Below are 57,671 nucleotides of genomic sequence, written 5' to 3' on the forward strand. Positions count from 1 at the left end.
AATATTATCAAAAGATACGGACGTTTTGTACAAAACGTCCGCATCTTTTTACTAAAACGTCCATATCTTTTTGTTAAAAGGTACGTATCTTTTAACAAAAAGAAATAAAATTCTTTTCCAAAACCTGCATTTTCAGTTCGGTTTCGTTCCATTCTTTTTCGGGAGAACTGAGTGCTGTGATTCCGCCACCTGCAAAAAGTTGAGCAGAATTTTTATATAATTTTCCGCAACGCAAATTCACAAAGCAGAGAATATTTTCTTCCGTTTCTATTCTGGAATAACCGGCATATAATTCTCGGTCGAAGTTTTCCAAATTTGAAATTGCTGTTTTGCATAATTCTTTTGGAATTCCGCAAACAGCAGGAGTAGGATGGAGTTTAGAAATCAATCCGTCGAAGTTTTCAAAATTTATTTTTGCTTTGAAATCAGTTCTTAAATGCTTGATATTGCCGGAAATATGATCGTATGTTTCAGATTGATGCACAACTTCGGAATATTCTTTTAAAATTTCAAAAATATATTCGGAAACGGGTTTTTGCTCTTCTATTTCTTTTTCGGTCCAGTTTTCTTCCACAGGTAAAGTTCCGGCAAGGCTCATGGTTTCAAATTCATAAGTCTTTTTATTGAATTTTCCCAAAAGTTCAGAAAAAGCACCGATCCAACTTTCGTTTTCTTGTATAAAAAAATAAACAAGTGCAGAAGGGTATCTTTCGCAAAGATTGAAAAAAGTTTTAGAAATATCGGGAGATGAAAGAGGAATTGTTTTTTTTCTGGCAATGACCAGTTTTTTTAATTCATTTTTTTTGATGAATTCAATTGCATTTTCAATTTTACTCAGATATTCTTCATGGGTTTCATCTTTTTCAGAAAACTGATTTTCAGGAAGATGAAAAGCTATTTTCGAGATTTCAGAAGAAGATATTTCTTTAATTTTTCCATTAAAACAAACAGTTCTATTTCCATCAAACGAATGAAACTGAACGACCGATTTTTCAGAATTTTCATCCGTCGTGAAATATTTATCTTCAAAAGGAAGCCTGAAAATAAGCATGTTTAATTCAGATTTTTAAACTTTACCAACCGGAATAATGTTGTTTGTCATCGTAGTGTGGTTGATGAGATTTCCTTTTTCGTCACGAATTTCAATTTGCGAAACGTGCATTGTATTTCCTTTTCTGATGAAAGTTGCGGTTCCGGTTACAATTCCGCTTCTTTTTGCTCGTAAATGATTGGTGTTCAAATTTGTACCAACCGGAACATGTTTGGATGTATCTAAATGGATCAAAGAAAGACAAGAACCTAATGTTTCTGCTAAAACGCAACTTGCACCACCATGAAGAATTCCGTAAGGTTGATGAACTCTAGAATTTACAGGCATTGTTGCAGTAAGTGAATCATCCGAAACATCTGTATAAATTATCTCCAGAGTTTCATTTAAAGTATTTTTACTGGCTGCATTTAGCCGATCAAGTATTTCTTTTTTTCTGTTTTCTTCCATTATATCAGTTTAGTTTAGAGTTCAACGGTTTGCAGTTTGGCGATGTGGCGGAATTTTAGCGCTCAAGCACAATAGAAATACCAATGTTCAAATATAGCAAAAAAGTTCAATGGAATTAATTCAGCCCCCGCTTTTGCGAAACCGATGTTAGCAAAAGTTATTTTAATTTTCCACTTAAATCCTGAATGCTTTTCTCAAGTTCTTTTTGTTTGTCAGCATTTTCACGAACCAAATAATCTTGTTCTAAAATTGCAACAATAGCATCTTTTACAATAGGAAAATATGTGAGGCATTCTTGCTCTTCTAATTCGTGAATTCCCTTACTAATAATGGAATAAACTTTTTTATATTTAACTACTGCTTCAGGTAAATAGTTTTTTAATAATTCTATTCTTTCAGAGATTCTTGAATTTATATAATTATCGTCAATCCAATTATCTTCTTTTTTTGCTTCATTATGATAATTTTCTATCAAATTTTCAAATATTCTTCTCAAATATACAAAAGAACCGATTCCAACGCCATTTGCAGAAAGACCAATTGCCTTATTGAACTCACGAAGATTTTCTTTTGATATTATTTTAGAAAATTTTTTGTATTTACCAATTTCTAAATCTGCGATAGTAGGATATTGCCCGATTTTCTGAAATCTATAAATTGTAATATCGTCATCTTCATCAGACTCAATTAGTTCTGTCTCCAAAAAGAAATATGTTGTTATTTTATATGAGTTTCTTACACATTTTAACTCTCTTTGAATAAAACCTTTATAACCAGACAAATATCCATAAGAAACATTAGATGAACTAACTTGATAACTTGTGTTTTCGTTTAACTTCGGATTGTAACCGTCTATTAATCCTCTATAATTTAAAAAACTTAAAAGAGCTTCACACTTTTCTTCGTCAGAGTCGGTAAATTCTAAAATTTTGTAAAGAGGTATTTCAAAATATATTTCCTTCATTTAGGGTAGTTTTTTATAATTTCTGCTAACGTACCGGGGCTTTGCGAAGAAGCGGATTTAGAAGCACAAATGTTCGGTTTAGCACAAATGTTTATTAGAATTTCGAATGTTCAAATTTAGCACTGAACCCGCTTTTTTGCAAAACCCTTGTTAGTGGCAGTTAATTTTTATTGTCGTTTAAATCGTTTAAAAAATGTCCAAATTACTTCACAAGCATTCATATCTTGGGTTGTCTTTCCAATGATAGATTCCGGCAAATACTGATAACCTTGTGGCCAAGTATGTCCTCCATTTGAAACTACATAACTTACTACTTCACTTCCGTTTGTTCCACCAGAATATACTCTTTGTTTTATCGTTGTTCCGTCATTTGCTATGTCTGGTAAGTCTGTTATTATTGGTGTTGTGTTGCATCCATTAATTGCTACCCATTTGTCTATGGCTTGAAAATGAGATAAAACAGTTCCACCTGCTGTTCCGCCTGCTGTCATTTGTCCACCAGTGAAAGGAACAAGTGGGTCGATTGTTCCGTGAATATAAATTATAGGAACGGGTCTATTTGGATTGCAACTTGGTGCAATGGTGTTTGCTTCAATTGTTGCCGCATCAACTGCAATTGCTGCAATTCTATTGCTTAATTCACAACCCAAACGTGAAGACATAAATCCGCCATTTGAAATTCCTGTTGCATAGATTTTTGTTCCGTCAACCGAATTATTTGCAATCATATAATCACACATTTGGTTGAAAAAACTAACGTCATTTATTCCTAATTGATTTGGCGTTGTTGGTCGTCCATCGTTCCAATTATTTTGAATTCCTGCTGGATAAACCAAGACAACTTTATCTCTGTCGGCAATAGTTTTGAAATTTGCAATGTTTATCATTCCTTCAGGTGTTCCACTTCCACCGTGAATTGCAAAAATCATTGGCATTTTTCCTGCGTTGTTGTATCCTGTTGGTAAGTAAACAATAAAACTTCTTGCGTTTCCGTCAACTGTTAGGTTTACTGTCTTTTGTTCGCTTGGTTTGTCGGCAGTTGTTGTTGAATTGTCATCTTTATTACACGAAATTAGTGTAATCAGAATTGTCATAAGTAAAACTATTTGTCTCATTTTTATTTTAATTTATCTCATTTAGACAGTTTACGGGTCGTTTGGTTTAATTGCCACTAACGGTTGGCAGCCTTGCGATGTGCTGGTTTAGAAAGCACTTCACTATCTGCTACCACAAATATATATTAAATGCTCTACAGGTTATGGCAAGCGCCAACAAAAAGTTTACACCGCTGAAAAATGCGCTTGCAACTTGCACGAACCCCAGTATATTGCAAGGGTGCTGTTATGCGTTCGGCTTTTATTTTGTCTTGCCAAGTTTAATAAGTTTTTCAAAATCAGTTTTTATTCTTTTTTGTTCTTCAAGCAAATAGTCGTCTGCGAAGGGTGAACCACAGTCTTGGCTATTTAATTGATGAAGTAGTTTTCCATTTTCAAAATAACTTCGGTCTTCAACTATTTCTGACTTTTCAAAGTCAAACGCTTCAGTGTCATTATTCACTTTCATAGATGTCGAGTCGTAATTCATTGGTCTGTTGTATTTATAAGACTTTCCAAACACGAATGAAAGTTGTCCGTTTAGTAAATAATATTCTGTCAATAGTTGAAAGGTCTCTCCGAAATGTCGGGTAGTAATTTTTTCTAATTGTCCGCCTTTATAATAATATTTTGCTTCGCCACCTTCGGTAGTTTCCCAAATGTCTTTGGTTTCAATGGTTGTCCAGTTTGCAATTGAATTAATTCTTTTGAAGTTGGCTCGTATAGGTTTAAGTCTTTCAGTCAAGTATTCATTAACTGGCAAATCTTCTTGATTAAACGTCTCTTTGAGTTCAACGGTGTCACGTTGTAAACTGTCAACCTTAACTAGTGTCGTGGTCGTTGTCGTGTCGGATGAATTTTCCTGTATATTTTTATTGTCTGTCCCGCAGCCAATAAAAATTACTGTCCCCAAAGTCAATATGTAATATGTCAGTTTTTTTCTCATTGGTCGTTTTTTTTAAGCTGACGCATAACACCCAAATATACGCAATAACAAATTTACCTACAAAATAGTAAATACTATTTTAATTTGTTGATTATCAAAATTATAAATATTTTCAAACGACTACAAACGATAATAAATGACTTTCTCCCAAATAATTTTCTGTTTCTTCTGTAACGATCTAGTAAAGACCCCGAAAAAAGAAGTAGCAAAGCACCTTAAAATATAACTTTGCGTTAAATTATATATGCTGCTTTCCGCCAATTTCACGATAGTATTAATAAATCTGCGGATTCCAGTTTTTCGGAACTTTTGGATGGATGTCGTATTTTACATAATAATCCTGAATTTCCTGCATAATTTCTTCAAAAGGAACGGAAGCAATTTTTTCATACGGAATCTTGTATCCGAGATACATGGTTTTACTTTTAAAATCTCCGGCTGCTAAAACGATCGGCACTTTTGCAGTTTGAGCCATGTGATAAAATCCTTTTCTCCATTTCGGAACCCAGCTCCTCGTTCCTTCCGGTGTAATAACCAAACTGAAATCTTCTTTTTCAAAAAGTTTGGCTACGAAATTTACCAAATCATTTTTCTGGCTTCTATCAATTCCTATTCCACCTAAACTTTTTATGATTCCTCCATACCAGGCTTTTGTATGAGCATCTTTAATGATTACTTTCAGTTGCTTTCCTAAAGACCAATAGGCTAAATTTCCGAGTATATATTCATTATTGTGAGTGTGAGGAGCGACCACCAGAATACAGCGGTCGAGATTATTAACATCGCCTTGTATTACCACTTTCCAGCCTATTATTTTGAGGATCAGTTTTGCAAAGGATTTTTTCATTCTATGATTTTTTTTTGAAAAATTTGAAAACAAAAAGTATAACCACAGAATGGTTATACTCTACAAATATATTGAAATATTATCGCTTCTAAAACTAAAATAAATTGCTTACGAAATCTACTAATTTTATTAAGATTTCTAAAACTACTTGTACCATGGTTTAAAAAAATTAAATGGGTTATTAATTTTCAGATCAAATTTATAAATATTCTATGGATTTTGTTTAATTAAAATAGTTAAATTTTTAATAAATTTTATTCATAGATTGCTTTTTCATAGTGTTACTTGTTTGTACAATTTTGAAAAGTTTCTGTTACAAACTTTGCGACCAGTTCAGGATTTTGAAAATGTATTCCGTGAGAATAATTGGGCAATAAAACAATCATACTCTTTTCGCTATTTCGTATTAAATCTGAAAAGTGCTTTATCCTGATATCATCATATTCTTTCCACCATTGTTTTATATTAATTCCTAAATTAAATTTTTGGTTCATTTCCTCTTCATATCTTTCAATGGGTTTGTTGTAAGAAATGATTACTGTTGCCGGAATATTGCCCAAAGGTTTAAGGTTTTGATATTCTGTAAAATAAAAATTCTTCTGTGTTCTTTTCGCTTCAGCTTTTAAACCATTTGGAATATCATTGCTTTCAGACATGGTTTTAAGATTCAAAGCCCATATTTCTTTATAGCCTGTTTTGCTTTTTGAAAGTTCTTTTGCATTTTTATTTTCGGAATCTGTAAGCATAAAATCGGTAGGATCAATAAAAACCAATCCGCAAACTTCTTTTTCGTACTTAGATTGAAACAATCTTATGTATGCTCCACCAATAGAATGTCCTACTAATAAATATGGAGGATTAATTTTAAGTGTTTCAAGCAAAGTATGCAATCGATCCACAATTTCTGCATCGGAATTTAGGGTTGTATCGGTTTCAGATTGTCCAATTCCGTTTCTATCATATTGGATTCCGGAAATGTTTTTCTGAAAATAAGGAAAAAGCTGTTCATAGCTGCCACCTCCCAATCCATTCTCAAATACAATAACAGGTTCGTTTTCTTTTCTGTTTTCAAGATTAAATGTTTTGTAAGAAATATTTTTTCCGTCAATTTTCGCTAACATATTTTCTTGTGCAGAAAGATTAGAAAAACAACCAATCAAAAGAATAGTACTTAATAGTAATATTTTCATTTTGCAAAATTTAGGAATATAAACTCTCGATTTTTTTAAGAATAAGAGAAAAGCGGAGGAGCATTGCTTATATTTTTCCGCCTTTCATCTTATCCACTCTCAGTTTATTTATTAGTCTTTATAGAAATTTCTTTCTTTCCGTCTTTTATTTTGATGTCTACATCTTTTAGTTTTTCAAAATCCATTTTCATGGAATCTAAAATTTTATCTGCTTCATCTTTATTTACTTTTTTTCCATTGATGATTACGCTGTCCTTGTCTTTGTTATCATATTCTATTGTAGAACCATTGATCGTAATTTTATTTTTTTCTATTTCTACAGAGTTTTCATCGTTGCTTGCGTCATTGTCTTCATCATCATCGTTTATTCCGTTGTTGTTCAAATCTCCGTCAAAATCTATTTCATCTTTTTTCAATGGAAGTACAACAGCGTTTTGAGGAACTACCAATTCATAATCTACACTATAATCTCTGAAACGATGTTCGTATGGATATTTTACATAGTTTGGAAGAAGGATTTTATTATTTACGATTTCTACCGGAACACTTACCTGAATAGGAATATTATATCCTTTTGCTTCTTTTTTGATGATAAGATACGGAGTCTTTACATCCGGTTTTCTGGTAAGTTCCACATGGATCCAATCTTTTTTGAAAACTGATTTTTTGTCAGAATAAAGATCATCATCATATCCTGTAAAATTTTGCGGAATAGTTACTTGTTTTACATCTACATATAAACTATCGGAAGTTGTATTGATGGATAGTTCTTCTGTATCTTGTTTGCTGCCTTTCAGGAACATATCTTTTTTAGCCATGTTTATTCCGAAATAAGTGGAGAAAGCAATAAGAGCTAAGAATAATGCACCTAATACCCAACCTACGTTTCTCAATTTTGTTTTTGGAGATAATAGTTTTACGCTTAATAATCCGAAAAGAAGAGCAGGAATCAGACTTCCTATAGTAATTATAGCCATGATTACGTATTTCATTCCGTTGTTATCGAAATAGAAATTCATTTCACTAACAGGAGGAAAATCATTATTTCCCATGAATCCAAAAGCTACGATAGAACCGATCAGAGAAGAAAATGCCATCAATCCGAAAATTCCACCAAGTATATATCGAATTACATTCCATGCACTATTTCCGGCAGAATTAATCAAAGGTTTGCTTTCGTTGTACATTTCTCCTACTTTTTGTCCTGCTTCATTGGTAAATTGTACAATTTTATTGGATTCTTCTTTTATGGTGTCAAAATTCACAGGCTTTCCCTTCATTTTCAAAAAATCGGAAGTAGATTGTGCTTTTGGAAGCACCGCCCAAAGAATAACATAAAGTATGATAATCAAAGTCGTGGAAATGGCAGCTGTAAAAAGACCAGTTATAGCCAATAGTAACCAAATTACACGCATCCAACTGATATCCATTCCTGTATAATGAGCCAAACCAGCGCAAACACCGCCTAATTTTGCATTTTCAGGATCACGGAAAAGTTGTTTTTTTCCATCAGTGTAAGCTGTTTTTTGAGATTTTTTAGAGCTTTTGTCAGAATAATAGGTTTCTTCCTGTTCTTCGATAGCTTCAGGAGTTCCTAATTGTGCAATTACTTTTTCTACATCATCATTGTTGATTACTTCACGCTTTCCAAGAGAATCATTGAAAATTTCTACCATTCTGATTTCGATATCGTGCATTACTTCATCGGCTTCAGAAGCATCCAGCGAATTTCTCAACGCTGCAAGATAATCGCTTAGTTTTATATATGCATGCTCCTCAATCATAAATGAGAAACCTGCGAGTCCTATTGAGAGTGTCTTGTTCATTTTTTAAGTTTTTTTGAATTATCCTTACTGTTATACAGTCTGGTTATTGTTTTTTGTAATTTGATTTACAGAATCTGTGAGTTCATTCCAAGTATTTTGCAGTTCTGTAAGGAAAATTTTTCCTTTTTCGGTGATCTGATAGTACTTTCTTGGTGGTCCGCTCGTAGATTCTTCCCATCTGTAAGTGAGAAATTCGCCGTTTTTCAATCTTGTGAGGAGAGGATAAAGTGTGCCTTCCACCACATCCAGTTTTCCTTTTTTGAGCTCGTCTATCAAATCCGAAACGTACATTTCTTTTTCGCAAATCAAACTCAAAATACAGAATTCCAGAATTCCTTTACGCATTTGCGCTTTTGTGTTTTCTGTGTTCATCTATTTTTGGAGTTATTAGTTAGTTAAACAATTAATTTACACTATTAAAAAGTTATACCTTTAACTTTACATGACAAAGATATAAAATAAAAATGGTATCATGCAATACAAAGTAGTAAAATAATTTTAAAAATTTATTTAAAGCGTTGATTTTCAGTGGCAAAAATTTTGGAGGGCAGAATTGTAAAAATGAAAAAGAGAATACTAAACCTATCATTCCATAGAAAGCTCAACGGAATCTAAAATTTGAAAATTCAGATTTCTATGGGATGATAAGCAATTGACTAATTGTAAAAATACAGATGATAAATAGTAAAGAAAACTAAATTCTTTCCAATTCATCAGCATCAATGGTTGTTTTGAAAGTTCCGTAATTTACGATTACCTTGTTTTTGGAAATTTTTTCAATTGTTCCCACACTTGTACTTCCTGTGATACGGACACGTTGTCCTACTTTCATCCAAAGAGCGCGATCGGTTTTGCGTTTTTCTTCCAGTTTTTCGTTGGTTTCGGCAATTTTTTCCTTGATGTCTTCTTTTTTCAGTTGTTGTGTGATTTTCCGTTTGATTACTTGCAGACGTTTGCTTTCATCTTTATCAGAATCAAGTTTCCTGAATTTTTCCTGTTCAAGAAGTTTCACGAAATCTTTCACTACATCTTTTCGGGATTTTCCCTTTGTATAGCTATCGATGAATGCCTCAATCTTATTCCCGAACTGCAATTTTCTGTGTTCTTCTTCATACAATTTTTGAAAGTTGAATAACTTTTGCTGAAGCTGTTCGTTCAGTTTTTGAAGATTGTCGCGTTTGTCTTCCACAGATTCTTTCTTCTCTGCAAGATCAGACTTTAGTTTTTCGACTTCAAATTTTTCCTGCTGAAGTTTTACAATAGTTTTGTCAAGATTTACAACATCTTTTTCTATTTTTTTCTTTGCAGAATGTATGATGAATCTTGGAATTTTATTTTTTTCGGCAACCTCAAAAGTAAATGAACTTCCCGCTTGTCCTACTTCCAGTTTGTACATCGGTTCCAACGTATCTTCATTGAAAAGCATTGCCGCATTTTGAGCATTCGGAAGTTGCTCTACCACTAATTTTATATTGGTATAATGCGTTGTAATAATGGCAAAACTTTTTTTGTCATAGAAAAATTCAAGGAAACTTTCTGCTAAAGCACCACCCAATTCAGGATCTGAACCTGTTCCGAATTCATCAATCAGTAAAAGTGTATTGGCATTAGCTTCACGAATGATTCCCGACATTTTTCGAAGCCTTGAAGAATAGGTAGAAAGATGATTTTCAATAGACTGATTATCACCAATATCTGTCATTATTTTTTCAAAGAAAAACATTTCAGATTTTGGATGTACAGGAACTAAAATTCCACTCTGAATCATCAATTGAAGCAATCCTACTGTTTTCAAAGTAATTGATTTTCCTCCTGCATTCGGTCCGGAAATACAGATGATTCGGTTATGCTCTGTTAAAGTAAGAGTTTGAGGGAAAATGGTTTTATTTTCCGCTTTATTTCTTAAAAATAGTAAAGGATGGAAAGCATCTTTTAACCTCAGAGTTTTGTGGCGGTTTATCTTTGGTAAAACCCCGTTAATTTTTTCTGCAAATTTTGCTTTGGCTCTCGTTAAATCAAGATCAAAAATATAGGTTTGATATTCTGAAAGTTGTTGCTGAAATTCGGCTAATTCGGCGGTAAGTTTTCTCAAAATCCGGTCGATTTCCTTTTTTTCTTCCTCTTCATTTTCACGAAGTTTGAAGTAGTGTTTTACCACATTTTCCGGCTGAATGTAAGTAATAGAGCCTGTTTTTGAAATTCCTAAAACTCTTCCCGGAACTCTTTTTTTGAAGCCTGATTTTACGGCCAAAACTCTTTGGTCTTCAATAATGCTTTCGCGGATATCATCTAAAAATTCGCTTTGTCCGTAAGTGGTCAAAGCCCGATTGAAGTTTTCCTGAATGGTTTTTTTAGCATGTTGAATCTCCGTTCTTAATCCTTTTAAAGTGGAAGAAGCCTCACTTTTTACCTCACCAAAACGATTGAAAACTTTATCAATTTTTTCAATAATTTCTTTTTTAAATTCTAATACGGAAACTTCTTCTGAAAGCGTAGGAAATGTTTCCAAAAGAGTGGGGAAAAATTTCTGAAGTTTCCCAATCTGCTCAGTAATGGTTTTTATTTTGATAAATGAATTATTCTCCAAACGAAAATTTTCAATGAGCATCAGTTTTAATTCAGTTTCAATATCTTCATATTCATCAAACGGAATTGCATTTGAGCTTTCAAAACTGGTAAGATATTCTGAAGTTTTTTTCAAAGAAAGTTCGGCCTCGTCAATTTGCATTGGATGAAGTCCGAGAATTTTTTCCCTCGTTTTTGGGGAATAAGCAAAAGGAGAAATTTCCGAAAGCAGTTCCGGAAATTCTAATTCATTTAAATCTTCTTGATTAATATTCACGGTGCAAATTTAGTGAGAAATTTGAAAATGAGTTAATTTGAGAATTTGAAAGTGATTGTTTTTGCTTTATTGAACCGCAAAAGTTTCAGTACATTTTACACTTTAGTTGTTGTAAGACTTTTTTTCCTACAAAGAAGAACACATTAGTTTCTGAAAATCTTTGATTTTCTTCTTAGTGTGAGCTTTATTGTTTTCAATGTTTTACTTTCTTAATTTTTCTAATGTGTTTAGAGAAAATCTTTGTGACTTTTATGGTTTCAGTGCATTTTACACTTTAGTCGTTGTAAGACTTTTTTTATTGCAAAGAAGAGCACGTTAGTTTTTGAAAATCTATGATTTTCTTCTTATGTGAACTTTAGTATTTCAATGTTTTACTTTCTTAATTTTTCTAATATGTTTAAAGTAAACTTTTATGACTTTTGTGGTTTCAGTGCATTTTACACTTTAGTTTTTATAAGAAGTTTTTTCCAACAAAGAAGAACACGTTAGTTTTGAAAATCTTTGATTTTCTTCTTATGTGAACTTTATTGTTTTCAATGTTTTACTTTCTTAATTTTTCTAACGTGTTTAAAGGAAATCTTTATGACTTTTGTGGCTCAGTTTTTATTACATTTGAAGCATGAAACTGGAAACTGAAAGACTACTATTAAAAGAAATCAATGAAAGTCACGTTGAAGATATTTTGAAAATTCGGAGTAATGAAGTGATTAATCAGTTTGTGAGAAGAAATTCTCCTAAAAGCAATTATGATGCGCTTCAGTTTATTTTAATGATTAAAGAAAGAACCCAAAATAATCAGACTTATTATTGGGGAATTTCTTTAAAAGATCCACAAAACCTTATTGGAACGATCTGTCTCTGGAATTTTTCCGAAGACCGAACAGCTGCAGAAGTCGGTTACGAATTATTGCCTGATTATCATAAAAAAGGAATTATGTCCGAAGCGTTGAAAGCTGTTTTAGATTTCGCTTTTAATGATTTACATCTGCATAAAATTTTCGCGATGACACATAAATTTAATGAAAACTCAAAAGGTCTTCTTTTGAAACATGATTTTGTTTTGGAAGAGGGGAAAGTAGATGAAGATGTTCCGGAAAATTTGGTTTTTAGTTTGAGGAAAGATAGGTAGAATATTTTGAAAATGAGTATATTTGTTTTAGAATAGAAATAGTTTTTTTATTGGAATAATTATTTTCATTATAATATATGCATTATGAATCTTGCAACCGAAAAAAATGAAATCATAAAATGGATCAATTCTCTTGAAAATCCTTTTATTATTGCTGAAATTAACAAAATCCGTAAAAGAGAAAATTTTGATTTTGAAAAGGAGTGGGAACGTAGCATTTCAGGAGAAGAGCTAAAAAAGAGAACAAAAGATTTCCTTAAAACATTACCTTGGAAAAAGTAATTGTTCAGTATTTACCAGAAGTTGAAAATTATTTAAACGAACTTATTTATTTACTTTTCCAAAAAGAATATTTCAGCTATTTGGAAACTTCTTTGGACTATGTTGATGAGATTATAGATTTTATAGACCACAATATTTCTCTTTTTCCACATAAAAAAACACCTCTTCATCTAATAGAATTTGGTTCAAAGTATATATTCTACAAAGTTAATAATCATACAACTTGGTATATTTTTTTTGAAAATTTTGAAAATCGATATTTGATAACTCATATAACTAATAATCACACAGAAATTATTAAATTTTTGTAAATATTACAATTTCACTCATAAAACATGACCTGGACAGAAGTTTTAGCCCCCATAAAAAACACAGAATATTTTAAAACTCTTTGGGAAAAAGTAAAACAAGAATATGCAGCCTCAAAAGTTTTTCCTCCAAAAAATCAGATTTTCAGAGCATTAGAACTTACACCTTTTGACGATGTTGAGGTGGTGATTATCGGGCAAGATCCTTATCATAATGATTTTCAGGCAAATGGTTTGTGTTTTTCTGTTTCGGAAAATGTTTCTGCACCACCTTCACTGAAAAATATTTTCATCGAATTAAAAGACGATTTAGGAATTGTAAGAACTTCCAAAGAATTGGACGATTGGGCAAAACAAGGCGTGTTGTTACTAAATGCTACTTTAACGGTTCGTGCTCATTCTCCAAATTCGCACAAAGATCTGGGTTGGGAAAAATTTACGGATTTTATTATTAAAGAAGTTTCGTATAAAAAGGAAAATGTAGTATTTGTGTTGTGGGGAGCTTTTGCACAAAAAAAAGAGGAACTCATAGATTCCTCAAAACATTTTATTTTAAAATCTGCACATCCGTCTCCATTTTCAGTTCACAGAGGTTTTTTCGGAAGCCGTCCCTTTTCCAGAATCAATGAATATTTGATTTCAAAAGGCAAAAAACCAATTTCCTGGTAAATGTATTAATTGTTTTCAATTTGATTTTCAGTAAGTTTCTGAATGGAAATACCTATAATGTAATTATCAGAATTTTTTGAACGGGTTACTTCTTTCAATTCAATTTTATATCCATTGAAAACCGCTGTTTTTGAATAATTTTTGGAAGGCATTGTCATTGTCGCTAATGAAACCTTCATTGGTCTCGTAGCAATTCCCATTAGTTCTATTTCCGCAATTGCCACTCCTGCCCAAACACATTGTACATCTTCCGGACATCTACTGTCTTCGGAAATGGAATGAAAGGTTACATTCATTTCGTATTCTTTCAAAAACTTGTTTTCACCTTCTTTTAGATAGATAATTTTTCCATTGTTCTCATTATCTGATGCTTTTGATTCTGTAGCAGAAGTATTTTCCGTTTTTACGTTCCGGCTTTTGCATGAATTGCAAAACATTAAGCCAACAAGTAGAAAAGCCAGAAAAGAAAATTTGTAAAACATAATTTTAGCGTTTAATAATATCATAGACAACGACCAAAAACATTGCCAAACCAACCACGAAGCTAAATCCGGTTCCGTATATGAATCCTATAAATGAACCTTTCACAGAGTTCCAGGCTTTCTTTTTATCATTGGCATCATGCAATAATTCTCCGATAAAAACACCGGCAAACATTCCTATCAAAAAACCTAAAGGAATTGGTATAAAAAACATTCCGACCAAAGTCCCAACTACAGAACCAATACTTCCCCAGCGTGTTCCTCCATACTTTTTGGTGGTTTTTGCAGGGATTATATAATTCAGAATAGCAGAAGCTATAGTTAAAATGGTGAAAATCCAAATGTAAATCATGGATAGATTGGAACTTGTTCCAAATTTATACAACAAAAGCCCGGCTAAACTTAGAATTAATCCGGGTAATACAGGGAGAAAAGTTCCGAGCATTCCTACAACAAGTAGAATTAAACTTATAATAATAATTGGTCCTTCGTTCATTTTTTTAATTTGGAATAAAAATAATCATTTAATGGATATAAGCGATGGGAAATTCTTATTTTTGTATAGATGAAAAATCAGATTATAGACACCAAAGATTTATTGCAGAGAATAAGCGATATGATTCATTATTTCATATCTGAAAATTTTCCTGATGATTTTATTCTTGTTTTTCAGATTTTTTCAAAATTTATTGCCCTTTTTTTTGTTGTTTATTTATGTTTTTTTGTAACTAAAATAGCTATCAATACTTTTTTTAAACTGTTTTTGGATGAAGATCGTTTTCCGATCATGAAATCGATCTACAGAGCAAAAATTACTAATTCTGTAGCGTATCTATTTGCTTTATTAATAGGAAGTTACGCTCTTTATTCTATATTTTACAGACATCCGAAAAGTTTTGTGTTTTTGGAAAGAGCGGTAAGTCTGGCTATTGTTTTTGTTTGTGCAGGAATGGCATTTCGATCTTTGAAAGCATGGGAATATTATAATTATATCAAGAAAGATTTTTATAAAAATTTTGCACTGAAAACCATTTCTGAAACTGTAAAAATTATAGGAATTTTTATATTCAGCATTATCAGTATCTGTGTGATTTTCGGAATTGGCAGTTCTACTGTTTTAGGAAGTTTAGGAGCAATTACTGCGGTTATGGTGCTTATTTTCAGGGATACTATTTTAGGATTCATTACAGGATTGCATGTAGCTACCAGTAAAGCGTTAAAAGTAGGAGATTGGATCGGCATTCCTAAATATAATTTGGAAGGAACTATTGAAGATATTAATCTATTGACCACGAAAATTCAGAATTTTGACAAGACGGTTTCCACTATTCCAACGTATGATTTGATGAGTACGGAAGTGAAAAACCTTCAGGTAATGACGGAAAGTAATACCAGAAGAATTAAAAAATCCCTGATCTTCAATATAAAATCTTTCAAATTTTTGGATGAAGAAATGTTTCAAAGATTAATGAAAATCAATCTTATTTATGAATATCTTTCCAAGAAACATGACGAGATCAGTAAAGAAAGAAGCCGTATTGAAAATCCTGAACTGATTATCAATGGACATCAGCTCACCAATATTGGGGTTTTTCGGATCTATGCCTATAATTATCTTAGAAACAATCCAAAACTAGATCAGCAAAGTCCAATGATTGTAAGACAGTTGGATATTACTTCACAAGGTTTGCCCTTGGAAATTTATTGTTTTACCAATGATTCTGATTGGGAAAACTTTGAAAGAATACAAGCGGATATTTTCGATCATCTTATGGTGGCTTCTCAAGAATTTGATCTGGAAATTACCCAAATAGCAATGAAAATTTAATAGAATATAAAATGACAAAACTAAGTGTCAATATCAATAAAATAGCCACGCTTCGAAATGCAAGAGGCGGAGATGTTCCAAGTGTAACTCAAGTTGCCATTGATGCGCAAAAATTTGGAGCGCAAGGAATTACCATTCATCCAAGACCGGATGAAAGGCACATTACGAAAAAAGATGTGTATGATTTGAAACCATTGGTTACGACAGAATTTAATATTGAGGGAAATCCGCATCGTCCGTTTATTGATATGGTTTTGGATGTAAAACCGGATCAGGTTACTTTAGTTCCGGATGCAGATGACGCTATTACTTCCAATGCAGGCTGGGATTGTAAAATGCATTTAGGTTTTTTGAAAAATGTAATTTCAGAATTTAAAAATGCAGGAATCAGAACGTCTATTTTTTTAGACCCTAATCCTGAAATGGTGCAATTTGCCGCAGAAACAGGAACCGATAGAATAGAACTGTACACAGAAGCGTACGCAAAAAATTATGCAAATAATAAAGAAGAAGCCATAAAAACATATTATGAAACGGCTTTGGAAGCTACGAAATATAATTTAGGAATAAATGCGGGACATGATTTAAGTTTAGAAAATTTGAAATATTTTTCGGATACCATTCCAAATTTACTTGAGGTTTCCATTGGTCATGCTTTGATTTCAGAGGCTTTGTATTTGGGATTGGAAAATACCATTCAGGCGTATCTGAAACGTTTAGCGAAATGGTAAGATTATATACGCTCGTAAAGAGTTAATTTTTTAAATTTGTAAAATGAATCAAAATATAACCATAAATGATTTTTCAAAGCATCTTTTTTGGGATGTGGATTTGGATTCTTTTGATTTGGAAAAGCATAAAGTACAAATGATACAAAAGGTTATAGAATATGGAAAAATTCAAGATTGGTATTTACTGAAATTATATTATGGATTGGATACGATTAAGGAAGTTTCCGTAAATCTTCGGAGTTTAGATGCTGTTTCACTTTCGTTTCTATCAACCATTTTCAAAATCGACAAATCCGAATTCAGATGCTACAAACACAGACAGTTAGTCCAAAATTATTGGAACTCTTAAATAATATAATGAAATCAGAAATTTTTTCTGATTTTATTTTAGTAGGAGGTACAGCTTTAGCTTTGCAAATTGGTCATAGAAATTCCGTAGATATCGATTTGTTTGGTAAATGTACAATTGATGCTGATTCTTTCATAGAAGAGCTTTCTGAATTTGGAAAAGTTGAAAAAATTCAACAAACGAAAAACCTTTTAATTGTAATGATAGATAATATTAAGGTTGATTTTGTAAATTATAAATATCCTTTTCTTAAAAACTTTTCTGTTGTTGATAACGTAAGACTAGCCTCAACACAAGATATTGCAGCAATGAAATTGAATGCAATTTCTGGTAGAGGAAGCAAAAAAGATTTTATTGACTTGTTTTTTTTGTTAGAAGAATACTCATTAGATGAAATGCTGAGGTTTTATGATAAAAAATATGAAGAAGGTTCTTATTTTATGGTAATGAAAAGTTTAACCTATTTTGATGATGCAGATTCTCAAGAAAGTCCAAAGGTATATAGAAATTTCGACTGGGAATTTGCAAAAAAGAAAATTTTAGATGAGTTTTATAAACTTTAATTTCAAATGATTTTACACTCAAAAATATACGGCGAAGATAAAGCCGGAACACCACTTCTCGTCATTCACGGATTTCTCGGAATGTTGGATAATTGGGGAAGTTTCGGAAAGGAAATGGGAGAATTTTTTCCTGTTCATCTTTTAGATTTACGAAATCACGGTAAAAGTTTTCATTCCGATGAAATGTCGCATGATGATTTGGCTCACGATATTTTGCATTACATGCAGCATTATGGTTTTGAAAAAGTGAATCTTCTCGGGCATTCTTTGGGCGGAAAAGCGGTAATGCAGTTTGCTATTAAATATCCTGTAAAAGTAGATAAACTGATTGTGGTAGATATTTCTCCGAAAGCATATCCTCCTCATCATCAAGGAATTTTGAAAGCACTCGAAAGTGTGGATTTTGAAAAAATAAATTCCCGACAACAAGTGGAAGAAATATTGGCTCAATACATTCCTGAAAAATCGGTGATTCAGTTTTTGGCGAAAAATCTATACTGGACAGAAGATAAAAGACTGAATTGGAGATTCAACCTGAAAACATTGACGGAAAAGTATAACGATTTCGTTTCCAATGCTATAAAATTTGGAGTTTTTACGGGAGAAACTTTGTTCATTTCCGGAGCAAATTCCAATTATATTCTTCCTCAGGACGAATTTCAGATCAAGCAGCAGTTTCCAAATTCCAAGATCGTTAAAATTCAAAATGCAGGACATTGGGTTCAGGCAGACAATCCCAAAGATTTTAATGAAGTAGTAAAAAATTTTTTGATTTAAAAATATATAAAACCTAACAACCAACAACAATCAACTAACAACAATCAACCAATAATGATCTTTGTAACCGGAGCTACAGGAATTTTAGGCAGAGTGATCGTTCTCGAACTTTTGAAAAAGGGAAAAAATGTCCGTGCTGCAAAGCGGTCAAATAGTAATCTTGACGAAGTTAAAAATTCTTTCCGTTTCTATGTGGAAAATCCGGATGAATATTTCAACAGAATTGATTGGATGGATATTGATTTTTTCAATCAGGAAAATCTGAAACAGGCTCTGCAAAATGTGGATGAAGTTTATCATGCTGCTGCAAAAGTGAGCTTTCATCCTGATGATAAAAAAGAAATGTACCGTACCAATATTGAAGGTACAAAACAATTGCTGTTTGCTTGTGAAGAATCTTCTGTGAAGAAATTCTGTTTCATCAGTTCCATTGCGGTTTTGGATGGCTTTAACGAACATGGAGAGATGGATGAAGGATCTGATTATAATGCTAAACTGAATCATTCTCCTTATGCTACTTCCAAACATTTTTCTGAGATGGAAGTTTGGAGAACTTCTGCGGAAGGAATGAATACCGTAATCATAAATCCCGGAATGATTATCGGAAGCGGAAACTGGAAACAAAGCAGCGGTGAACTTTTCAAAACTTCTGAAAATAATTTTACTTTTCCGGGAGGTTCGGCTTACGTTGATGTTCGGGATGTAGCGGAAATTGCTATTGAATTAATGGAAAAAAATATTTTTGGAGAGCGCTTTATTGTGGTTTCGGAAAATGTAAAGTATATTGATTTTGGAAAAATGGTGAGAGAAAAATTAGGATTAAAACCTCAGAAAATTATTTCCAAATCTCTTTTAGAAATTGGCTTTTTCCTGAATAAAATTTTAGGATGGCTCATTTCGCCACTTAGAATGGTAACAAGATATAATATTGATGCAGTGTTGGGTTTTAATACCATTTCCAACGAAAAAATAAAAAAAGAACTGAATTACAAATTCATTCCGGTAAAGGAAAGTATAGATTTTCATTTGAAAAATTATATAGAAGATAAAAAATAAGTTTCCGAATTAAAAACTGATTTTTTAGCGATGAAGTTGCGGAATGATAATAAAATAAATTTTTATAACAAAGAAGGTGCAAAGCACCGAAATACTATCTTAATGGAAAGAAAATTTTTAGGAAATTCTGTTTATACAATTACAGATCAGCAAGTTTCGGAAAGTTGTCCGTCCAATATCGCACTTATTAAATATTGGGGAAAATACGATAACCAGATTCCTGCAAATCCGAGCATAAGTTATACACTCAATAATTGCAAAACCATTACCACCATTGAGTTTTTTGCTAACGAGCCATTTTCTGTGCAGACATTTCTTGGAGAAAATGAAGAGAAAAAATTTGCTGAAAAAATCGAAAAATATTTTACTTCTATCGAAAAATATCTTCCTTGGATTTTGAAAGGTAAATACATGATCAGAACCGAAAATACTTTTCCGCACAGTTCGGGAATTGCAAGTTCGGCTTCCGGTTTTGGAGCGATTGCAAAATGTTTGATGAGTTTAGATCAAATTTTTACAGCTGAAAACCATCAACCAACAACCATCAACCAAAAAGCTAGCTTTTTAGCAAGATTAGGAAGTGGAAGCGCATGCAGAAGTTTGTATAACGGATTGATAGTTTGGGGAAAAACCGAAGAAGTTTCAGGAAGTTCAGATTTGTATGCAGTGGAATATCCAAATGAAGAAATTCATCCTATTTTTAAAAATTTTAATGATTGGGTTTTGCTGATTCATGAAGGTCAAAAATCGGTTTCTTCTACTGTTGGTCATGGTTTGATGAAAACTAATCCTTATGCGGAGAGACGTTTTCAGGAAGCTCACGAAAATTTTGCAAAACTGAAAACCATACTTTCTTCCGGCGATATGGAAGGTTTTATAAAATTGGTGGAACATGAAGCGCTCACACTTCACGCCATGATGATGATGAGTGATCCTGCATTTATTTTAATGAAAACCGGAACGTTGGAAGTCATCAATAAAATCTGGGAATTCCGCAGAATTACAGGATTGGCTTTGTTTTTCACATTAGATGCTGGCGCGAATGTTCACTTGCTTTTCCCGAATGATATTGATAATGATAGAATTACAGATTTTATCAAAACAGAATTGATTCCATTAACCCAAAATGGTGGTGTTGTAAAAGATGTGATGAGGTTTTAAGAATTTTTAAGATTGGATGTTTAGATATGAAACTATAACGTAATAATGAGACAGCATTTTTGTCATTCCGTAGGAATCCAAACACAAAAATATGATTGAATTTTCAGAAGGTATTTATACATTTTATGTTTATATCTTGACCAACAAAAACCGAACTGTTCTTTATACCGGAGTTACGAATAATCTTCATTCAAGATTACAGCAACATAAAAATAAAACGAATCCAAATAGTTTTACAGCAAAATATAATGTTGAATTTTTGATTCATTATGAAAAATATGATTGGATTCATCAAGCTATTGAACGTGAAAAGGAAATAAAAAATCTGTCAAGAATGAAAAAGCTTGAACTAATTAGAGATACAAATCCTAATTTAGAATTTTTGAACGAACTATTTCAAAATGAAATTTAGATTCCTACGGAATGACAAATATTGAGCAAGATTCTATTTTTTACAAAAATTATTATGAAAAAACGAGCACTTATATTTCTAATATTCATTTCCTTTTTCGGGAATGCCCAAACCGTAACAGAACCTCAAAAATATCATAAAAAAGAATGGTCTCAATCGTATGAACCTTTCAGAATTGTGGGAAATTTGTACTACGTTGGTACTTATGATTTGTCTTCTTATCTCATTGTCACCAACAAAGGAAATATCCTTATTAATACCGGATTGGCAGATTCTTATCCTCAAATAAAATCAAATATTGAAAAGCTGGGATTCAAATACAAGGACATAAAAATTTTAAGTCTTACTCAGGCTCATTACGATCATACCGGTGCAATTGCTGACATCAAAGCGGATACCGGAGCAAAATTATATGCGGATCAAGCCGATGGAGAAATTTTAGAAAATGGTGGCAAAACCGATTATGAATTGGGAAAATATGGAGTTACATTCAAACCCGTAAAACCAGATGTTCTATTGAAAGATAAAGGTAAAATAAAATTAGGAAATACAACTTTGACTTTGCTGCATCATCCTGGTCACACAAAAGGTTCTTGTAGTTTTATCTTCGAAATGAAGGATGGAAACAAAAAGTATAAAGTGCTGATTGCGAATATGCCTTCCATTATTATCGATCATAAATTCTCTGAAGTGGCTGCTTATCCGAATATTCAAAAAGATTATGCTTATACATTCGAAGCCATGAAAAAACTGGATTTTGATATTTGGGTGGCTTCTCATGCAAGCCAGTTTGATTTGCACGAAAAACATAAAGAAGGTGATGCTTACAATCCGAAAGTATTTATGGATAAAGAGATTTTTTTCAAATATCTTAAAGAATTGGAAGATGATTATAAAGAAAAGGTAAGTGAAGATTCAAAATAAAAATATTCCATTCATCGTTTATAAAATAAAAAAGAATGAGGAATAAATTTCTACTATGTAATTTTATTTTTATTTTCGGTTTGGTTATTCTTTTTCTCAATGACCATTTTTTGAAATTATATTTTCATAATTGGTTTACAGGAAAACTATCAGATGTTATGGGAATTATTTTGTTGCCTTTTTTGTTAACTTTCTTACTTCCGAAACTTCGTCAGAACTCTATTTATATCACAGCATTGTTTTTTACCTTTTGGAAGTCTTCTTATTCTGAAAAGTTTATAGAAATTTATAATGCAGTTTCACCAATTTCTGTTTTTCGAATTACAGATTATACAGACTTATTTGCTTTATTTTTTCTTTTTATTCCGTACTTTTTTATAAAAAACCAAGATAGGACCAAATGGTTTGAAATAATGAAAGTATCATCAATTTTTATTCTTGTTCCGAGTATTTTTGTTTTGATGTCAACTTCACCACCACGTTATTACAATTATGTTCCTTACACTGGTAATATTACATTTTCAAGTTTTACTATTAAATTTAAAGGAAAATCAAGCGATGATGTTTTAGCAGAATTGAAAAAAAGAAATATTTCTGTTCGAAAAGATACAGTAAGAATTATTTCTAAAAACAAGTACCAATTAATATCAAACGGAAAAGTGGAGATAGAAAATATTAAATCTAAAAGAATATTATATAAATTTTCACAGGATACCTTGAAATTAAATATTGAAAAATTAATTGCAGAATACAATTGGTTTGTGATAGATAGTTTGAAACTTAATGATGAAGTTGTAAAAAATATTCAATTTGAAGTTGGAACTTACTCTACCAATACAGGAAAAGAGTCCATACTTACCATTCATGGACTTACTACCCAGAAAAAGCTGAGTGACAATAGCGTTAATCGAAAATTGAGAAAGATCTATAAATCCGCATTAAGAAAAGAATTTACTCTTTATTAAACAATGAAAATCCATCACATTGCCATAATCTGTTCCAATTACGAAGTTTCCAAAAAATTCTACACAGAAATTTTAGGATTGAATATCATTCGTGAAGTGTATCGCAAAGAAAGGCAATCTTACAAACTGGATTTAGCAATCGGAGAGCATTACTGCATCGAATTATTTTCTTTTCCGAATCCGCCAAAACGTCCTTCCAGACCAGAAAGTTGCGGACTTCGACATCTTGCTTTCGCAGTGGAAAATGTAGAAAATAAAAGAAATGAATTATTAGAAAAAGGATTGGATTGTGAAGAGATCCGAATTGACGAATTCACCAAAAAAAAATTCTTTTTTACTTCTGATCCTGATGATTTACCGCTGGAATTTTACGAAATTTGAAAGATGAAACTTTTTTATGTTATTCTCGGCGCCACTCCACAAGGAAGAAATATCGAACAGCATGATGTTTTCTTCGGAATTGCTGAAAATTTTGAAGATCTGATTCCCGAAATGAAAAATTTCTGGAAAGACGCTAAAATCCATATTGACTGTTATCAGGAAGTAAAATTCGCAGATGGTTACGAAGTAAAAATTGTGGAGAAACATTTTACAAAAAATGAAGACCAATTATTTTTCATCAATCTTGGCGGATACAAACCCGGTTTTTTTGAAGAATTTCATGAGCAGCATTTAATGGTGGGAAAATCTATGGGAGAAGTCATCCAAAGAGTAAAACAAACGGAATTCTACAAAACAATGGGATTTGAAAATGCGGTAAGTCATGTAGATGATAAACACGGAGTGGATATTGATGATATTTTTAATGTAAATGATTTATTATCCGATTCTACCAAAGAAAAATATTCCATTGTATTGGAAAAATCTACAGAAATTTCTCAAGAAAATAAAATGAAAATCGGATATCTGAAAATTTAATAAAATTTCTATGAAAATTATTGCCTTCATTTTTATGTCAATTTCATCGGTTTTGTCTGCGCAAAATTCGGATGAAGAATTGGTGAAAAGCAGTATCCATTCACTTTTTGCAGCTATGAAAAATGCCGATTCTGAAGCATTGAAAAGTGTTTTTTCTCAATCGGCAATATTACAGACGATTACTAAAAATGGAGAAGTTCGGAATGAAAATATTGCGGATTTTATTTCCAGTATCGGAAAATCCGAAAAAGGAATTTTGGACGAAAGAATCTCTTTTTCTACCATAAATATTGACGGAAATCTGGCTTCTGTTTGGACTCCCTACGAATTTTACTATAAAGGAAATTTTTCGCATTGCGGCGTGAATAGTTTTCAATTGGTGAAGGAAAACGGAATTTGGAAAATTCAATATATCATTGATACCAGAAGAAAAGAAAATTGTAAAAAATAATGTAGGAACGTGCCAAAAGGCACGTTCAAAAAATATAAAAATTAAAAATGAAAATCGGAATTTTAGGAGGCGGTCAGTTGGGAAGAATGTTCATTCAGGAAGCGTTGAAATACGACGATGAATTTTATGTTTTAGATCCAAATCCTGAATGTTCTTGTGCCAATATTTCTCATTTTACTCAAGGCAATTTCAATAATTATGATGATGTTCTTAATTTCGGAAAAGATAAGGATGTTCTTACTATTGAAATAGAGCATGTAAATGTGGAGGCTTTAGAGATTCTTGAAAATGAAGGTGTTAAAGTGATTCCGAATTCAAAGATCATTAAAATAATTCAGCAAAAAATTCTTCAGAAAAAATTTTACGAAGAAAATAGTATTCCTTCTCCTGAATTTGAAATCATGGATGGAAGTTCAGACGAAATAAAAATTGATTTTCCTTTCGTTCAGAAGCTCAATACTGGTGGTTATGATGGAAAAGGAGTTCAGGTCATTCGTAATGCAGAAAATCTGAAAAATCTCTGGACTCAAGAATCTGTTTTGGAAAATATGATTGATATTGATAAAGAATTATCCGTGATTGTTGCTAAAAATGAAAACGGACAAATCAAAATGTTTCCTGTTACCGAAATGGTTGCCGATCCAAAACTGAACTTATTGGATTTCAATATTTGTCCGGCTGAAATTTCAGAAAATACACAAAAGCAGATTGATACAATTTCAAAACAATTTATACAAAATGCAGATTCTTCCGGTTTATTTGCGATTGAATTATTTTTAGACAAAAATGGAAAAGTTTGGGTAAACGAAACTGCGCCAAGATTACACAATTCTGGGCATCAAAGTCAGGAAGGAAACTCCAATTCGCAATTTGAGCAGTTTTATCGTGTTCTGAAAAATTTACCTTTGGCTGATACTGATTGTTGTGGATTTTCAGGAATGCTGAATTTGGTAGGAGAAGAAGGATACTCCGGAAAAGTGAAGTATGAAGGTTTGGAAGAGGTTTTAAAATTACCCAAAACTTACGTTCATCTTTACGGAAAAAATGTAACAAAACCCGGAAGGAAAATGGGACACATCAATGTTTTGGCAGATTCCAGAGAAGAATTGATGGAGAAATTAATTCATATAAAATCTTTGGTAAAAGTAGTTTCGGAATAAATAGCACAATGGTCATTCTGAACGAAAGGAAATGTAGAGAAGAATCTCTAAATTTTCGATATTTTCTCCGTAAAAACGACAAAATAAACTTTAAAACAAAAATCATGAAACTTAAAATCGTATTTATTTTACTGACAATCAGTGTTTTTTCATTTGCTCAGGTTTCCGAAAATGATGACTTGTATAAAACCATTATAAAACTGGATTCTCAGATTTTTGAAGAAGGCTTCAATAAATGCGATCAATCCTCTTATGAAAAAATTGTAAGTGATGATTTGGAATTTTATCACGATATTGGCGGAATCACAAATGGAAAAAAAGATTTCACAATTTCTATTAAAAACAATATCTGCAATTCTCCGGATAAGCCAAACAGAGAATTGGTAAAATCCAGTTTGAAGATTTATCCATTATACAAAAACAATATTTTGTATGCAGCAATTGAAGAAGGAACTCACCATTTTTCCATTTTGAAAGATCAAAAGAGAACAACAGTCGGAACAGCAAAATTTTCGATTTTATGGATTCTTGAAAACAATCAGTGGAAAATGAAACGAGTATACAGCTATGATCATCATCCGATCAATTAGGAAGCTATATTTTTCGATTTAGACTTTTCCGGTTTATAATTTGTGATGAAAACTCCGCAAATAATCAAAATTGCAGCGATGATAAATTTCATGGAAATAGTTTCGTCCAAAACCAAACATCCTAAAAGAATAGCAATAATGGTATTGATATAAGAAAGTATGGAAACTTGTATCGGTGTAATTTTGGTTAAAGCATAATGAAATGCAAAAAATGTAATGACAGAGCCAAAAATTCCAAGATAGATCACTGCTAAAATACTGTTGGAAGTCCACGCTTTGAAATCAATTTTTTCGGAAAAAATAAAAGCAAGAATGGTCTGGATAATTCCGGCAAAAGCAAACTGATAAAAAAGATTCAGAGAAATATTTCCACCTTGAATATTTAATTTTTTAGTGTAAACTGTTCCTGCTGCCCAACCGGAAATGGCTAAAAACATGAGGATCATTCCGTTCCTGAAATCCGGATTGATAAGATCTTTCAATCCGTCCCAAAAAATAAAAAGAATTCCCGAAAAGCATAATAAAATTCCCGCTAATGCTCTGAAGCTGAATTTTTGCAAGCCTAAAGCCAGACTTCCCAAAAAAACCATAATAGGAGATGAAGCACTGATTAATGAAGCCAGACTACTACTTACATGTTCTTCTGCAAGTGTTGTGAATCCATTCGCTACAATGAGCATTAAGGACGAAAAAAGAATCTGATATCCAAAATTTTTCCAGCCGATCCATTTCAGTTTTTTCTGATAAATCAAGATCAGAAGCATGATAATGGCAGCTAATAATTGCCGGATTCCTGCAACAAACCAACCGGGAATACTTTCCACAGCTACCCGAATTCCTAAAAAAGTGGTTCCCCAAACTAGTGCTACCGTTAGTATAGCAAGATTCAGCTTATAATTCTTCAAAACAAAATAAAAACGGCGCAAAGATACCTAATTTATATGGAGAAGATTTATGTTTGAATTAAAATTTCAAAGGATTTTATATTTCATTATCTTTGAAGAAACTTAGAAAAATACGATATGGTCGGAATTATAATGGGAAGCCAAAGCGATTTGACAATTATGCAACAGGCGGCAGATTTTCTGAAAAATTTGGAAATTCCTTATGAACTTACAGTGGTTTCCGCACATAGAACACCGGAAAGAATGTTTGAGTATGCTAAATCTGCAAAAGAAAGAGGTCTGAAAGTAATTATAGCAGGAGCAGGTGGAGCAGCGCATTTGCCGGGAATGGTGGCAAGTTGTACGACACTTCCTGTAATTGGAGTTCCTATTTTATCCTCAAATTCTATAGATGGTTGGGATTCGGTTTTGTCTATTTTACAAATGCCTTCCGGAATTCCGGTAGCAACAGTTGCTTTAAATGGAGCTGTAAATGCAGGAATTTTAGCGGCAAAAATTATTGGAAGTTCTGATAATACTGTAGCTGAAAAACTTCAAAAATATCAAGATTCTTTAAAAGACAAAGTTTTAGACACAGTGGAAGAAATGAAAAAAAGTCACCCGAATAAATTTGATAAATAAGCTAAGTTAGAGTCTAAAATTAGTAGAAACGAACGGGTTTTATTCGTTTTAAAAGGAAAATTTTAGATCGGCTTTAGCCAAACTACACTATTTTCCCTCAAGGCACTATTTTATTTGAATTTTATTACAAATTTAATTTATAAAATTTTAGAAATCTCATTACAAAGCCATTCCAGCATTTCACGATCTTCTTTGGTAAAGGGATCAAGCTGATGAGAATCAATATCGATTTGTCCGATGTTTTTTCCATTTTTGAAAATAGGAACTACAATTTCGGATTTGGTATCTATAGAGCAACTGAGATAGTTGTCTTCTTTTGAAACATCAGGAACTACAAAAGTTTCATTAGAAACAGCTACTTGTCCGCAAATTCCTTTTCCAAAAGGAATTATGGTATGATCTGTATCTGCGCCGGAATACGGTCCTAAAATAAGCTCTTCTTTATCTCCGTTTCGGAAATAAAAGCCAGTCCAATTGAAATAAGAAATTTCCTGATCCAGAAGGTGACAAACCTTCTGCAATTTTTCTGTTGTATCATGTTTTGGACTTTCCAGAATGGACAAAAGCCTTTTTTTAATTTCTGACATTTTGATTTTTATTTAATCTGTTCTAATGTTACTTCATCTTTATATCCAAACATCCCTCGTTCTTTAATCATATCGGCAACACCTTCCGGAACTTGATTTTCCCATCCTGATTCTCCTTTTGAAATTTTCTTGAGAATATCTCGGGAATAGATCTCAGAATACTCGGGATTATAATTTTTAATATCAACAATCCGTTTATTCAGCTTAAAATATTTATACAATTCTTTTAAATTGTCGCTTACTTTCAGATTTTCAGAAGTCAAAATTTCGTGAGTTATAGGATCTTTATAAGGATATAAGAAAACGATCATATCTTTTCTAAAGAACTTCCCGAATGCTTCCAAAATTCCACCGGAGAGATTTTTGTAATACTCTTCATCAAAAACATCCAACAGATTATTTACACCCATTGCAATTCCGATTTTTTGGTTGGTATAGCTTGCAAAATAATCAATAAGACGATAGTATTCGGAGAAATTGGAAATGATTACATTATATCCCAATTGGCTTAAAACATCCACACGATCAAGAAAATCTCTTTCATCAATATCTCCGGAAGCTCGAAGATTGGCAATTGTAATTTCAAAAAGAACTTCCAGCTTTTCTGGGCTACATTCCGTATCTTTCATAAACATTTCAAGTCCGTTATTGAACATATCAATGTTTACCTTCGTTACAGGTCTGAAACTTCCCCTCACTGCAAAAATATTTTTTTTGTAGAGTAAATCTGCAGGTAGCATATTGGTTCCGTCTGGTGTGAAGATCACTGCTTCTGTCATTCCGGATTTTACAAGTTGCAGACTCATTAATCTGTTATCTACATACTCAAAAACTGGCCCCGAAAAATCAATCATGTCAATTTCCAGATTGTCTGTAGAAATATCGTCATACAGAGATTCTATAAGTTTTCTGGGATTATCATAATAATTAAAAGCTCCGTAAATGAGATTTACGCCTAAACTTCCTAAAGTTTCCTGTTGTAATGTAGCATCATTTTGATGAAATTTTACATGAATTACAATTTCATTGTAGCCTTCTTCAGGTATTGTTTGAAATCGAATTCCAACCCAGCCATGTCCTTTTAAGGTTTTATCAAAATTAATGGTGGTAACGGTATTAGCATACGAAAAATATCTTCTATCGGGCATATTTTCCCTTGGAATCCTTTCTTCGATAAGAGAAACTTCGTAACGGAGCATTTTCCGCAGACGATTCTGAGTTACATATCTATTTTTAGATTCCTTTCCATAGATGGCATCACTGAAATCTTTATCATAAGCAGACATGGCTTTTGCAATGGTTCCTGATGCTCCACCTGCCCGAAAAAAGTGACGAACAGTTTCCTGTCCTGCTCCAATTTCAGCGAAGGTTCCGTAGATGGTGGGATCTAAATTTATGACTAATGCTTTCTGTTTTGGGGTAAGTTTTTGTGTTACCAAAGACATTTTTATTTTTTTTGTAAATTTACCAAAATTAATACCATCTTCAAAGTATGAAGCTGAAATTTCTTGGTACTGGGACTTCGCAGGGAATTCCTGTAATTGGCTCTTATCATCCGGTTTGTCTTTCAAAAAATTATAAAGACAAGAGACTGAGGAGTTCAGTTTTAATAACAACAGATTCTGGAAAAAAAATTCTTATAGATTGTGGCCCCGATTTTCGTCAGCAAATGCTTGTAAATAGGGAAGAAGATATTCATTCTGTTCTAATAACGCATGAACATAATGACCATGTTATCGGTTTGGATGATTTGCGTCCTTTGATTTTTAAGAATGAAGCGAAGATGCCCATTTTTGCTATGGAAAGAGTAGCTTTGGAAATTTCTAAACGTTTCCCGTATGCGTTTGCTGAAGAAAAATATCCGGGAGCTCCTTCGTTTGAACTTAAAATTATTGAAAATGATTTTGAACTTTTTGATACGATAATTTCGCCAATAGAAGTTATACACGGAAGGCTTCCAATTTTCGGATACAAAATAAAAAAACTGGCATATATTACAGATGCGAGTTTTATTTTTGATGATGAGAAGGAAAAGCTTCAGAATCTAGATTTTCTGATCCTTAATTGTTTACGCAAAAATGATCCACATCCTTCCCATTATATTTTGTCGCAGGCTTTAGAACTTGTAGAAGAATTAAAACCCAAAAAAACTTATTTTACACATATAAGTTACAAGCTGGGTTTTCATGATGAAGTGGAATTGGAACTTCCTGAAAACGTTCATCTTGCGTATGATGGTTTAGAAATTGAATTTTAAATTTTAAAAAAAATAGTAAAAAAAATTTCAGAAAACTATTTTTTGATGTATATTTGCAAACCAAAAATAAGCCCAGATGGCGGAATTGGTAGACGCGTTGGTCTCAAACACCAATGCCGCGAGGCGTGCCGGTTCGATCCCGGCTCTGGGTACTTTTAAAAGCTTAATTGATAATCAATCAGTTAAGCTTTTTCTTTTTAGAGTGTGCTTAAATTGGATAACGTTTTATTTGTATCAATAACAGAAAATTAAAATTTGAAAATTTTGAACTTGCAGATTTTCTGTGAGTTTTTTTGTTTAAAATTTTTAAAATTGTGTTTTTTTTAGTATTATTATTGGAAATTTTTTTGATCAATACAAAAAATACAAATGAAAAATATATTCTGTAAGATTCTTCTTCTTTCAATATTACTTGCTTTGTATAACTGTAAAAAGGATGGAATCGAAAATGCAGTTAATGAAAATACTGTTGTTACAGATTCTTCTTCTGAACAGAAATCTGAGCTAGAAGAAGATTCAATAAAAAAGGAACAAGAAATTGCCGAAGCGAAAAAGAAGCCTGATTTGCCATTTTCCAGTATAATTTTCACAAAGGAAAATAAAGATTCTTTGATGCGTACCTTCAACCAAAAATATTCTGAAAAGGAACGATATACTATTTTGGCTTTAAACCGTTTGGATTCTAAAAATAAATGGAGAGCTGATACACTTGTTATTCCTGCAAAAATTGATACTACTTTGATGTCATATTCTCCTTTTCCGTATCATCTCGATATCCTGAATGATGTGAAGAAATTTGTGATTTTTTCTTATCCAATTCAAGCATATGGTGTTTATAGTAATGGAAATCTTATAAAATGGGGGCCTACAAGTATGGGAAAAAAATCTGCACAGACTAAACGAGGACTCATGTTTGCAAACTGGAAAAAAGAATTGGCTACTTCCACAGTGGACAGTGATTGGAAACTTCCGTATAATTTTAATATTCATAATACATTGGGAATTGGTTGGCATCAATATGATCTTCCCGGATATCCGGCTTCGCACTCATGCTTACGACTTCTAATGAACGATGCAAAATGGCTATTCAAGTATGCGGATACATGGATATTGCTTAGAGGAGGTGGAGCAGCAAGAGCAAAGGGAACACCTGTTATTGTTTTTGGAGATTATAAATGGGGTGGCAAAAAACCATGGAGAAATCTTATAGAAGATGCAAAAAGTAACGATATTTCGGAAGATCAAATGAATGAAATCATCAAACCTCATATTGATGAAATTTTAGCAGAGCAGAAAAAAAGAGAAGAAGTATTGATTGAAATTGAAAAAGAAAAAGAAATTCAGATGCTCGAAAAACAGCAGGAAAACCGAGAAATACCTGATGTTTAGTCTTCATTTTTTTTCAAATGGTAATGTAGATTCTTCTGCAAATTTTCGAAGTTTTTCCATTTCCGTTTTTGCTTTATTTTGGCCAAAACGTGCTGCAAGATACGTCAGCAAAATCAAAAATAAAGTAGCAAAGGAAGCGGAAAGAGCCCAAGGAAATTCATTACTTTTGATTTGTTTTGCCACAAACCAAAGTGTAAAGAAAGTCATCCAAGCAATGCTCCATAAAAAGTACAGAAACATAAAAAAAGTCCATACGGCAGAACTTGGCCCGAATACTCCGCGCACAACGGTTTGGTCTTCTTCAATTTCTATACGCAAGGCAAGTCTGGGTTTCCAATATTGATCTTCTTCAGCTTTTACAGAAATTGTAGCTACTTCTTTATTAATATTTCCTGAAAATTCCTCATTGTGCTCCTTAAAATATTTTTTAAGATTACTTTCATATTCTTCAGGAGAGAGTTGTGTATACATTTTGAATCTCGGTCTCGTTCTGATACGGTCTAAGGTGGTTTGCTCTGTTTTCATTAGTTTTGATTTTCTTGATATGGAATTGGGTCTTCAAGGTAAAATCCAAATTTTAAATTTTCCCCTTTACGTTCTACCAACATTTCTATATATTTTCCATCTTCGTCTTTCAATATCCTATAAATGTCTTCAAGGCTAAGATCTCCAACTTTTTTCCCATTAATGGTGAGAATTTTATCATCTTTTTTTAAGCCTGATATTTCGCATGGAGAATCTTTTCTACAACCGACAATAGAATACTGTGGTTTTAATACAAATTTATACTGAAATTCATTTGCATTATAAGCAGAAACGGACGCATCGGAGCCTTCTTTATTTTTAGTTTCCACTTTTACAATATCTTCTTGCCAGTTCATACCATCATGCTTTATATCCAATCCACTTTTATTGAAAAGGAACGGATCATCAAAATTTTTGTTTTTTTGCAAATACAATTTATTCTGTGGATAATCAAAAACTACTAAAAATCTCCTCAGAATATCACTTCCTATTGAGCCTTTTCTGTCTTTTACTAATTTTAAATGTTGGATAGAATATTCATCGGGCATTGCAGTCAATGGTTTTGAAAATCCAAATTTTCCTAAATAAAATCCATGAATTCTACTTCTTTTACCATAAATATCTCCATTGAATCCTCTTCCTAAAAAATCATCTATATTAGGTCTGTTATAAACAAAATCCTTAATAAGAGAAGGGAATAGCCAGATCGCATCACTATTACCCAAGTCCAAAAGTAATTTGGAGCTTTTCTTTTCATGTGTCATTTCTACATCTGCATTAGTATAAGGTTTGTTTAATTCTATAGACATGGGAAATTCTTCAAATCTTTTTTTCTTTTTAGAAAATTCTTTTTCATCTGAGAAGACGGTAATCTTTTTTGTAATATAATTGATCTGTATCGGATGATTTTTGAAGAAATAGTAACCAATAATTCCATTTACGGGAATGCCAACATGAGATGAAAAATTTATACTTTCATCCAGAATAATATAAACACTATGCGATTTATCCAGATAATATTTTCCAATGGAAACTTTATTATTCACTGATTTTAAGCCTTCTATTTCTATATCTTCTCCTAATCCGGAAAATTTGATTTTTTCTACATTATTAAAATTAACTTCTTTATTATCCAAACTGAAAAGAATGGTATCCGAAACTCCCGTATCCAAAAGAAAAGTGAGATCAACACCATTGATATTGACGGGGATGAATATTAAATTATTAATTAACTGAAAAGGAATAACAATTTTATTATGATCCACAACCTGAAAGCCATCTTCCTGAGATTTTATTCCGATGCAGAAAAAAAGAAAGAGAATTTGCAAAAATTTCATAAAATGAATTTACGCTTTTTTTAGCATAAAAAATCTCCTCAAAAAAAATATTTTGAGGAGAAAAACATAAAGGATGAAAAAAAATTATTCGGTAATTTGGGTTGTTAAATATATTCTTCCGGTGTCTTCATTGATATTGGTGCAATTTCCAGCACCACCTCCATAGGTAAGACCAGTTCCGTATCCGGGTCCTGTATTTGTTACAGGTAAATTTTGTGCATATAGCTTTACCTGATGAGCTGTATTAGGAGTCAGATTAAAGAAAATTCCTGAAATATCAAATTTTTTCCAAGAGCAGCTTGTATTATTTTCGTCATATTTAAACTTTCGGACTACTTTCAGTTTGCCATCTACAAAAAGACCGATAGCATATTGAAAATTATTAGCAAAGAATTCATTATCCAACTGTACCATTCCTTCTCCTGAAATAAAAATACTATTGGCAGCTTTTGTAGGAGTTATACTAAGATTTACGTTGAGATCATTCCATCCTGTTGGTCCTTCTTCAAGATTGAAAAGGGTAATAGTAGTAGGAAAGCCTGTTATCACAATTTTTGTACCTGAATTTGAAGTAAATCGAGATGTTTGTTCAAGATAGTTGAGTGCATCATCTATCTCAAAGTTCCGATTCCATTTAAAATTTTCCCAAAAATTTGTTCTTGAAAGATTAGTGTTGTATACCAATAAACCATTTAAAGGTGTGGGTACAGTTATATCATCAGTATTATTCAACAAGGCTACTCTTGGTAAAAGTATCCCTCGGTTATTGTCAGAAACTTCCATCATGGCAGAAGAATGAGGAGTAACTCCTAAAGAACTGTTTGTTGTAATAAGTATTTGCGCATTGGTAATGCTTCCTAATAAAAGATAGCAAATTGTAATGCATATTGGAAAATGGAATTTCATAGCTTAAAAGTTAAAAGGTTGGTTAATAAGAATTACACCTGTCATTTTAGCTTCATCATTACTTATGGTATTATTGCAAAGTGCACTTGGATTTCTTCCTCCAAAAGTAATAGAAATATTTGCCTGATCTGTAGTTCGGTTTCTTACAGCAAATTTCACAGTATGGTTTCCGATGGAAAGATTTTGTGCATATCCATAAAATTTGAATGTTCGGAAAGAACAGTTTTCTGCCATTTTGAGGTCGAAAGGTTTTATATCTACAAGTTTATCATCTACAAAAATTCCTACGGTAGATAAGATGCTTCCACCGGAAGTGGAATTATTTGCTTGTACCATTCCTGCAATAGTAAATAAAGCATCATTTACAGAGCGTTCTACGGATATATTTGTTGTTAGATCTGTAATCACAGTCCAAGTCGGAAATTGTGTAATCAGTTCGCCGATAGTATGGCTACTGTTGCCATAAAACTGTGATGGAGCAGAGAAAGTATAAGGAGTGGAATTGACACCAGAATAAAATTTTGTAGCATATTGAATCAAAGAAGAATTGGTATCGCTGAAGATGAAATCCCATTGTGTGCCATTCCAGAAATAAAATGCTTTCCCTCCACTAATATTTGGGTTGGTATTGTATACAAGAAGAGATTCTTTAGGATTAGAAATTGTACTGGTATCCGTTCTGTTTTGTAATGCAATATGTGGGATACTAACTCCTTTATTATTGGCGTAAATGTCTAAAGTAGAGGATGGATCTGGAGTGCTGGTGTTGATTCCAATCTGTGCCTTTATCATTGGAGATAAAAGTAAAAACAGATAAATTAATTTTTTCATAATTAAGGTTTTTCTGAAATCTGGATATTGAGTAATGATCGTGACATATCCGTACTTAAATTAGTACATGATGAGATTTTTTCTCCGAAGCGTAGATATGCTCCCACAATACCATTAAGATTTACTCTATACGTTTGATATACCTTTATAGTATGGTTTCCCACGGAAAGATTGCTTACCGTCATAAAAATATTAAAATCATTATATAGGCAAGCTGCAATTCCGCTCAATATAAAATTCCGTACAGATGCAAGTTTATCATCTACAAACACAGCAATTGCATAAGAGTGTGTAGCTGATGTAGCTCCCGCAGAATTTGTCTGAACAATTCCCCCTACATTCACTGCAACATTGTTCACAGGAGAATAGATCGAAATAGTTTTGGATAAGTTCGGAATTAGTTGCCAATCATGTGCAGACGCTAATTCACCAATTGTATATCCTACAGCTCCGTTAGGTGTACTATCATTAACTCCGTTATTGGAAATAGCAGTATACGAGTTAATAATGTTCAAATATTTGTAGACATTGGTAGAGTTTATAAAAGGATTCCATTTATTATTTCTCCACAGATAAAACCCTTTTCCAGTTGTAGCATTAGTATTATATACCATGAGAGAATTTGCAGGATTTGAGACAGGATTTGGCTGATTGAGGTCAGGTATGAAGACATTTGGGAGGAGAATCCCTTTGTTAGAAGATTCAATTTTCAAAATTTCAGAATCATCGAATGTAGTAACATTATTCCCTATACCAACCTGTGCTAATAATAATTGATAATATAATAGTAACATTGTGAATATCAGACTTTTTGCTATCATAATTTTTTAGTTTTAATCTAAATTAAATCATTGCTTATTAAACAGAAAGGGTTAAAACACCTTTTTATTATGTAATGAATAAAAAATTTATTGTAAAACATTGAAAATAGATAAAAAAAATAGCTTATCTGCGAGGATAAGCTATTTTTAAAAAGAAAATCTTTATTTTTTTAGTATCTGTAATACTCAGGTTTGAAAGGGCCTTCTACTTCTACGCCAATATATTTAGCCTGATCCGAAGAAAGAGTTTCTAATTCTACACCAATTTTTTTCAAATGTAAGGAAGCCACTTTTTCGTCTAATTTTTTAGGCAAAGTGTACACTTTGTTTTCATAAGCATCAGAGTTTGTCCAAAGTTCGATCTGAGCCAAAGTTTGATTAGAGAAAGAGTTTGACATTACAAAACTTGGGTGTCCAGTTGCACAGCCAAGATTCACCAATCTTCCTTCTGCAAGAATGATGATTTCGTTGCCGTCTACATTATAAATATCAACCTGAGGTTTTACTTCATATTTGGTATCACCATAATTTGCATTTAACCAAGCCATATCAATTTCGTTGTCGAAATGCCCAATATTACAAACGATGGTTTTATCTTTCATTTTTTTGAAATGTTCGCCTCTTACAATATTGAAATTACCGGTTGTAGTGATTACAATATCCGCAGTTTCAATTACAGTATCCAGTTTTTTTACTTCATAACCTTCCATTGCAGCTTGTAATGCACAAATCGGGTCAATTTCTGTAACGGTAACAATAGAACCCACTCCTCTGAAAGAAGCAGCAGTACCTTTTCCAACATCTCCATATCCGCAAACAACCACTCTTTTTCCTGCCAACATTACATCCGTTGCTCTTCTGATAGCATCTACAGCAGATTCTCTACATCCGTATTTGTTGTCGAATTTAGATTTGGTAACTGAATCGTTTACATTGATTGCAGGCATTACCAAAGTTCCGTTCTGCATTCTTTCGTATAATCTGTGTACGCCTGTTGTCGTTTCTTCAGAAAGTCCTCTTATATCTTTTACCAATTCAGGATATTGATCGAAAACCATATTGGTCAAATCTCCACCATCATCCAAAATCATATTTAAAGGTTTTCTGTCTTCACCGAAGAAAAGAGTTTGCTCAATGCACCAGTCGAATTCTTCAGCATTCATTCCTTTCCATGCATATACAGGAATTCCGGCAGCAGCAATAGCAGCAGCAGCATGATCCTGAGTAGAAAAAATATTACAAGAAGACCAAGTTACTTCTGCTCCAAGAGCAACCAAAGTTTCGATAAGAACAGCAGTTTGGATCGTCATGTGAAGACAACCTGCAATTCTAGCACCTTTTAAAGGTTGAGAAGGGCCATATTCTTCACGAATTGCCATTAATCCAGGCATTTCAGCTTCAGCTAACTGAATCTCTTTTCGTCCCCATTCTGCAAGAGAAATATCCTTTACTTTGTAAGGAATGTATTGTGTTGTTGTGCTCATCTTTTTATATAAGTTATACGAATTGAATTTGTTGCAAAATTACAATTTAAAATCAAAATATGAAAATATAGAATGATACCATTAGCAGGAGTTTATAAACGAAGAATAGAAATAATGTAAATTAAAAAATGCTTTCCGGAATTTTCAGAAAGCATTTATTTATCAATTAGTTATGTGTTATTTCCAACCGCCACCTAAGCTTTTATAAATATCTACTACTGTACTCAGTTGTTTTTCTTTTGCCTCTACTAATTCTAATTTGGCATCCAGAGCATCTCTTTGATTCAATAAAACTTCCAAATAATCTGCTCTTGAGTTTCTGAATAGCTGATTAGCAATATCAATAGACTGATCTAAAGATTTCGTCTCCTGAAATTTCAATTGATAATAATGGTCTATATTTTTCACTTTAGACATCAGATTTGCTACATCTAAGTAAGCGTTTAGAATGGTTTTATCATATTCATATAAAGTCTGGATTTGCCTTGCATCAGCAGCTTGAAAGTTTGCTTTTATGGCACTTTTATTAATAAGTGGACCAGCCAATTCCCCAGCTAAACTATACGCCATAGATTCGGGTATTTTTACTAAATATGAAGGTTTAAATGCTTCTAAACCTAAAGTTGCCGAAATTTCCAATGAAGGATAGAATTCTTTTCTGGCTGATTCTACATCTAATTTGGCTGCTTTTAATTCCAATTCTGCCTGCTTAATATCAGGGCGGTTTGCCAATAATTGTGACGGAATCCCGGTATAAACCGTTTGTGGAATAGTAGACATAAAACTTTCTTTTGCTCTTATAATTGGCTGAGGATAACGACCTAAAAGTGCATTAATCTGATTTTCTTTTTCAGTAATTTCCTGACGAATAGTGTATTCTGCCGCTTTAGATTTTGCTAATTCAGCCTCAAATTTCTTTACGGCCAATTCTGTTGCAGCAGCAGCTTCTTTCTGGATTTTAGAAATTTCCAATGCTTTTTCCTGTAGTTTAATATATTGCTGAAGAATATCTAATTGATTATCAAGTGCCAACAATTCATAATAATTATCTGCAACTTCGGCAATTAAATTAGACAATACAAAATTTTTCCCTTCAACAGTAGAAAGATAATGGGCAATAGCCGCTTCTTTTTCAGTTCTGAGTTTTTTCCAGATATCAATTTCCCAATTTGCCATCAGTCCGCCTTCAAAATTGGTAAGCGGATCCGGCGTTTCTTTTCCAGGTTCGATCTCGGTAGTTGCGTCACCGGCTCCTGTGCTTGTATACCGACCGGGTTTGTCTACACCAACTCCTAATTTTGCAGCAACAGTAGGATTTAATTTTCCTTTTTTAGCCAAAACACCGCTCTTTGCAATTTCAATTTCCTGTAAAGTAATGAGCAACTCCTGATTATTTTTTAAAGCAGTTTCAATAAGATTTACCAGATTCGGGTCTGTAAAAAATTGCCTCCACGGTGTAGTTCCACTATTTGTATTAGCATCTTGCTGTTGCTCCTGATTAAAATTTTGAGGTATGTTTTCTTTTACTTCATCTTTAATAACAGTTGCCATTGGAGCTTTACAGCTTGCTAAAACTAATGCTAAAGTAATAGTTACTAAATATTTATTATAAATCTTCATATTTGTTATCATGTTGATAAGGTTCAGTTTGTTCAGTTAAAGGATTTTCTTCTTCATATCTTGCCAATTTGGATTTCTCTGCTATTCTGCCGAAAATGTAATATAATCCGGGAATTATCAACAAACCGAAAATAGTTCCTATGAACATACCACCTGCAGCCGCTGTTCCGATGGTTCTATTTCCTATAGCACCCGGTCCTGTTGCAACAACCAGCGGAATTAACCCGGCAATAAAAGCAAATGAAGTCATCAAAATTGGGCGGAAACGAATGGCAGCTCCTTCAATAGCAGCTTTAGCCACAGAAATATTTTCTTCAGCTTTTTTCTGAACAGCAAATTCTACAATAAGCACCGCATTTTTTCCTAAAAGCCCAATAAGCATTACCATTGCTACCTGTGCGTAGATATTATTTTCCAAACCAAGAAGTTTTAAACATAAAAATGCTCCAAAAATCCCTGTTGGTAATGAAAGAATAATAGGTAAAGGAAGTATGAAACTTTCATATTGCGCTGAAAGAATTAAATAAACAAATCCTAAACAGACTAAGAAAATAAATACAGCCTCATTTCCGCGTCCTACTTCATCTTTAGAAATCCCTGCCCAATCAATACCGAAACCTCTTGGAAGTGTTTTGTCTGCCACTTCCTGAATGGCTTTAATGGTTTGTCCACTACTGTAACCCGGAGCCGGAGTTCCACTTACTTCTGATGCGTTGTACATATTGTGTCTTGTAATTTCTGACAAGCCGTACACTTTTTCAAGTTTCATAAAATCTGAATACGGAACCATTTGGTCTTTATCATTCTTTACATAAAGTTTTAATAAATCACTTGGTAAAGCCCTGTATTGTGGGCCAGCCTGTACAATTACTTTATAAGGTCTGTCAAAACGAATAAAACTTGTCTCGTAGTTAGAACCAATCAATGTAGATAAGTTATCCATTGCTTTTTCAATACTTACTCCTTTTTGCTCAGCAAGATCATTATCTATTCTCAGCATATATTGTGGAAAACTCGCCGAATAGAAAGTAAATGCGGAACCTAATTCCGGACGTTTCTGAAGCTCTTTCACAAAGTCATTACTTACCTCTTCCATTTTGTGATAGTCTCCACTTCCTGCTTTATCCAGCAAACGAAGTTCAAAACCTCCTGCTGCACCATATCCCGGAATAGATGGAGGCTGGAAAAATTCTATATTGGCTCCCGGAATATCTTTAGCTTTTTCTTCCAGCTTTTCAATAATTTCTGCTGCTGATTCTTTACGGTCACTCCAGTCTTTAAGATTTATTAAACATGTTCCGGAGTTAGAACCGGTACCTTCGGTAAGAATTTCGTATCCTGCAAGAGAAGATACCGATTGTACTCCATCTATATCTTCCGAAGCCTTCTGTAGTTGCATTGCAATTTGGTTTGTTCTTTCCAATGTTGATCCGGGAGGTGTTTGAATGATGGCATAAATCATTCCTTGATCTTCGGCTGGAATAAAGCCTGTTGGTAGGCTATTACTTAAAAAGAATGTACATGCACAGAAAATCAATAATAACGGAAGTGTTATAAATTTTTTGGTAACAGTTTTATTCAGCATCTTCTCATATCTTCCCGCTCCTTTTGTAAAAATATTGTTGAAACTATCCAAAAATCTATTTACAGGAGTTTTCTTTTTCTCTTTACCATGATTATTTTTCAGGATTAAAGCACATAAAGCAGGAGTCAATGTTAAAGCAACTACTCCAGAAAGAATAATGGAAGATACCATTGTAATTGAAAACTGACGATAAAAAACTCCTACTGGTCCTGACATGAACGCCACCGGAATAAATACCGAAGCCATTACCAAAGTAATTGCGATAATTGCACCACTAATTTCGTGCATTGCTTCTTCAGTGGCTTTTAAAGGTGAAAGATTTTTTTCTTCCATTTTGGCGTGGACGGCTTCAATAACTACAATCGCATCATCCACAACAATACCGATCGCCATTACCAAAGCAAAAAGTGATATCATATTGAGTGTAATTCCGAATGCAGACATGATTGCAAATGTTCCTACCAAAGAAACTGGTACAGCCAAAGTCGGGATTAAAGTTGAACGCCAATCTCCCAAGAAAAGGAATACTACGATTGCCACTAAAACAAACGCTTCAAATAATGTATGAACTACCTTTTCTATGGAAGCATCCAAAAATCGGGAAACATCATAACTGATATCATAATGCATTCCTTTTGGTAAATTATTTTTTTCAAGATCAGACATTAATGTTTTCACATTTTTGATCACCTCGTTTGCATTAGAACCGTAAGACTGTTTGATGGTAATCGCTGCCGATGGCTTTCCATTCAAAGTAGAATAAATATCATACATTGAGCTTCCGAATTCAATATCGGCTACATCTTTTAAACGGACAAATTCTCCGTCTGGTTTTGCTTTCAGGATGATATTTCCGTAGTCTTTTTCATTGTTATAACGTCCCGGATATTTCAGGATATATTCAAAAGATTGGGAACGTTTCCCGGAACTTTCCCCCGTTTTACCTGGTGATGCTTCTAAACTTTGTTCGTTTAGCGATTCCATTACTTCATCTGCGGAAATATTATATGCTGTTAATCGATCTGGTTTCAGCCAAATACGCATTGCATATTCACGGGTTCCCAAAATGTCTGCTTCTCCCACTCCTTTGATTCTTTTAAGCTCGGAAAGAATGTTAATATCTGCATAGTTGAAAAGGAATTTTTGGTTGGCTTTTGGATCGTCGCTATACAGATTTATGTACATCAACATATTAGGCTCTTCACGAGTGATTTTTACGCCTTCCCTTACTACAATCGGCGGCAATTTATTTACAGCAGAAGATACATGGTTCTGAACGTTTACCGCTGCTACATTCGGATCAGTTCCCAAATCAAATACTACCTGAATGGAGGCTTCACCATCATTTCCGGCATCTGAAGCCATATATTTCATTCCGGGAATACCATTTAAAGATCTTTCTAACGGAATTACTACAGATTTAACCAGTAATTCGTTATTTGCACCTGGATATTCAGCGGTGATATTTACTTTCGGTGGTGAAATTGTTGGAAATTGTGTTACCGGAAGTTTTACTAATGACAATATTCCTACAAATACTATAATCAGAGAGATTACAATAGACAGAACAGGTCTGCGAATGAATTTCTTAAACATAAAATAATTATAAATAATAAATTATTAATGATAAATGATAAATGATAAATGATAAATGATAAATGATAAATGATAAATCAGTTATCGCTTATCAATTATCATTCACTTTTTACTCTGCTTTTAATTTCAACGATTGAAGAACTTTTCTCGGATTCTGAAACTTCACTTTTACTTTTTCATCATCTTTTACTTTTTGAACTCCTTCTAAAAGAATTTTATCTCCTTCGGAAAGCCCTGAAGCAACTACATACAAATCAGGAAGTTCATGAGCTATTTTTATATTTTTTGATCTTGCCACTCCATTTTTATCTACTACAAAAACATATTTCTGATCCTGAATTTCATAAGTTGCTTTTTGCGGAATAATTAAAGCATTTTTCAGTGGCAATGTCATTTGTACCTTTCCCGTTTCGCCATTTCTTAGGAGATTATTAGGATTTGGAAATTTTGCCCGGAAAGCAATATTTCCTGTTTCACTATCAAATTCTCCTTCAATAGTCTGGATTTCACCTTTTTGAGGTAGCGCTTCTCCGTTTGCCATAATTAAGGTTACTTCCTGACTTCCTCTTTCTGAAGCATGCGTCTGATAATTCAAATATTCCGGTTCAGAAACATTGAAATAGCTGTAAATATTAGTGTTATCGGATAAACTCGTTAATAAATCTCCTTCATCTATCAGACTTCCCAGTTTTAAAGGAAGCCTGTCAATAATTCCCGAAAAAGGAGCTTTTATATCAGTAAATGATAAATGAATTTGTGCCAACCGCATTTCGGCATTAGCAGCATCAAGTTTTGCTTTAGCCATTGCTCTTTCGTTTTTAGAAACAATGTTGTTACTGGCTAACGTACTTGCGTTTTTTAATTCTATTGTTGCCTGTTCTACTTCTGCTTTGGCTTTCATTAGTTCAGCCTGATAAATTTGAGGCATGATCCTGAATAAGGTTTGTCCTGCATGAACATATTGACCTTCATCTACATAAATATTTTGAAGGAATCCTTTTTCCTGTGCACGAATTTCGATGTTTTTAACAGACTGAACTTTCGCAACATACTCTTTGTTGATAATGGTATCCATTTTCAATGGAGTAGTAACGGGATACATACCGATTTCTTCTTTTTCTTCTTTTTTGCTGCTGCAACTAAAAAACAGCAACATTGTGCCCAATACTGCACATGATGCAACTTTCTTCATCATAAATCTATTATTGATAAAATTTAAATTTTAAAGTAAAATAAGGATACGAGGTTGTTATGATCTGTATAAATCACAACGCAGAATATTTTGCCCTGAAAACAGAACAAAAATTGTAATAGAAAGAAGTGGTTTAAATTCTAATAGAACGTATTAAAATATACCTCTTTACAGAAGAAATATTTAATACAAAATCATAAATATATTTTTTAAGTCGTTTACTAAAGTGTAAACCAAAAACATATAAAAAACTGAAAACTCCTGCAAAAACAATTACAGCTTGTATATTTTCTGATAATTGAAAATCATCTTCATCTATTTCTAAAGAATCAGCTTCTAAATCAATATTGTGTTGTGAAGATATTTTTTCTAAAGTTTGATTAGGATGTTTTTTTTGTACAGAATGAGAAGATATATTTTGAAATCCGGAATATTGTTGAAAATCAACATAGCTTTTATTTTCTACTATAAAAAGCAGAAAAATACTCATCAATAAATAAACAATTCCTTTTCCCATTTTGAGACTGCAAAGTTAATAGGAGAAATTAAATAAAAATAGCTATTAACAAACTTTAACGAAAATTAAGATGTTTTTTTCAGGCTTTATCAAAACTCTAAAAACTAAAATATTATTATAACAATCTGGGTTAAGTTTTCTTTTTATAATTTTATGGCTTTAAAAAATTACTAATGCCCTTATATAAAGATTTCTCTGATAAAAAAGCTACCATTTTGCTTTGGAAGTATGATGAAAACGAAATACTGGATGAAAAGGAACTTCTGGAACCGGAGAATTATGAAAAATTTAGAAATTACCATCCCAAAAAACTTCTGGAAGCATTAATGGTAAGGAAGATTTTAAAGAAAATTTTGCCGGGCTACAAAATTTTTTACAATGAAAATGAGCCGTACATCGTACCCAGAGATTTTGAAATTTCGATTACTCATTCTTTTCCTTATGCAGCTTTGGCGGTATCAGATAAAAAAATAGGAATAGATATAGAACCGTTCAATTCTAAAATTTTAAGAATTAAAGAAAAGTTCATTTTTCCTGAAGAACGAGAATTTATTCCTGAAGAGGAAGAAGTAAAATTTCTCACGGTAATCTGGAGTATCAAAGAGAGTTTGTATAAAATTCATCATTCCAACTACTGGTCGCTGAAAAAGCATTATGAAGTGAAACCTTTTACGTTTGATGAAAGAGAGTGTATCAAATGCAGGGTTCATGATCAGAATTTTTCGGATGAATTTTGTGCGCGTGTTGTTTTTTTTGATGATTTTTGTCTTTCTATTGTGGATTAGTTTTATAATAATTTTCTACCACTTTTCTTTGTTCTTTGGCTACATCATAGATAAGTTCTAAAAGCTCCAAAATATTGGTGAGTGTTGCCAATTTTGTAATTTTCTGCATATCACGACGATCGTAAAAAAGATCATTATCAAGTTCGGTTTTTCTTTTTAAGAGAAGATTTTCTACATGATCTTCAGGTTCTATTTTATAAGTACCACTTAGATTTTCAGATGTAGTTTCCTCATTTAGAATCTTATCGGTTTTGATAAGTTCAGAACATATTTTGGTTTTCCAACTTTCAAAATCAATTTCTGGATATTTTTCCCCATCTTTTGTATACTGCGAAAGGGAAGCTATATAAGCAATAAGAAGGTGCGAAGTAGCTACAAATTGGTGTATGGTTTCCAATTTTTTCTGCTGATTTTTGGGATCGGAGATCATTCTTTGGAAGTTATCCGAAAGATTAGCAAGATTCACCAAAGATTCTTTTCTTTTTAATTTATATTGCTGAATTTCAGAATTTTCAGTAAGGATCTTTTCAAGTACAATTTCAAAATAAGCAAGACTGCTTTTTGCGGATTTTTTCATCAGATCCAGAGTTTGTGTATGTTCCCAAACAGGAAATACGAAATAAGCTACCAAAAAGCAAATGACGCCTGCAATGGCAGTATCGAGAATTCTGTCTTTAAAGATAAGATTGATATTTCCTGGTCTCAAAAAATTGAATGCTAAAAAGATGTAAACCGTCATAAACAGAACTGCCCAAAAATATTTAGCTTTTAAAAAGCTGAAACATAGAATCATACTTGTAAACAAAATGATAAATAAAATCGTATTGTTATCTATAAAATATAAAATTCCGTAAGCGGTAATAGCTCCCACAACAGTACCATACAATCGAAGCAAATTCCTGCTTTTTGTAATGGAAAATGCGGGCTTCAGTATAGCGGTAATAGTAATCAGAATCCAATAAGAATGCCCGATTCCCAAAAATTTGAATTTTGAAAATAAGTATCCTAAAAAAAGAGCAATCGTAATACGAATGGAATGCTTGAACAAAGCAGAATCTAACGAAAGATTATCTCTAAGAACCTTAAAGGAAAGTTTTTCTTCTTTTGGAAGAAATTTTTTGTAGTCCAATCCTGTAGAAAGACTTTTTGCGAGTTCTGGGTTTTGTCTGTCGATTAAAAAAATGCTATTTACATCGTCTGTAATTTCAGTAATCCGCATCAAAATTTGTCTTAGTATAAGAAAGTTTTCCAGATTTTCTGATGTAAGTTCCCGATTTCTAAACTCAAAATATTCTTCATAAACTTTGTTTAGTTCACTTTTCAAATCAATGGAATGTTTTGCTTTAATGCCTCTTTGCAGCGCAATTCCGATTTCTGAAATTTCCTGAGAAAGAGTGATTAAATAATTGTGTATATGTTCTAATATTCCTGAATTTCCAAAATTTTCCTGAATTTTTCTGTAATCATTTTCGGATGTCATGAGCTTTTCATGCAGATCCAGAGAACTTAGAAACATGAGCATCAATAGTCGGGAAGTGGTAGTAGATTCATTTACTATTGTGCGGGTACGGAAAACAGTATCACGCGTTTCTTCCTGAAGATTTTTTATTTTTATTTGCTGTGCAATTACTTGAGAAAAAAGTGAATCGTAATCTGGATTTTTAAGATAAAATTTTGCTTTAATTTTTAGAAAATCTGCAAGTTCCAAATAATTTTCACCAATCATTTGTCCTGCCAGTTTATAAGGCTGTATAGTAGAAACGATCATGAAAATAATAACAAACCAGCTGCATCCTGCCAAAAATATCAGCATACTTTGAATTATATTTTCACCCGTTAAATGCCCATCAATAAAGATACCTAATACAACTAACGAAAGCGAACCAACTGCGGCCAAACGCTGCCCATAAACGCCAATCATGGTATAAAGCATTCCGAAAAAAATAATTTCCAGAAATACGAGAATTTGAAAATTTTTAAAAATACTTGCAACTAAAGCTACCAGAAAAAAAGATATGACGGCAGTAATCAGTGCATTTCTTCTTCTTATATAAGGACCAGGCTGATCTGTAAGTCCCACAAAACTGGTTCCAAGCGGAAAGAGAAAATAATCCTTCAGCAAACCAAAATGGGCAAGAATAACACTCGGTATCACAATAGCCAAAGCAATACGAACACCGGAATAAATATATTGGCTTGTAATAAATTTTTTAAATTCCGATGTGTAATTCATTTTGCAAAATTATTGAATTTAAAGCACAAAAAAAGTCCCAAAACAGGGACTTTCAAATTATATCTTTGTTTGGTTTAATAATCTTGTGCATTACTGGTTTCTTCCCCAATATTCCATGTAAGACCAAAACGAAGGGTATTATCAAGTGCAGTATTGATTTTCGAAGTATTTATAAGATAAGATACGTCCAATCCAAAAGACTGATATTTTAATCCGATTCCGACAGTACCATATTGTCTTCCTCCTTGTTCAGCACTTTCATGGAAATATCCGCCTCTTAGAGAGAAAGCATTATCGTATTCATATTCTACAGCACCACTCATCATGATACTTTTTTTATTGCTGAAAGATTTTCCAATACCTTCAATTACTCCTACATTTGGAACATCATAGATAGGATTTCCGTTGGTGTCTTCCCCAACAATTTCAGGACCCGGAACTAAAATTTTAGATGCTTCAAAATTTACTCCGACTCTGTTCAGATCATCAATGAATAAATCATATCCCGCTCCTAATCTTGCCATTGTTGGAAGATAAGATCTGGATTCTTCATCACCTGTATAATCCAATCTTGGTCCTAAATTCTGAATAGCAAAACCAGCTCTTGCTCTTCCTTCATAATCTCCGAAACTAGTATGTTTTGGCGATAGGTAGTACCCGGAAACGTCTACAGCAAAACTATTGGCTGGTTTCAAAGTGTTATCAGAATTGAATCCACCTGATAAATCAGAACGGATATAACGTCCTGTTACAGCCATGGAATAATTGTCTGCTAATTTTAGTCCATATGAAATATCAAGGGAAAATTCATTGGGTTTTGCAGTACCTTCTTGTACTACTTCAGTACCAACAAGACGTGTAAGATCTACACTTCCCATGTTGAAGTAATAAATACTAGCACTAATGGTAGATCTTTCTTCTTCTCCTAAAAATTTGTGATATGCTGCATACAATAAGAAAACATCATTGGTAAGTTTGCTCATATAAGGAGTATAATTTATACCAATTGCTGATGATGTTCTGCTGAACGGATATTTTGCGGCATTCCAGAATTGAGAAAAAGCATCTGAAGTAGTAGCAACACCTTGATCTCCCATACCTCCAGCTCTTGCATCAGGAGAAATTCTTAAAAAAGGTGCACCGGTAAGTACAGGACGAATATCTCCAAGATCCTGTGCAAATCCTGTAATTCCTAATCCTAATCCAAGACCTAAAAATAGTTTTTTAGTAAATGTCATAAGTTTGTGTTTATCGTTGTTTTTTATTTTAAAAGTACCATTTTTTCTACAGCTGTTGCACTTCCTTTGCATTTATCCTGATCTTGGCTTTTGGCAAATACTTTAAAAATGTATGTTCCTTTTGCTACTGTATCACCAAAATCATCTTTACCATCCCATTCTATTGCAGTTCTCGGGGTACGAAAACCTTCTAAAAATGGTTCTGCAGTTACAGTATTGGATAAAGTTCTTACTAATTTTCCTGTAATAGTATAAATCTGAACATTTACATCCAGAACATCATCACAATTGTGCTCAAACTGTATATATGTTTTATTTGTAAAAGGATTCGGCCAATTTAGTAATCTATTTACGACTAAATTTTGATCAGATTCATCCTTAACTATAAAGTTTAACGTTTCAGTGGTGGAATTATTGTTTATATCCCAAATTTTAAAAGTAAGTTGATGTTCACCAGGTGTCAGATTTCTAAAAGGGTAGGTTACCACTCCTTTTTGATAATCAGCAAGATTTGGATTCACACATCCATTACTTTCTCCTGAAAAAAAGAAATCGTTAAGAACCACTGTATTAATAATTTGTCCATCAAGATAAGTTGTGATGTCATGTCCAATTCCGGAACCTGTAGAATTGATCCCTTTATCATCTGTAACACAAGCCAAAAGCATAGGATTTTGATCTGTAATACCTCCATTGGCAAAACCTGTATTATTCATATAGAGATTTACGTGTGGAGCTTGGTTGTCATTAATTCCATCAGGATTAATTCCTCCAATTTTTTGAATCTGATTATTGAAGACATCGTATGATTTATTATCGGCATAGACAAGCATTCTTCCATTACCAATTTCATAATTTATATCTTTGGGAACATAAAACTCTATGGTGTAGTTTCCATTTACAACCGTTGCTGAAGATTTTACAATAGGACTTCCTTCTTCTATATAAGTTAGATTATTGTCTAGAGTTTTCTTTGTTAGTTTTTTATCAAAGATATTAATAGCAACTCTACCATTAAAAGTATCATCTAAAGTTCCATCAGTTTTTTGTACACGGCCTTTAACTTTAACAAAGTCTAAAGCCCTGATTTGTCCCGGAATAGGTGTTTCTATTTGATCAATAACTAATCTTCGTTCTGGTCGGCTAATTTTTCCGGCAGGATCTCCAAGGAAATTTACTCTTAAGTGATCAGATTGTATCCCTTTTTCAGTTTTAGCTTTTAGGAAAGTATCACCGAGCGTACCAAATTTATCATCTGTAAGTAAAAATATATTTTTTATCAAAAAACTAGTGAAGTCTTCACCATAACCAATTCCAATTTTTCGGCTGGATGTTATCATTGTGGCAGCACCACCTTGTTTGCTTTTTAGAAATTGTTCTCCTGCAGAAGACGTTTCAGGGTCATCCCATAAAGTAAACTCACATGTAATTGTAGAAACAACAGGAAAACGAGAGTATACGTTATTATAATTGTTAAAATTTTGGATCTCTGTAAGTGTAAGAAGCCGTGCTTGTCCCCATCCATTAACTCCTCCATGTCCAAAATAAAACAAAAACAAACTGTTTCCTACATCATTAAAAATGGCCTGATTTACTTGAGGGTAACGTGTTCCTCCTGAAGAAATTTCCGGGGGGAAAGAATCAGCGTACAATTTTCTTAAATTATATTCCTTTTTATCACTTGAGGATTCAAAATTAGTTTGCAAAACATTATTTACAATATTTGGAAATGGACCTTCTTTTTTGTTATCAACTACAAAATTCATTTTCATTCTCCATTCTCCAAAAGGAGTAGATTGTCCGGGTAAAGCGTTGTAATATGCTAATGTTTTGTCAATGAATAATTTCGCTTCCGCTAGATTAGCAGCAGGTAATCTTCCTACTGGGATGTCTGGTAGAAAATTTGTAATATATGCCACATTAGTAGGATTTTGCAGTGCTGTCATTCCATAATAGTCATCAGTTACAAAAGAATAGGTAAGACTTCCACTTTCTTCACTTTGATAGGCAGGTACAATATCTCCACCCGACGATCTTCCTCTATAATCATAAGAAGTATCTCCAAGAATAAAAATATATTTTAATGTTTCGGCAGAATTGAGTTTCATTGCAAAATCTCTTATTGCGGTAATGTCTTTTCTACCACTGCTGAATTCATTATAGATTTTATTTACATCTACTACAGCCACATTATATTTTCCTTGATAATAATTGGCAAGTCTTTGTGCCTGTCCAAGAAGTTCAGGCGTGGATATCATGAGATACTGAACATTTTGTAATCCGGACAAATCCTGATTTTCAATTTTTCCTACAAATTCCGGAGTATATGCAGATGCACTATTAAAAGCTATAAACTCATTGTTAAAGACATCACTATTTGCAATATATCCGAAATTGAATACTGACGTAGAACCGGATTTATTTACTTTTCTGGTAGCTGTTGTAATATCAGAAACATCCCAAACTTGTTCCAATCCTGAAGTATTGCTAATGCTAAAACTATAACTTTCACCAGAGCCTTCTTCTATATCGTACTCCCGAAAACTCAATTGCTGACCATTGTATTTTAAATCTTCATTATACTGAACTTCGGCATAATCAAAAAAAGTTCTTCCGTTGGGATTGGCAGATGTATTAGAAGTTATATTGATTGTGAGTTGGTTTCCTGAAAAATTAGTTGATGCTCCCTCATATGAAATTAGAGAAAACTCAATATCATTTCCATTGGTGAAGGTTTGCGAATTTTGACCATTAAAAGTAAATGTTGTTTTGTTTTTTTGAGAATTATATCCTATAGCTTGGGCTCTATAAATGATAAGGTCATCATTTTGTATAGGAGAATTTGTGGTAAATGTTATTGTTTTTGTGTCATTAAAAGCATCTCCAGCCCATATTCTACCGAATTTCATCAGATTAAATTTTTCTTCATTGATGACCTGATAAGCATCATACCTGGTAATAAGATCAGAAGAAAGAGGTGTGTCCATATCCTGAACTCTTTTTCCTGGACCTAGATCAAAATTGATAAAATAATAGGAATAATCATCATAAATATTGACAACATTATTAGACTGATCTTTTCTTGTTTCTGTCCTTTTATGCCCATTACCATTTGATTTGGAGTAAAGATTATAACCATGAGGACCTTGTGCATAAAAAAGAGCATAATCATTATCATTCCATGTTCCGTCTTCACCGCCAATTACCTGAATAGCATTTTCCTGTAAAGCAGAATATCGTGGATCACTATTGTACTCCGGAAGCATATGGCCGCCATTTCCATATATTCTAAAATTTTGAGGATTGATACTGGATGGATTAATTCCGTTTGCTTTTAAAAACTGAGAAGTTATTTTAAAAATACCTGATTTATCTACTTTTATTTTATAAAAAGTTCCTGTTTTCAAAGGATTTTCAGTAGTTCCATATTTGCTTGGGGAATTTGGGATTGGCTGATTATCCGGTACAATATCGAAAGATACTAAATGATAAATTTCATTTTTTTCAAATTTCAAAGTAGAAACTTTAAGAAAACCCGTATTGGTGTTATCATATTTGTTAAAATATGAAGTAAAAAAACTTTCATTTTCTTTAGGAAGACGATTGGGATCTAATTGGAAAATATCTTTTTGAGCAATTTTTTCCCATTTTAAATTTTGTACTTTTTGTCTCTTATCAGAATTTTTAAAACTTACAGAGTAATAAATATTTTGATCCTGATAAGAAAAACCTTCATTAGTGAAAAAAGGAACTATTTTTTGTTCTGTTCCGTAATCTACTGAAAATGAGCCTTTCCAATTCAGCTGGATAGTTTGAGAATAGAGCAGAGTAGTGAAAAAGCAGAGTAAAATTAAGGTTGAAATTTTGTTCATTATGTTTCTGATTTTCGTGATTACAAATTAAACGAAAATTTTAAAAATATAATATGATACAATAAAATTAATTTGTACACGTTTTGCAAAAAAATCAATTCATTATTTGATTAATTAAATTATTTATTTTTTCTTTGTACTCTGAAAATTCTATATCAACTATGAATAAACTGAAGTTGTTTTCAATAATTGCTTTAAGCACGACAATGTTTCTGGTAAGCTGTGGAGGTGGCAGTGGAGCTAAAAAAGGTGGTGGAACGAAAAGGTTTACCAGTAAAACCGGATGGAAACCTAATGATCAGAAAGGATGGTTTTTTACCGGCAAAAAGCAAAAGCAGAAAGGTTGGCCAGGAATGGTTTATGTGGAGGGAGGAACTTTTACCATGGGATTGGTAAAGGATGATGTAATGCATGATTGGAATAATTCTCCAAGAAGAATGCAGGTAAGTTCTTTCTTCATTGGGGAAACCGAAATTACGAACTACGAATACCGTGAATATACAACATGGCTAAAATTTGTATTCCCACCATCAGATCCTAGCTTTAAAGAAATTTATACAGGAGCGCTACCTGATACTCTGGTTTGGAATAATAAACTTTCCAGAAATGATTTTGCAGAAACTTATTTCCGTTCTCCGGAATTTGATTATTATCCTGTAGTTGGAGTTTCTTGGTTGCAAGCTACCAAATATTGTGACTGGCTTACAGATAGAGCGAATGAAAGAGAATTGATGAATCAAGGTGTGATTTCTAAAGATTTCTACTCTAATGAGAGTAATAATCAAGGAAGTTCTTCTTTCTCGCTTGATAAATATAAAGCTAATGATCCGGAAATGCAATCGTATGTAAACGAGCAAAGATTAAAGCAAAAAACGGGTATCAAGACATCCAATCAAAGAATTCTTTCAGCTAATCGTAATTCAACCGCTGGAATGGTAGAAAAATTCAGACTTCCTACCGAAGTAGAATGGGAATTTGCTGCACTTGGACTTCAAAAAGAGAGAGAGTACAATATGTATCTTGATAAAGAACCTGAAATTGGAAAATTGAAAGGTAAAAAAGGAAGAGATAGAGGTATGTATCTTGAAAACTTTAAACAGGGAAGAGGTGACTATTCCGGAGTTGCGGGCTGGAAAAATGATGGTTCTCCTACTACTTCTGATGTAAGACAATATCCTTCGAATGATCTTGGAATATTTGGAATGTTTGGTAATGTAGCTGAATGGACAGCAGATATCTACAGACCAATTATAGATGATGAGGCAAGTGACTTCAACTACTATAGAGGAAATGTGTCACAACAAGTAGTGAAAAATGCAGACGGAACTTACAAAAAAGTAGAAACTGTAAAATATGACACTCTTGCAGACGGACGTTTGGTATACAAAGGACTTCCTGGTCAGTATGAAAGAGAAACTGTTGCAGATAATAGAAATTTCAGAGATGGAGATTTCCAATCTTCTCTTGATGCAGGATATGGAAGAGCACAAGATAGTACCAATGCAAGCTACAATATGTACAACTCTAAAAAGAAAAGATTTATTGTAGATGAAAAAGGAAGAGTAATTCTTCAAAAAGATAGAAAATCAGCTACTACTCAAGTTTCTGATGAAGTGAGAGTGGTAAAAGGTGGTTCTTGGTTAGATGGTGCATATTGGTTGGATCCGGGACAAAGAAGATTTAAAGATGAGAATAGAGCTTATGGTTGGATCGGTTTCCGTGTTGCACAAGATGCTAAATCTAATGGAAAAGGCAGATCAAAACGATAAAATTTATTTAAAATAAAATAAAAAATCCTTCCAAATATTCGGGAGGATTTTTATTTTTGGAAGATGAACGTAGAAACATTTTACCCTATTTATTTGCAATCTGCAAAAACGGTAATAGACAGTAGAAAAATAGAATCTGGTGATATTTTTTTCGCATTTTCAGGCGAAAATTTTAATGCAGCAGAACTGGCCGAAGATGCGATAAATAAAGGTGCTTTAGCAGTAATTGTTGAGCAACAGAAGTATGAGAACAAAAACAAAAATATTTTTTATGTTCCCTCCACTTTAGAGTTTCTTCAGGATTTGGCAAAATATCATAGAGATCAATTGGATATCCCTGTTATAGGATTGACGGGAAGTAATGGAAAAACAACAACGAAAGAATTGATCCATGCCGTTCTTGCCGAAAAATACTCTACACAATATACGTTTGGAAATCTAAATAATCATATTGGTGTCCCCTTAACAATACTTTCTATAAAACCTGAACATCAAATGGCAGTAATAGAAATGGGTGCCAATCATCAAAAAGAAATCGAAATGCTTTGCAAAATAGCGAAACCAAATTTTGGATATATTACAAATTTTGGAAAAGCACATCTTGAAGGTTTTGGTGGTTTTGAAGGAGTTATCAAAGGAAAATCGGAGCTTTATCAATATCTGATTCAGAATAATCAAACAATTCTTGTGAATGAAAATGATGAAATTCAGGTAGAAAAAACAGAAAGTTATAGTAAAAAGATAACTTTTGGAAAACAAGATTCTGATTACTATTTTGAATATTTTTTGGATAATAATTTTATAGGATTAATATTCGAAAATGAAAAAGTCTACTCCAAATTGACGGGTGCTTACAATTTCAATAATCTTTCTGCGGCTGCAAGTTTTGGTCTTCATTTTGGAGTCAGTTTTTCTCAAATAAAGCATGCTATTGAAAATTATACTCCCACAAATATGCGCTCTCAGGTTGTACAAAAAAATGGGAAAACTTTGGTTCTGGATACGTATAATGCAAATCCGAGTTCAATGTCTGAGTCATTGAAAAATTTCAGCATATTTAAAGGAAGCAAAACCATTATCATTGGTGATATGTTAGAACTGGGAGATGAAAGCAAAAAAGAACATTCTGCCATTCTTGAGCTTGCAAAAGATTTAAATTTTGATGAAATTATTACTGTTGGAAAAAACTTTAAAGATGTGAATGAAGATACTTTAAGTTTTGAAAATTCAATAGATTTATCAAAGTATCTTCAAAATCATCCTTTGACTTCTGATAATATTTTATTGAAGGCTTCTCGTGGAATTGCTCTGGAAAAAGTGCTGGAATATATTTGAAATTATTTTTTTTCTTCTAAAAGTTTTCTTAGAAAGGCAATTTCGTCTTTTAAACTTGTAATATGTTCTTTTTCATTATTTTGAATTAAAGTTCCTGTTTGAACATTACTACCGTTATTTTCATATAAAATATTTCCTGCTTTTTCACCAAATAAAATAGAAATTGAAACATTTAGAACTTCCGCAATTTTCTGTAATTTAGGAACTGTAAGACGATTGTCATCTTTTTCCAATCTACCATAACTACTTTGTGTAATTTCCAATTCATTAGCCATATATTCCTGTTTTATTCCTTTTTCTTCTCTAATTTTTCTAATCTTAGTTCCTATTGTATTCATTTTTTAAATATTTTTATGCGTAAAAATACTATTTTTATTTATCTTTTGCTACTTTTGGATAAAAATATAAGCATAGTTTCGTGTTGGTAGAAAATTATAAATCGTTCATCTGGTAATCACTATCAAAAACATACATGAAACAGAAAAAAGAACTAATGAAATTGATTGATTTATTGATAGGAAATAAGCAGAAACGGCTGTCATTTTTGAAGCAAATTAGACTTTTCTTCCAAAGGTCGGACAAGCCGAAACAGCGACCTAAAATTTTTCTGAAAGTAGGAAACTTATAAAATTTTATTTATGAAAAGAAATTTTTTCAATTTATTTTTACTATGCTCTTTTTTATCAGTTAATATGCTTTTTTCACAAACAGATAGAAGAAAAATTGGCTGTTACACAACTACCTGCTGTGAAGTGTTTGGAGTTGGAATAAACATTATTAGTACAACACATTGTCACTATATTTACACATCTCCTAAAAACGGAAGTTCTTTAGATGGTTATTCTAGTACATTAAATTCATCTGACTCAAATCAAAAAATCAATCAGAATTCAACAATTAGGCAAGATGTTATAATGCCTCAATTTAGTAAAAGTGATAAAGAAATAGCGTTTATTCCGCAAGGAAGCTATTCTGTTGCTAATAACGAAATAAATTACGAAGTTTCATTTACTGATAAAATTAAGAAGGCTTGTTGGTCGGAACATGTTACAGGGCAAGTTTTTGGTAATGATGTCGATTACACAGTAACTATTTGTGCATATTATTGGTCTTTCAATAAAAATGCTAGTTTATCAATTAAGCCATCATTTACTAAGGGACAATTAGAAGAAATTAGAAAAAATAATAATATATTCAATATAAGCAGGGATTTAACTTTAAAGAATAGCGAAATTTCTTATACATTGAGAGCAGGAAATTATTATTTAAACGATGATAATTCGATTTATTTGATTAATACAACTTTAAATTAATAAGCTAAGAAATTGGGCTTTCGAGCCCAATTTATAATTAAAATTATGAAAAAAACAATCATTTACATTTTAGTTTTTGTTGCAGCGATTATTTTGTTTTTACAAAATTTTGGTTTTGAAATAGGAAATTTCAAAATAGGAAAAAAAATTGATACAGTTCAGATGGAAAACAGAACAGATATTGTCAATAGTGAATTTTCTGAAAAGATTTTAAAAAGTCAAAAACTAGTGATTATTAATGTATGGGCAACTTGGTGTAAACCATGCTTAGAAGAATTTACAATTTTTGAAAAGTTGAAAAAAGAAAATCCGTCTCTTGAATTTTATAGGATATCGGTTGATACCGATGAAGCAAAGCTAAAAAAATCATTAGCCAAATACAACAAGATTGAAGACATCACTTTTCAAAACTCAATCTATAGAAATGCTATAATAAATTTTTTGGAGGGTAAAAGTTTGCAATCAAAAAGTAGTAGTCAAATTTTACCAATAACCTACTTCATAAAAAACGGAAAAGTTGTTAATAAAATTGTAGGAAGTATTGATTATCAAGAAATGATTCAAAAAATAGACACTTATGAATAAGGATGCATTTATTGTTTTATTGCTGTTTTTTTCTTCACAATTAATATATTCTCAAACTACGGATTTTGACAGAGGATTAAAGATAGGTGAAATATTAGTAAATGGATTAACTGTTTTAAAAGGAGGCAAAGCAAATTTCAGCAGCAGTTCATCCTTAAAATCCCAATTTTGTGTAAAAAATAAACTGCCTGAAAAGATTCAATTCAAACTTGAAGGAATTGTAAAAAACGATGAAGATGAAGCATTAATAAAGAAAGAATTGATTATTCCAAATAATGGTAAAGAATGCTTATATGAATTAAATAAGCAGATATGGAACTATGAAATCATAATCATTTCGAAAAACGAAGTATTAAAAAAGGGTGAACTTAAAGTGGATGAAGACATGACAATAACAGTAAATTAA

At 32.6% G+C, this 57,671-nt stretch carries 57 protein-coding genes and 1 tRNA gene; 29 read left to right on the plus strand and 29 right to left on the minus strand.

The genetic code is table 11. The features are described 5' to 3' along the window. Positions 1-91: 91 nt before the first annotated feature. The 10 genes from AC2A1C_RS09275 to AC2A1C_RS09320 all read right to left on the minus strand — a co-directional run bounded on the left by AC2A1C_RS09275 (position 92) and on the right by AC2A1C_RS09320 (position 11,207). Positions 92-1,051, minus strand: coding sequence for a chorismate-binding protein (locus AC2A1C_RS09275; protein ID WP_484025429.1), 960 nt, complete (start codon positions 1,049-1,051; stop codon positions 92-94). A gap of 15 nt (positions 1,052-1,066) precedes the next feature. Further along, positions 1,067-1,498 carry a PaaI family thioesterase gene (locus tag AC2A1C_RS09280; RefSeq protein WP_484025430.1) on the minus strand — a complete coding sequence of 144 codons (432 nt, stop codon included), beginning with the start codon at positions 1,496-1,498 and terminating at the stop codon, positions 1,067-1,069. A gap of 157 nt (positions 1,499-1,655) precedes the next feature. After that, the gene (locus tag AC2A1C_RS09285) at positions 1,656-2,462 is read right to left on the minus strand and encodes a hypothetical protein (protein ID WP_484025431.1); all 807 of its coding nucleotides are present in this window, start codon (positions 2,460-2,462) and stop codon (positions 1,656-1,658) included. 167 nt (positions 2,463-2,629) lie between these two features. After that, a complete protein-coding gene (locus AC2A1C_RS09290; protein WP_484025432.1) occupies positions 2,630-3,577 on the minus strand; it encodes a CE1 family esterase in 948 nt (315 codons plus the stop codon). Between the two features lie 241 nt (positions 3,578-3,818). Then, positions 3,819-4,502: a hypothetical protein gene (locus AC2A1C_RS09295; RefSeq protein WP_484025433.1), complete on the minus strand. Its 684-nt coding sequence runs from the start codon at positions 4,500-4,502 to the stop codon at positions 3,819-3,821. 274 nt (positions 4,503-4,776) lie between these two features. After that, the gene (locus tag AC2A1C_RS09300) at positions 4,777-5,349 is read right to left on the minus strand and encodes a 1-acyl-sn-glycerol-3-phosphate acyltransferase (protein WP_484025434.1); all 573 of its coding nucleotides are present in this window, start codon (positions 5,347-5,349) and stop codon (positions 4,777-4,779) included. 281 nt (positions 5,350-5,630) lie between these two features. Beyond that, the gene (locus tag AC2A1C_RS09305; RefSeq protein ID WP_484025435.1) at positions 5,631-6,539 is read right to left on the minus strand and encodes an alpha/beta fold hydrolase; all 909 of its coding nucleotides are present in this window, start codon (positions 6,537-6,539) and stop codon (positions 5,631-5,633) included. Between the two features lie 104 nt (positions 6,540-6,643). Next, entirely contained in the window at positions 6,644-8,365 is a 1,722-nt protein-coding gene (locus AC2A1C_RS09310) for a PspC domain-containing protein (RefSeq protein ID WP_484025436.1), read from the minus strand. Positions 8,366-8,395: 30 nt separating this feature from the next. Continuing rightward, complete coding sequence (locus AC2A1C_RS09315) at positions 8,396-8,737, minus strand: PadR family transcriptional regulator (RefSeq protein ID WP_484025437.1); 342 nt, start codon at positions 8,735-8,737, stop codon at positions 8,396-8,398. 322 nt (positions 8,738-9,059) lie between these two features. After that, positions 9,060-11,207: an endonuclease MutS2 gene (locus AC2A1C_RS09320; protein ID WP_484025438.1), complete on the minus strand. Its 2,148-nt coding sequence runs from the start codon at positions 11,205-11,207 to the stop codon at positions 9,060-9,062. 619 nt (positions 11,208-11,826) lie between these two features. Here AC2A1C_RS09320 and AC2A1C_RS09325 point away from each other — a divergent pair. From AC2A1C_RS09325 to AC2A1C_RS09340, 4 genes are all read left to right on the plus strand, one after another. Continuing rightward, complete coding sequence (locus AC2A1C_RS09325) at positions 11,827-12,336, plus strand: GNAT family N-acetyltransferase (RefSeq protein WP_484025439.1); 510 nt, start codon at positions 11,827-11,829, stop codon at positions 12,334-12,336. Between the two features lie 84 nt (positions 12,337-12,420). After that, the gene (locus tag AC2A1C_RS09330; RefSeq protein ID WP_484025440.1) at positions 12,421-12,618 is read left to right on the plus strand and encodes a hypothetical protein; all 198 of its coding nucleotides are present in this window, start codon (positions 12,421-12,423) and stop codon (positions 12,616-12,618) included. Then, a complete protein-coding gene (locus AC2A1C_RS09335; protein ID WP_484025441.1) occupies positions 12,606-12,929 on the plus strand; it encodes a hypothetical protein in 324 nt (107 codons plus the stop codon). The genes AC2A1C_RS09330 and AC2A1C_RS09335 overlap by 13 nt, the downstream gene beginning before the upstream one ends. A 24-nt stretch (positions 12,930-12,953) precedes the next feature. Then, a complete protein-coding gene (locus tag AC2A1C_RS09340; RefSeq protein ID WP_484025442.1) occupies positions 12,954-13,595 on the plus strand; it encodes a uracil-DNA glycosylase in 642 nt (213 codons plus the stop codon). Positions 13,596-13,600: 5 nt separating this feature from the next. Here the strand turns inward: AC2A1C_RS09340 and AC2A1C_RS09345 are convergent, their stop codons facing one another. Both AC2A1C_RS09345 and AC2A1C_RS09350 read right to left on the minus strand, forming a co-directional pair. Continuing rightward, the gene (locus tag AC2A1C_RS09345; protein ID WP_484025443.1) at positions 13,601-14,077 is read right to left on the minus strand and encodes a hypothetical protein; all 477 of its coding nucleotides are present in this window, start codon (positions 14,075-14,077) and stop codon (positions 13,601-13,603) included. Between the two features lie 4 nt (positions 14,078-14,081). Continuing rightward, complete coding sequence (locus AC2A1C_RS09350; protein ID WP_484025444.1) at positions 14,082-14,573, minus strand: DUF456 domain-containing protein; 492 nt, start codon at positions 14,571-14,573, stop codon at positions 14,082-14,084. Positions 14,574-14,642: 69 nt separating this feature from the next. Between AC2A1C_RS09350 and AC2A1C_RS09355 the strand changes: the two genes are divergently transcribed. The 15 genes from AC2A1C_RS09355 (at position 14,643) to AC2A1C_RS09425 (ending at position 25,962) form a co-directional block, all read left to right on the plus strand. Then, the gene (locus AC2A1C_RS09355; protein WP_484025445.1) at positions 14,643-15,905 is read left to right on the plus strand and encodes a mechanosensitive ion channel family protein; all 1,263 of its coding nucleotides are present in this window, start codon (positions 14,643-14,645) and stop codon (positions 15,903-15,905) included. An 11-nt stretch (positions 15,906-15,916) separates the two neighbouring features. Further along, entirely contained in the window at positions 15,917-16,636 is a 720-nt protein-coding gene (locus AC2A1C_RS09360) for a pyridoxine 5'-phosphate synthase (RefSeq protein ID WP_484025446.1), read from the plus strand. A 43-nt stretch (positions 16,637-16,679) separates the two neighbouring features. After that, positions 16,680-16,985, plus strand: a complete 306-nt coding sequence (locus tag AC2A1C_RS09365; protein ID WP_484025447.1) for a DUF6922 domain-containing protein — start codon at positions 16,680-16,682, stop codon at positions 16,983-16,985. Positions 16,986-16,993: 8 nt separating this feature from the next. Then, positions 16,994-17,548 (plus strand): nucleotidyl transferase AbiEii/AbiGii toxin family protein, encoded by a 555-nt coding sequence (locus AC2A1C_RS09370; RefSeq protein ID WP_484025448.1) that lies wholly within the window; start codon positions 16,994-16,996, stop codon positions 17,546-17,548. Between the two features lie 6 nt (positions 17,549-17,554). Next, on the plus strand, positions 17,555-18,325 hold the full coding sequence (locus AC2A1C_RS09375) for an alpha/beta fold hydrolase (RefSeq protein ID WP_484025449.1): 771 nt from the start codon (positions 17,555-17,557) through the stop codon (positions 18,323-18,325). 54 nt (positions 18,326-18,379) lie between these two features. Then, positions 18,380-19,381, plus strand: a complete 1,002-nt coding sequence (locus AC2A1C_RS09380; protein ID WP_484025450.1) for an NAD-dependent epimerase/dehydratase family protein — start codon at positions 18,380-18,382, stop codon at positions 19,379-19,381. A 102-nt stretch (positions 19,382-19,483) separates the two neighbouring features. Beyond that, positions 19,484-20,542 (plus strand): diphosphomevalonate decarboxylase, encoded by a 1,059-nt coding sequence (locus AC2A1C_RS09385; protein WP_484025451.1) that lies wholly within the window; start codon positions 19,484-19,486, stop codon positions 20,540-20,542. Between the two features lie 91 nt (positions 20,543-20,633). Then, entirely contained in the window at positions 20,634-20,954 is a 321-nt protein-coding gene (locus tag AC2A1C_RS09390) for a GIY-YIG nuclease family protein (protein ID WP_484025452.1), read from the plus strand. A 54-nt stretch (positions 20,955-21,008) separates the two neighbouring features. After that, positions 21,009-21,878, plus strand: a complete 870-nt coding sequence (gene bla / locus AC2A1C_RS09395) for a subclass B3 metallo-beta-lactamase (RefSeq protein WP_484025453.1) — start codon at positions 21,009-21,011, stop codon at positions 21,876-21,878. A 35-nt stretch (positions 21,879-21,913) separates the two neighbouring features. Then, the gene (locus AC2A1C_RS09400) at positions 21,914-22,843 is read left to right on the plus strand and encodes a hypothetical protein (protein WP_484025454.1); all 930 of its coding nucleotides are present in this window, start codon (positions 21,914-21,916) and stop codon (positions 22,841-22,843) included. A 3-nt stretch (positions 22,844-22,846) separates the two neighbouring features. After that, positions 22,847-23,224 carry an SMU1112c/YaeR family gloxylase I-like metalloprotein gene (gene gloA2 / locus AC2A1C_RS09405; RefSeq protein ID WP_484025455.1) on the plus strand — a complete coding sequence of 126 codons (378 nt, stop codon included), beginning with the start codon at positions 22,847-22,849 and terminating at the stop codon, positions 23,222-23,224. Between the two features lie 3 nt (positions 23,225-23,227). Then, positions 23,228-23,761, plus strand: a complete 534-nt coding sequence (locus tag AC2A1C_RS09410) for a DUF1543 domain-containing protein (protein ID WP_484025456.1) — start codon at positions 23,228-23,230, stop codon at positions 23,759-23,761. A gap of 10 nt (positions 23,762-23,771) precedes the next feature. Continuing rightward, positions 23,772-24,212 carry a nuclear transport factor 2 family protein gene (locus AC2A1C_RS09415; RefSeq protein ID WP_484025457.1) on the plus strand — a complete coding sequence of 147 codons (441 nt, stop codon included), beginning with the start codon at positions 23,772-23,774 and terminating at the stop codon, positions 24,210-24,212. Positions 24,213-24,259: 47 nt separating this feature from the next. After that, on the plus strand, positions 24,260-25,372 hold the full coding sequence (locus tag AC2A1C_RS09420) for a 5-(carboxyamino)imidazole ribonucleotide synthase (protein ID WP_484025458.1): 1,113 nt from the start codon (positions 24,260-24,262) through the stop codon (positions 25,370-25,372). A gap of 104 nt (positions 25,373-25,476) precedes the next feature. After that, complete coding sequence (locus AC2A1C_RS09425) at positions 25,477-25,962, plus strand: nuclear transport factor 2 family protein (protein ID WP_484025459.1); 486 nt, start codon at positions 25,477-25,479, stop codon at positions 25,960-25,962. Here the strand turns inward: AC2A1C_RS09425 and AC2A1C_RS09430 are convergent. Next, the gene (locus AC2A1C_RS09430; RefSeq protein ID WP_484025460.1) at positions 25,959-26,867 is read right to left on the minus strand and encodes a DMT family transporter; all 909 of its coding nucleotides are present in this window, start codon (positions 26,865-26,867) and stop codon (positions 25,959-25,961) included. The two genes, AC2A1C_RS09425 and AC2A1C_RS09430, sit on opposite strands and share 4 nt — an antisense overlap. Positions 26,868-26,984: 117 nt before the next feature. Here AC2A1C_RS09430 and purE point away from each other — a divergent pair, with 117 nt between their 5' ends. Then, positions 26,985-27,488: a 5-(carboxyamino)imidazole ribonucleotide mutase gene (purE, locus tag AC2A1C_RS09435; RefSeq protein ID WP_484025461.1), complete on the plus strand. Its 504-nt coding sequence runs from the start codon at positions 26,985-26,987 to the stop codon at positions 27,486-27,488. A 137-nt stretch (positions 27,489-27,625) separates the two neighbouring features. Here purE and AC2A1C_RS09440 read toward each other — a convergent pair whose 3' ends face one another. Beyond that, the gene (locus AC2A1C_RS09440; RefSeq protein WP_484025462.1) at positions 27,626-28,075 is read right to left on the minus strand and encodes a GAF domain-containing protein; all 450 of its coding nucleotides are present in this window, start codon (positions 28,073-28,075) and stop codon (positions 27,626-27,628) included. Positions 28,076-28,083: 8 nt separating this feature from the next. Beyond that, on the minus strand, positions 28,084-29,520 hold the full coding sequence (locus AC2A1C_RS09445; RefSeq protein ID WP_484025463.1) for a TonB-dependent receptor: 1,437 nt from the start codon (positions 29,518-29,520) through the stop codon (positions 28,084-28,086). Between the two features lie 47 nt (positions 29,521-29,567). On the opposite strand from AC2A1C_RS09445, the gene AC2A1C_RS09450 reads away from it, so the two are divergent. From AC2A1C_RS09450 to AC2A1C_RS09460, 3 genes are all read left to right on the plus strand, one after another. Next, the gene (locus AC2A1C_RS09450; protein WP_484025464.1) at positions 29,568-30,332 is read left to right on the plus strand and encodes an MBL fold metallo-hydrolase; all 765 of its coding nucleotides are present in this window, start codon (positions 29,568-29,570) and stop codon (positions 30,330-30,332) included. 70 nt (positions 30,333-30,402) lie between these two features. After that, positions 30,403-30,484: transfer RNA gene (locus AC2A1C_RS09455), tRNA-Leu, on the plus strand. A gap of 217 nt (positions 30,485-30,701) precedes the next feature. Further along, positions 30,702-31,721, plus strand: a complete 1,020-nt coding sequence (locus AC2A1C_RS09460; RefSeq protein ID WP_484025465.1) for a L,D-transpeptidase — start codon at positions 30,702-30,704, stop codon at positions 31,719-31,721. Positions 31,722-31,724: 3 nt separating this feature from the next. Here the strand turns inward: AC2A1C_RS09460 and AC2A1C_RS09465 are convergent, their stop codons facing one another. The 10 genes from AC2A1C_RS09465 to AC2A1C_RS09510 form a co-directional block, all read right to left on the minus strand. Continuing rightward, complete coding sequence (locus AC2A1C_RS09465; RefSeq protein ID WP_484025466.1) at positions 31,725-32,246, minus strand: hypothetical protein; 522 nt, start codon at positions 32,244-32,246, stop codon at positions 31,725-31,727. Continuing rightward, a complete protein-coding gene (locus tag AC2A1C_RS09470) occupies positions 32,246-33,583 on the minus strand; it encodes an aspartyl protease family protein (RefSeq protein ID WP_484025467.1) in 1,338 nt (445 codons plus the stop codon). Before AC2A1C_RS09470 ends, AC2A1C_RS09465 begins: the two co-directional genes overlap by 1 nt. A gap of 84 nt (positions 33,584-33,667) precedes the next feature. Next, entirely contained in the window at positions 33,668-34,489 is an 822-nt protein-coding gene (locus AC2A1C_RS09475; protein WP_484025468.1) for a hypothetical protein, read from the minus strand. 3 nt (positions 34,490-34,492) lie between these two features. Then, a complete protein-coding gene (locus tag AC2A1C_RS09480) occupies positions 34,493-35,320 on the minus strand; it encodes a hypothetical protein (RefSeq protein WP_484025469.1) in 828 nt (275 codons plus the stop codon). A gap of 2 nt (positions 35,321-35,322) precedes the next feature. Next, positions 35,323-36,114 (minus strand): hypothetical protein, encoded by a 792-nt coding sequence (locus AC2A1C_RS09485; protein ID WP_484025470.1) that lies wholly within the window; start codon positions 36,112-36,114, stop codon positions 35,323-35,325. A gap of 197 nt (positions 36,115-36,311) precedes the next feature. Then, positions 36,312-37,625 (minus strand): adenosylhomocysteinase, encoded by a 1,314-nt coding sequence (gene ahcY, locus AC2A1C_RS09490; RefSeq protein WP_484025471.1) that lies wholly within the window; start codon positions 37,623-37,625, stop codon positions 36,312-36,314. Positions 37,626-37,802: 177 nt separating this feature from the next. Beyond that, entirely contained in the window at positions 37,803-39,245 is a 1,443-nt protein-coding gene (locus AC2A1C_RS09495; protein WP_484025472.1) for a TolC family protein, read from the minus strand. Continuing rightward, the gene (locus AC2A1C_RS09500; RefSeq protein WP_484025473.1) at positions 39,232-42,426 is read right to left on the minus strand and encodes an efflux RND transporter permease subunit; all 3,195 of its coding nucleotides are present in this window, start codon (positions 42,424-42,426) and stop codon (positions 39,232-39,234) included. Before AC2A1C_RS09500 ends, AC2A1C_RS09495 begins: the two co-directional genes overlap by 14 nt. A gap of 109 nt (positions 42,427-42,535) precedes the next feature. Then, complete coding sequence (locus AC2A1C_RS09505) at positions 42,536-43,618, minus strand: efflux RND transporter periplasmic adaptor subunit (RefSeq protein ID WP_484025500.1); 1,083 nt, start codon at positions 43,616-43,618, stop codon at positions 42,536-42,538. A 133-nt stretch (positions 43,619-43,751) separates the two neighbouring features. Beyond that, on the minus strand, positions 43,752-44,135 hold the full coding sequence (locus AC2A1C_RS09510; RefSeq protein ID WP_484025474.1) for a hypothetical protein: 384 nt from the start codon (positions 44,133-44,135) through the stop codon (positions 43,752-43,754). A gap of 173 nt (positions 44,136-44,308) precedes the next feature. On the opposite strand from AC2A1C_RS09510, the gene AC2A1C_RS09515 reads away from it, so the two are divergent. Beyond that, positions 44,309-44,920 carry a 4'-phosphopantetheinyl transferase family protein gene (locus tag AC2A1C_RS09515; RefSeq protein WP_484025475.1) on the plus strand — a complete coding sequence of 204 codons (612 nt, stop codon included), beginning with the start codon at positions 44,309-44,311 and terminating at the stop codon, positions 44,918-44,920. Here the strand turns inward: AC2A1C_RS09515 and AC2A1C_RS09520 are convergent. From AC2A1C_RS09520 to porU, 3 genes are all read right to left on the minus strand, one after another. Then, positions 44,907-47,153 carry an FUSC family protein gene (locus AC2A1C_RS09520; RefSeq protein WP_484025476.1) on the minus strand — a complete coding sequence of 749 codons (2,247 nt, stop codon included), beginning with the start codon at positions 47,151-47,153 and terminating at the stop codon, positions 44,907-44,909. The two genes, AC2A1C_RS09515 and AC2A1C_RS09520, sit on opposite strands and share 14 nt — an antisense overlap. 74 nt (positions 47,154-47,227) lie before the next feature. Then, entirely contained in the window at positions 47,228-48,391 is a 1,164-nt protein-coding gene (gene porV, locus AC2A1C_RS09525; RefSeq protein ID WP_484025477.1) for a type IX secretion system outer membrane channel protein PorV, read from the minus strand. Between the two features lie 23 nt (positions 48,392-48,414). Then, positions 48,415-52,263 (minus strand): type IX secretion system sortase PorU, encoded by a 3,849-nt coding sequence (porU, locus tag AC2A1C_RS09530; protein WP_484025478.1) that lies wholly within the window; start codon positions 52,261-52,263, stop codon positions 48,415-48,417. Positions 52,264-52,424: 161 nt separating this feature from the next. On the opposite strand from porU, the gene gldJ reads away from it, so the two are divergent. Together gldJ and AC2A1C_RS09540 are read left to right on the plus strand one after the other, a co-directional pair. Next, positions 52,425-54,032, plus strand: a complete 1,608-nt coding sequence (gene gldJ / locus AC2A1C_RS09535) for a gliding motility lipoprotein GldJ (RefSeq protein ID WP_484025479.1) — start codon at positions 52,425-52,427, stop codon at positions 54,030-54,032. A gap of 63 nt (positions 54,033-54,095) precedes the next feature. Further along, complete coding sequence (locus AC2A1C_RS09540; RefSeq protein WP_484025480.1) at positions 54,096-55,367, plus strand: UDP-N-acetylmuramoyl-tripeptide--D-alanyl-D-alanine ligase; 1,272 nt, start codon at positions 54,096-54,098, stop codon at positions 55,365-55,367. 2 nt (positions 55,368-55,369) lie between these two features. Here the strand turns inward: AC2A1C_RS09540 and AC2A1C_RS09545 are convergent, their stop codons facing one another. Further along, positions 55,370-55,705: a helix-turn-helix domain-containing protein gene (locus AC2A1C_RS09545; protein WP_484025481.1), complete on the minus strand. Its 336-nt coding sequence runs from the start codon at positions 55,703-55,705 to the stop codon at positions 55,370-55,372. Between the two features lie 300 nt (positions 55,706-56,005). Here AC2A1C_RS09545 and AC2A1C_RS09550 point away from each other — a divergent pair, with 300 nt between their 5' ends. The 3 genes from AC2A1C_RS09550 to AC2A1C_RS09560 are packed head-to-tail and all read left to right on the plus strand — an operon-like array spanning position 56,006 to position 57,671. Next, a complete protein-coding gene (locus tag AC2A1C_RS09550) occupies positions 56,006-56,680 on the plus strand; it encodes a hypothetical protein (protein WP_484025482.1) in 675 nt (224 codons plus the stop codon). Positions 56,681-56,725: 45 nt separating this feature from the next. Continuing rightward, a complete protein-coding gene (locus tag AC2A1C_RS09555; protein WP_484025483.1) occupies positions 56,726-57,265 on the plus strand; it encodes a thioredoxin domain-containing protein in 540 nt (179 codons plus the stop codon). Beyond that, complete coding sequence (locus AC2A1C_RS09560) at positions 57,258-57,671, plus strand: hypothetical protein (RefSeq protein ID WP_484025484.1); 414 nt, start codon at positions 57,258-57,260, stop codon at positions 57,669-57,671. Before AC2A1C_RS09555 ends, AC2A1C_RS09560 begins: the two co-directional genes overlap by 8 nt.

This window comes from Chryseobacterium sp. HNCC26DJ241 (assembly GCF_057180505.1).

Bases quoted from the DNA above. Each gene is read 5' to 3' on its own strand.
- AC2A1C_RS09540 (WP_484025480.1), top strand. From the start codon at position 54,096: ATGAACGTAGAAACATTTTACCCTATTTATTTGCAATCTGCAAAAACG.
- AC2A1C_RS09510 (WP_484025474.1), bottom strand. From the start codon at position 44,135: ATGGGAAAAGGAATTGTTTATTTATTGATGAGTATTTTTCTGCTTTTT.
- AC2A1C_RS09330 (WP_484025440.1), top strand. From the start codon at position 12,421: ATGAATCTTGCAACCGAAAAAAATGAAATCATAAAATGGATCAATTCT.
- AC2A1C_RS09415 (WP_484025457.1), top strand. From the start codon at position 23,772: ATGAAAATTATTGCCTTCATTTTTATGTCAATTTCATCGGTTTTGTCT.
- gldJ (WP_484025479.1), top strand. From the start codon at position 52,425: ATGAATAAACTGAAGTTGTTTTCAATAATTGCTTTAAGCACGACAATG.
- AC2A1C_RS09515 (WP_484025475.1), top strand. From the start codon at position 44,309: ATGCCCTTATATAAAGATTTCTCTGATAAAAAAGCTACCATTTTGCTT.
- AC2A1C_RS09500 (WP_484025473.1), bottom strand. From the start codon at position 42,426: ATGTTTAAGAAATTCATTCGCAGACCTGTTCTGTCTATTGTAATCTCT.
- AC2A1C_RS09410 (WP_484025456.1), top strand. From the start codon at position 23,228: ATGAAACTTTTTTATGTTATTCTCGGCGCCACTCCACAAGGAAGAAAT.
- AC2A1C_RS09445 (WP_484025463.1), bottom strand. From the start codon at position 29,520: ATGTCTTTGGTAACACAAAAACTTACCCCAAAACAGAAAGCATTAGTC.
- purE (WP_484025461.1), top strand. From the start codon at position 26,985: ATGGTCGGAATTATAATGGGAAGCCAAAGCGATTTGACAATTATGCAA.
- AC2A1C_RS09310 (WP_484025436.1), bottom strand. From the start codon at position 8,365: ATGAACAAGACACTCTCAATAGGACTCGCAGGTTTCTCATTTATGATT.
- porV (WP_484025477.1), bottom strand. From the start codon at position 48,391: ATGACATTTACTAAAAAACTATTTTTAGGTCTTGGATTAGGATTAGGA.
- AC2A1C_RS09480 (WP_484025469.1), bottom strand. From the start codon at position 35,320: ATGAAAAAATTAATTTATCTGTTTTTACTTTTATCTCCAATGATAAAG.
- AC2A1C_RS09560 (WP_484025484.1), top strand. From the start codon at position 57,258: ATGAATAAGGATGCATTTATTGTTTTATTGCTGTTTTTTTCTTCACAA.
- AC2A1C_RS09280 (WP_484025430.1), bottom strand. From the start codon at position 1,498: ATGGAAGAAAACAGAAAAAAAGAAATACTTGATCGGCTAAATGCAGCC.
- AC2A1C_RS09360 (WP_484025446.1), top strand. From the start codon at position 15,917: ATGACAAAACTAAGTGTCAATATCAATAAAATAGCCACGCTTCGAAAT.
- AC2A1C_RS09450 (WP_484025464.1), top strand. From the start codon at position 29,568: ATGAAGCTGAAATTTCTTGGTACTGGGACTTCGCAGGGAATTCCTGTA.
- AC2A1C_RS09440 (WP_484025462.1), bottom strand. From the start codon at position 28,075: ATGTCAGAAATTAAAAAAAGGCTTTTGTCCATTCTGGAAAGTCCAAAA.
- AC2A1C_RS09345 (WP_484025443.1), bottom strand. From the start codon at position 14,077: ATGTTTTACAAATTTTCTTTTCTGGCTTTTCTACTTGTTGGCTTAATG.
- AC2A1C_RS09385 (WP_484025451.1), top strand. From the start codon at position 19,484: ATGGAAAGAAAATTTTTAGGAAATTCTGTTTATACAATTACAGATCAG.
- AC2A1C_RS09315 (WP_484025437.1), bottom strand. From the start codon at position 8,737: ATGAACACAGAAAACACAAAAGCGCAAATGCGTAAAGGAATTCTGGAA.
- AC2A1C_RS09465 (WP_484025466.1), bottom strand. From the start codon at position 32,246: ATGAAAACAGAGCAAACCACCTTAGACCGTATCAGAACGAGACCGAGA.
- AC2A1C_RS09550 (WP_484025482.1), top strand. From the start codon at position 56,006: ATGAAAAGAAATTTTTTCAATTTATTTTTACTATGCTCTTTTTTATCA.
- AC2A1C_RS09290 (WP_484025432.1), bottom strand. From the start codon at position 3,577: ATGAGACAAATAGTTTTACTTATGACAATTCTGATTACACTAATTTCG.
- AC2A1C_RS09380 (WP_484025450.1), top strand. From the start codon at position 18,380: ATGATCTTTGTAACCGGAGCTACAGGAATTTTAGGCAGAGTGATCGTT.
- AC2A1C_RS09300 (WP_484025434.1), bottom strand. From the start codon at position 5,349: ATGAAAAAATCCTTTGCAAAACTGATCCTCAAAATAATAGGCTGGAAA.
- AC2A1C_RS09275 (WP_484025429.1), bottom strand. From the start codon at position 1,051: ATGCTTATTTTCAGGCTTCCTTTTGAAGATAAATATTTCACGACGGAT.
- AC2A1C_RS09305 (WP_484025435.1), bottom strand. From the start codon at position 6,539: ATGAAAATATTACTATTAAGTACTATTCTTTTGATTGGTTGTTTTTCT.
- AC2A1C_RS09325 (WP_484025439.1), top strand. From the start codon at position 11,827: ATGAAACTGGAAACTGAAAGACTACTATTAAAAGAAATCAATGAAAGT.
- AC2A1C_RS09400 (WP_484025454.1), top strand. From the start codon at position 21,914: ATGAGGAATAAATTTCTACTATGTAATTTTATTTTTATTTTCGGTTTG.
- AC2A1C_RS09545 (WP_484025481.1), bottom strand. From the start codon at position 55,705: ATGAATACAATAGGAACTAAGATTAGAAAAATTAGAGAAGAAAAAGGA.
- AC2A1C_RS09295 (WP_484025433.1), bottom strand. From the start codon at position 4,502: ATGAGAAAAAAACTGACATATTACATATTGACTTTGGGGACAGTAATT.
- bla (WP_484025453.1), top strand. From the start codon at position 21,009: ATGAAAAAACGAGCACTTATATTTCTAATATTCATTTCCTTTTTCGGG.
- AC2A1C_RS09350 (WP_484025444.1), bottom strand. From the start codon at position 14,573: ATGAACGAAGGACCAATTATTATTATAAGTTTAATTCTACTTGTTGTA.
- AC2A1C_RS09420 (WP_484025458.1), top strand. From the start codon at position 24,260: ATGAAAATCGGAATTTTAGGAGGCGGTCAGTTGGGAAGAATGTTCATT.
- AC2A1C_RS09475 (WP_484025468.1), bottom strand. From the start codon at position 34,489: ATGAAATTCCATTTTCCAATATGCATTACAATTTGCTATCTTTTATTA.
- AC2A1C_RS09365 (WP_484025447.1), top strand. From the start codon at position 16,680: ATGAATCAAAATATAACCATAAATGATTTTTCAAAGCATCTTTTTTGG.
- AC2A1C_RS09340 (WP_484025442.1), top strand. From the start codon at position 12,954: ATGACCTGGACAGAAGTTTTAGCCCCCATAAAAAACACAGAATATTTT.
- AC2A1C_RS09520 (WP_484025476.1), bottom strand. From the start codon at position 47,153: ATGAATTACACATCGGAATTTAAAAAATTTATTACAAGCCAATATATT.
- AC2A1C_RS09460 (WP_484025465.1), top strand. From the start codon at position 30,702: ATGAAAAATATATTCTGTAAGATTCTTCTTCTTTCAATATTACTTGCT.
- AC2A1C_RS09390 (WP_484025452.1), top strand. From the start codon at position 20,634: ATGATTGAATTTTCAGAAGGTATTTATACATTTTATGTTTATATCTTG.
- AC2A1C_RS09425 (WP_484025459.1), top strand. From the start codon at position 25,477: ATGAAACTTAAAATCGTATTTATTTTACTGACAATCAGTGTTTTTTCA.
- AC2A1C_RS09470 (WP_484025467.1), bottom strand. From the start codon at position 33,583: ATGAAATTTTTGCAAATTCTCTTTCTTTTTTTCTGCATCGGAATAAAA.
- AC2A1C_RS09505 (WP_484025500.1), bottom strand. From the start codon at position 43,618: ATGAAGAAAGTTGCATCATGTGCAGTATTGGGCACAATGTTGCTGTTT.
- AC2A1C_RS09285 (WP_484025431.1), bottom strand. From the start codon at position 2,462: ATGAAGGAAATATATTTTGAAATACCTCTTTACAAAATTTTAGAATTT.
- AC2A1C_RS09375 (WP_484025449.1), top strand. From the start codon at position 17,555: ATGATTTTACACTCAAAAATATACGGCGAAGATAAAGCCGGAACACCA.
- AC2A1C_RS09485 (WP_484025470.1), bottom strand. From the start codon at position 36,114: ATGTTACTATTATATTATCAATTATTATTAGCACAGGTTGGTATAGGG.
- porU (WP_484025478.1), bottom strand. From the start codon at position 52,263: ATGAACAAAATTTCAACCTTAATTTTACTCTGCTTTTTCACTACTCTG.
- AC2A1C_RS09355 (WP_484025445.1), top strand. From the start codon at position 14,643: ATGAAAAATCAGATTATAGACACCAAAGATTTATTGCAGAGAATAAGC.
- AC2A1C_RS09555 (WP_484025483.1), top strand. From the start codon at position 56,726: ATGAAAAAAACAATCATTTACATTTTAGTTTTTGTTGCAGCGATTATT.
- AC2A1C_RS09495 (WP_484025472.1), bottom strand. From the start codon at position 39,245: ATGAAGATTTATAATAAATATTTAGTAACTATTACTTTAGCATTAGTT.
- gloA2 (WP_484025455.1), top strand. From the start codon at position 22,847: ATGAAAATCCATCACATTGCCATAATCTGTTCCAATTACGAAGTTTCC.
- ahcY (WP_484025471.1), bottom strand. From the start codon at position 37,625: ATGAGCACAACAACACAATACATTCCTTACAAAGTAAAGGATATTTCT.
- AC2A1C_RS09370 (WP_484025448.1), top strand. From the start codon at position 16,994: ATGAAATCAGAAATTTTTTCTGATTTTATTTTAGTAGGAGGTACAGCT.